Genomic DNA, 57,671 nt, shown 5'->3' with positions numbered 1-57,671 from the left:
TTTCACCAAAGCCACTACCGCACCTTCAAACACTACTACGTTCATCATGTATGCCAGTACTGGAAGCAAGCGTTTCCAACGCTAGTCAGCTATAACCGCTTTGTCGAATGGACGCCCTCTTGTTTGTTTCCCTTGTGTTGTTATCTGAAGCGCTGCTTCGGCCGTTGTACAGGCATTAGTTTTATCGATGCGACCAGTCTATCGGTCTGCCACAACCGTCGGATCTGGCAGCATAAGGTCTGCAAAGATACGGCAGCTAGGGGCAAAACCTCTGTCGGCTGGTTCTATGGCTTCAAGCTACACCTCGTGGTGAACGAGTGCGGTGAACTACTCAACCTCACCCTGACCCCGGGCAATACGGACGACCGTGAGCCCGCCTTTGACTTACTTACTGGACTATGGGGAAAAGTCTGCGCAGACAAAGGCTATGTATCGAAGCAGCTGGCCAAGCAACTACTCGACGCGTTCAACATCGAGTTCTTTGCTAAGCCTCGGTGCAACATGAAGAACCAGCTAGTGCGGCTAACTGACAAGCTACTCTCGCGCAAACGTTCCATCATCGAAACGATTATCGACCAACTGAAGAACATTTCGCAGATAGAGCATTCTCGTCACCGTAGTCCGGTCAACTGCTGGGTCAACATCCTCTGTGGACTGATTGCTTATTGCCACCAACCGAAGAAGCCTTCTCTCCATATGGAATGGGAACTTCCCCCTGCTGCTTAACCCGAACTGACGTTAATAGGGGCCTACCGACTAAAAGAATTCGCTCGTTTTCAAAGGTCCGTATGACGCGGCTAGACATGCTAGCTAGTTACCTTCTTGAGTCTAAGAGAATGACTGCAGTTGTCTCTCTCTATCTAATGGCTGACTCATGGCTGATTTATGCAACAAAGCCATACAAAAAAAGTATATTTTGTTACTAGAAAAGATAGGAAACTGTCGAGTATGATACAGACAGCAAATTCTAGTCTTTAGCCTATTGCGTTTCCCAGTATCTGATTTTACAAAAAAGGACGTTTGAGTACTCTTCGAAAAGTGTGTCTATAACTAGATGGAGCAGCCCCAATCCCTTGCTGTATCGACAATCTAGCTGAGTGCAGCAATGCTCGACCCAGGGTAAATAAATACCAGCCTATCCGTGCATAAATACTAGTACCTTGATCTACCAAAAAAAAGATCCCCTTCATTCTCAAAGGCTGTAGGGATTGAGTGCAGCGTTAATCATTCAATAAATCCTATCGAGTGAATCTAGAGAGAAGCGCTTTTAACCCTTGCTATAACTCTTTCATCGACGAACACCTAGGTCTTCAAACATTGGTCTTTAACCCATTTGTTGTACTCGGTGAAGTCCATAAAGAGACAATTGTCAGCCTTCGCTCGGTTAGAGCTTCTTTCTCTTTTGACGATTGGCTTAATGGTTTCAACGACTCAACGATAGTAGAGCACTCAATGTCAGGCCACTGTAATTTCACGCGAACTCAACCTTGCTGGGCCGCCCTCATAATTCTTACTCTCCTTATCCAGGAGCTAGTCAAGTAGCGCACCCCCATCTCATTCGCGATTGGAACTACTCCGTGGCCTAGAAGACCTAACCCACCCTTCTCAACCTCCCACCCTTACCACCCACAAAGCAATGACGCCGCAGCACCAAACCGCTCTTACAGCCACGCCGCCTAAAAAGTCTGGCGGTTGCGGCTGTACATCCACCAGTGAACCTGCTGTTAGTGAATCGCTCAAAGCCCGGATTGAAAATCACCCCTGCTATAGCGAATCAGCTCATCATCACTATGCCAGGATGCATGTTGCTGTTGCGCCAGCGTGCAACATTCAGTGTAACTTTTGCAATCGCAAATACGACTGTGCTAATGAGAGTCGCCCAGGTGTGGTTAGCGAACTGCTAACACCTGAAGAAGCCGCTCATAAAGCGCTGGTTGTGGCAGGCAAGATTCCTCAAATGTCTGTTCTAGGCATTGCTGGCCCTGGCGATCCGCTAGCAAACCCTGAAAAGACTTTTCGTACTTTTGAACTAGTTGCTGAGCAGGCACCTGATATCAAGCTCTGCCTTTCTACCAACGGTCTGATGTTGCCCGACTACGTGGATCGTATCAAAGCGCTCAATGTGGATCATGTGACTATCACCATCAATATGGTCGATCCGGCTATTGGTGAAAAGATTTATCCTTGGGTGCACTATCGCCGTAAGCGCTATCGCGGCATCGAAGGAGTCAAGATTTTGCACCAGCGGCAGATGGAGGGCTTAGAAGCCCTTAGAGATGCTGACATTTTGTGCAAAGTCAATTCGGTCTTGATTCCCGGCATCAATGATGAACATATGCCAGAAGTGAATCAGGCTGTGCGTGATCGCGGCGCATTTTTACACAATATTATGCCGCTGATCTCTAAGCCTGAGCATGGCACCTACTTTGGTCTTAATGGACAGCGTGGCCCTACCCCGAAAGAACTTAAAACAGTTCAAGATGCCTGTGCTGGCAACATGAAAATCATGCGGCACTGCCGTCAATGTCGCGCTGACGCTGTGGGTTTGTTGGGCGAAGACCGCAGCCAGGAATTCACCAAAGAGAAGTTTATGACGATGCCAGTCGGCTACAACGCTGAGAAGCGTGAAGCCGTTCGTCAAGATATCAAACAAACAGAGGCTGCGATCGCTCAGAAGAAAGCCGCTGCTCAAAAAGTTGTTGCTAACACAGATCAAACATCAGCCGAGTCTCCTAAAGTGTTGGTTGCCGTGGCTACTAAAGGCGGTGGTTTAGTTAACCAACACTTTGGGCATGCCAAAGAGTTCATGATCTATGAAGTAGACGCCGCTGAAGCGAAATTTGTCGGTCACCGCAAAGTCGCCGATTACTGCCAGGGCGGCTATGGAGAAGAGGCTACTTTAACCAACATTATTGAAACGATTGCTGATTGCAGAGCTGTATTGGCCTCTAAAGTAGGCCCCTGCCCCGCCAAGGAGCTGCAAAAAGCAGGATTGTTTGTAGTTGAAGCCTACGACGTGATTGAAGCCGTTGCTAGGGAGTATTACAACGAGCACATTCTGCAAACAGTTTATGTGTAGAAAACCCTTCATCGCTCTATTTCATAGAGCAGTTGAGCCATGACCTACGCTATCACCGACAAATGCATTAGCTGTCAACGCTGTATCCCCACCTGTCCGACTAACGCAATTGAGCGTAACGGCGCGACCTTTAAAATCAATGCTGACTTGTGCAACAACTGCAAAGGCTTCTACAGCGTTCCTCAATGCTGGGCCGTTTGCCCTACCGAGGGAGGATGTGTATCTCTCTCTGGCAGGAGCAGCGCCTTCACACTGGGCAGCGCGATAGAAACTACAGCAGACTACTGGAAAGCTTGGCAGGCTGCCTATAAACAAAGGGTCTCTCGTTTAAAACAGTCACCTCAATCAGAGTACTGGAACGACTGGTTTGACAGTTACTCTCAAAGCCTCGAAAAGCTTCAAGCCCAAGCTAAAACAGGCACAAACGCTCCCCTAACCCCCTAACTTCTTAATTCTCTTAGTCCGGCGACTGAGCATAGCCCAAGCCAATCTTACAATTCTCACTGGAGTCACTCCTATGGTCACTTACCTAGACAACAACGCCACTACTCAAATTGACCCTGCTGTTTTACAGACGATGTTGCCCTATTTAAGTGACTTCTACGGCAATCCTTCATCCATGCACAGCTTTGGTGGTCAAGTGGGCGCAGCTATTCAGGATGCTAGAGCCCAAGTGGCTGAGCTTCTAGGCGCAGAGAGTACAGAAATTGTTTTTAATAGCTGCGGTAGCGAAGGCAACAACACCGCTATTCATGCGGCCCTCGCTGCCCAGCCTGAGAAGCGCCACATTGTTACCACAGCGGTAGAGCATCCAGCAGTTCTCAACGTGTGTAAGCACTTAGAGAAGAAGGGCTATACCGTCACTTATCTATCAGTAGATGGGCGCGGTCAGCTCGATCTAATGGAGGTAGAAGCGGCGGTAACTGGGGGAACAGCCCTGGTGACAACCATGTATGCCAACAATGAGACTGGAGTGGTGTTTCCGGTAGAACAGATTGGGGCGATCGCCAAAGAATGTGGTGCAACCTTTCACGTTGATGCTGTTCAGGCCGTTGGCAAGATTCCAATTGATCTCAAGAATAGCACTATCGATTTGCTCACGCTCTCAGGCCACAAACTCCACGCACCCAAAGGTATTGGAGCTTTGTACACACGTCGCGGATTCCGTTTTCGTCCTTTTTTACTAGGCGGACATCAAGAGCGTGGACGCCGGGCTGGAACGCCGAATGTGGCTAGTATTGTTGCTTTGGGCAAAGCTGCAGAAATAGCCCAACAGCATTTGCAAACCGTCGATAGAGAGGCCCAGCTGCGGGATTTGCTAGAGCAGCAGCTCCTGGCAACTATCCCTAACTGCGAAGTAAACGGCGGCGGCACGACTCGTTTACCAAATACCACCAACATTGGCTTTAAATACATTGAAGGCGAGGCCATTTTGTTCATGCTCGACAAGCATGGTATTTGCGCGTCTTCTGGCTCTGCCTGCACGTCTGGCTCGCTGGATCCCTCTCATGTACTGACGGCGATGGGGTTGCCCTATACCATTCTTCATGGCTCTATTCGCTTTAGCCTTTCTCGCTTCACTACCGAAGCTGAGATTCAACAGGTGATTAGCGTCATGCCCACCATTGTTGAAAAACTGCGAGCGATGTCTCCTTTTAACAGCGACGAATCTGGTTGGCTACAGAGCCGAGACCTAGTTCAAACCCCCTCTTAATCTTGTCGTTCATCATTACCTAGAAACTGCCATGTGGGACTATTCTGAAAAAGTACTTGACTTGTTTTACAACCCAATCAACCAGGGGGCGATCACCGATCCTCAAGAGCCCGACGTGGCAGTGGTCTACGGTGAAGTAGGCAGCATTGCCTGTGGTGACGCGCTGCGGCTGCATCTGAAGATTCAAGAATCTACCGAGACTATTCAAGACGCAAGCTTTCAAACCTTTGGCTGCACCAGTGCGATCGCCTCTTCCTCTGCGTTAACAGAGATCATCAAGCAAAAGACACTTGACGAAGCTTTAGAAATTACCAACAAAGATATTGCCGACTACCTAGGTGGTTTGCCTGAAGCTAAGATGCACTGTTCGGTCATGGGACAAGAAGCTCTAGAAGCTGCAATCTACAAATACCGTGGCATCGAGGTTGAGCAGCATGAAGATGATGATGGCAAACTGATTTGTTCTTGCTATGGTATCTCCGAGCCGCGCATTCGCCGAGTAATCATCGAGAATGATCTAACTACTGTTGAACAGGTTACAAACTATGTGAAAGCAGGCGGTGGCTGCGGCACCTGTCAAGCCGGCATTGAAGATTTGCTGATTGAGGTACAGCAAGAGAGAACAGCTCTATCAGCGCGAGTCGCTTCAGAAGTAGCCTCCCAGGCGACGAACAAGCCGCTCACGCCCATGCAAAAGATCAATCTCATTCAACAAGTCATTGCCGAAGATGTTCGACCTATTCTATTAGCAGATGGGGGTGATATTGAACTTTACGACGTTGATGGCGATGTTGTAAGAGTTCTACTCACAGGTGCCTGCGGTGGCTGTGCGAGCAGTAGCGAAACCTTGAAAAATTCTATTGAGACCAGTTTGCAAGCAAAAGTCTCTTCTACAATTGTTGTTGTTCCCGCTTAGAAAGAGTGACATTTAGGTCAAGCGGCCAGACTTCCTCCAGAATTTCTTCAAACTCAAGATTCCTCCCAGCTTTCTATTCTATGTCATGAATATTATCCATCCCACGCCGACCGTTGAGCGTTCCCCTCCGAATTCTGTTGAATAGTTGCCGACGCTCAACTTGCACGAAACGCTCGATTCACGCAATAAGCTTAATCATTCCCTTCGACGAAAACTAGGAGACTTTTGACCTATGAGACAAATTGCATTTTACGGAAAAGGTGGTATCGGTAAATCCACCACTTCCCAAAACACCTTGGCCGCTATGGCTGAGCAAGGCCAACGTATCATGATTGTGGGCTGTGACCCGAAGGCTGACTCCACTCGCCTGATGCTCCACAGCAAAGCCCAAACCTCCGTGCTACAGCTAGCTGCCGAACTCGGCGCGGTTGAAGATGTCGAACTTGACCAGGTGCTGCAAGAAGGCTATCGCGGCGTTAAGTGCGTCGAGTCTGGTGGGCCTGAGCCCGGCGTTGGCTGTGCAGGTCGCGGCATCATCACCGCTATTAACTTCCTAGAAGAAGAAGGCGCTTACGAAGATCTTGATTTCGTTTCCTACGACGTACTCGGTGACGTTGTCTGTGGTGGTTTCGCCATGCCTATTCGAGAAGGCAAAGCGCAAGAGATCTACATTGTTGTCTCGGGTGAGATGATGGCCATGTATGCGGCTAACAACATCGCTCGAGGCGTTCTAAAGTACGCTCAATCTGGCGGTGTTCGTCTAGGCGGTCTAATTTGCAACAGCCGGAATACAGACCGGGAAATCGAGCTAATCGAAGCTCTAGCCGCTAAGCTCAACACTCAGATGATTCACTTTGTTCCTCGCGACAATGTTGTTCAGCATGCTGAGCTGCGTCGTATGACAGTGAATGAGTACGCGCCTGACTGCAATCAGGCTAAAGAGTACACAGCGCTAGCTGAGAAGATCATCAACAACAAAAAGCTGACCGTTCCAACACCCATTAGCATGGATGAGCTTGAAGATCTGTTGATTGAGTTCGGCATCTTGGATAGTGATGAGCAGTATCAAGAAGCGCTAGCAGCTGATAAGGAAGTCGCTACTGTATAGAGCTGTTGCAAAAAACTAGCTTTCTTAGCTGCTTAACTGACTTGGATTGAGATGTGGCGATCTCTTTGGCGCTTTCCTTCATTGAAGCCGCCACATCTCAAGACCAATCCATTCACTATTCCCTACACTTACTGAGAGGGCATTATGACTACTGTAGAAGATAGAAAAGATCTCATTGACGAGGTACTAGAAGCGTACCCCGAGAAAGGTAAAAAGAGACGCTCCAAGCACCTCGGCGTTAAAGAAGCCGAAGCCTCTGACTGCGGCGTTAAGTCTAATAAAAAATCTGTTCCCGGTGTGATGACGACCCGTGGCTGCGCCTACGCAGGTGCGAAAGGGGTAGTTTGGGGCCCTGTCAAAGACATGATTCACATCAGCCACGGCCCGGTAGGCTGCGGCTACTATTCCTGGTCAGGTCGGCGGAACTACTACGTGGGGACAACCGGGGTAGATACCTTCGGTACCATGCAGTTCACCTCTGACTTTCAAGAGCGAGACATCGTTTTTGGCGGGGATAAAAAGCTCGCTAAAATCATTGACGAACTCGAAGAACTCTTTCCACTCAGCCAAGGCACCACGATTGAATCGGAATGTCCGGTAGGCTTAATTGGAGATGACATCGAAGCAGTCGCTAGAGCGAAGGCGAAAGAAACTGGAAAGCCAGTCGTGCCTGTTCGCTGTGAAGGCTTCCGAGGCGTTTCGCAGTCGCTAGGTCACCACATTGCCAACGACACCGTGCGTGACTGGGTGCTGCCCAAGGCCGACGAATACCGCAAGCTACCCGAAGGCTTTGAGCCGGGTCCTTACGACGTCAACATTGTGGGTGACTACAACATTGGTGGAGACGCTTGGCCTAGTCGCAAGCTGATGGAATCTATGGGCTTAAGGGTAATCTCTCAGTTCTCTGGAGATGGCTCTTTCAATGAAGTGGTGATGGCACCTTTAGCCAAGCTAAACCTGATCCACTGCTATCGCTCCATGAACTATATTTGCCGCTTCATGGAAGAGAAGTATGGCATTGGCTGGCTAGAGTACAACTTCTTTGGCCCCACGCAGATTGCTAATTCCATGCGCAAGATTGCGGCTCAGTTTGATGAGACGATTCAAGCAAAAGCAGAAGAAGCGATCGCGGCTAACCAAGCCCGGATGGATAGCATCATCGCCAAGTACCGCCCTCGCCTAGAAGGGAAGACCGTGATGATGATGGTCGGTGGCTTGCGCCCTCGTCACATCATTCCAGCCTTCAAAGACTTAGGGATGAAAGTAATTGGCACAGGCTATGAATTTGGCCATGCGGATGACTACAAGCGGACGGCTGACTATGTTGAAGAAGGCACCTTGATCTATGACGATGTCAGTGGCTTCGAGTTTGAAGAGTTTGCTAAAAAGCTCAACCCTGACCTAATCGCGGCTGGTATTAAAGAGAAGTACGTCTTCCAGAAGATGGCATTGCCTTTCCGCCAGATGCACTCCTGGGATTATTCCGGCCCTTACCACGGCTATGAAGGCTTTGAAGTCTTCGCCCGCGATATGGACTTGGCAATCAACAATCCTACTTGGTCACTGATTAAGACCCCTTGGGAGGCGGCGTAGGGACTTAGGGGAGTGGGGACTTAGGGAGATAAAGCTATCCATCGTTTTCCACTTTCTCGGTTTCCCATCTCCCTTGTTAGCATCTTTCTCTGTTCAGATTTTTCTCTCACAAAGGAGAGCACCATGACTGACAACCTTGACAATACTCAAAACTCGACCCCCACCCCAGAATCTAATGGCAATGGGGCTGGCAATCCACCGGTTGAACCTGGAAAAATCCAAGACCATTTTGATCTCTTCGTCAATAACGAATACCAAGATCTATTTGCTGACAAGCGCCAGTATGAAGGGGCGCACTCTCATGAGAAAGTGGCTGAAGTCGCCGAATGGACAAAATCTTGGGAGTACCGCGAAAAGAACTTTGAGCGAACTTCACTCACTGTGAATCCGGCGAAAGCCTGCCAGCCTTTGGGCGCTTTGTTTGTTGCTTCTGGCTTTGAAGGCACATTGCCTTACAGCCATGGCTCTCAGGGCTGTGTGGCTTATTTTCGCACCCACCTCACTCGCAACTACAAAGAGCCTTTCCAGGCGGTATCGTCTTCGATGACAGAAGATGCAGCCGTGTTTGGTGGCCTAGCGAACATGAAGCTAGGCTTGGAGAACGCCTATGAGCTGTACAAGCCTAAGATGATTGCGCTGTGTACAACCTGCATGGCGGAAGTCATCGGAGATGACCTAGGCGCATTTGTGACAACTTCTAAGCAAGAAGGTCACATTCCAGAAGAGCTGCCAGTGCCCTTCGCTCATACGCCTAGCTTTGTCGGTTCCCACATTACTGGGTACGACAATATGCTGAAAAGCATCTTGGTTAACTTGACCAAAGACAAAAAAGCTGAAACGACTAACGGCAAGTTTAATTTCAATCTGGGCTTTGATCCATACATCGGCAACATCCGCGAGCTGAAGCGAATTCTAGGTTTGTTCGGTATCGACTACACCATCCTCTCTGATAACTCAGATACCTTTGATTCTCCAAATACTGGCGAATTCAAAATGTACAACGGGCTAACAACGTTGGAAGATGCTGCTGATTCGATCAATGCTGAAGGGTCATTCTTCTTCCAGAAGTACACCACGCCGAAAACGCAAGAGACTATCACTACAGCTTGGGGACAAAAAACCTACAACTTCCGTCCCTTTGGCATCAAGGGAACAGACGAGTTCTTGATGAATCTCTCTGCGATTACCGGTAAGCCAATTCCCCAAGAGCTACAGCAGGAGCGAGGCCGCGCTGTTGATGCTTTGACTGACTCACAAGCCTGGATTCACGGCAAGCGAATTGCGCTCTACGGCGATCCTGACCACGTGTTCAACGTCACTCAGTTCCTATTAGAGATGGGCGCTGAGCCAGTACATATTGTGGTTACTAACTCGAACACAGACTTTGAGGCCGAATTGCGTGAGGTGCTCACCAACAGTCCTTACGGCCAAGATGCCACTATCTGGGGCAAAAAAGATCTGTGGCACCTGCGATCGCTTATGTTTACTGAGCCGGTAGATCTGCTGATTGGCAACTCCTACGGCAAGTACCTATGGCGCGATACAGGCACACCGCTCGTCCGCATTGGCTACCCGATCTTCGATCGGCACCACATGCACCGCTATGCCACCTTAGGCTACCAAGGCGCGATCAACCAGTTCAACTGGATCATCAACACCATTCTCGATGAGCTAGATCGTCAGACCATCGTCCCGGCGAAGACTGACATCTCCTTTGACCTGATTCGCTAGGAAGATAAAGGATGGGGAGAATAGGAAACTAGCCTTCAGGCGAAACCCCTACTTCTCCCCGTCCCTAAGTCTCTAACCCAAAGTCCCTAATTTCTTACCTCTGCTCTACTCTCTCTTCCCCATTCCCATGCGTCTTAGTGAAGAAATCGAAATTGATTCCGCACCTATCTTTGACTTGGGCAGCCGCGTGAAGATTCTCAAAAAGATCCGTAACGACGGTACCTTCCCTGGCAAAGACAAAGGAGCACTACTCGCTAAACCAGGCGATATCGGTTTTATTGTCAGCATCGGCACCTACCTGCAAAGGGCCTACATCTACTCTGTTCATTTTCTCGAATCTAACCAAGTGGTCGGCTGTCTAGGCCGAGAATTGGAGCTAGCCGAAGATCGGCCACCGCTGATCGAACAAGAAGACTGGTAAACGCTGTCATCTTGTTTATCTTTTCTCACATGTTTTCTCGCACTCGGAGTTAGTCTCATGAACTTTCTACCCTCCCCTTTCAAACCGCCCACTCTATCAGTTCATCCACTAGCGCCAGTGCGAGCGTGGCTAAATGCCTTCGAAGTTCATAACGTTCGCATTGCCAAGTGGGTTTGTCGGCTTGTGCCCAACACTTGCTCTAACGGACATGACTTGATCTTGTTTGGTCGTACTCTGCACTTACCGTCTTTGTGCGAGATCAATCCGCTAGCGGATGAACTCGTCGACCTTCGCTTTCGTGCGGCTGATTTCTTGTATGAACAGGGTGTATAACCATGAAAATGAGCGCTGGCAAAATTAACGAACTCCTTACCCAGCCGGGCTGTGAGCATAACCATAAGAAAGGAGAGAAAGGAAAGAACAAAGCTTGTCAACAAACGGCCCAGCCCGGCGCAGCGCAAGGCGGATGTGCTTTCGATGGCGCCAGTATTGCACTTGTGCCAATCACCGACGTAGCTCACCTTGTACATGGCCCGATCGCCTGTTCAGGCAACTCTTGGGGAAGCCGAGGCAGCCTATCTTCTGGCCCGATGATCTACAAGATGGGTTTTACGACCGACTTGAGTGAGAACGATATTATCTTCGGGGGCGAAAAGAAGCTCTATAAGGCGATTCAGGAAGTCAAATCTCGCTACAGTCCGGCGGCGGTGTTTGTCTATCTTACTTGTGTCACAGCACTGATTGGAGATGACCTAGAGGCAGTTTGCCAGGCCGCAAGTGAGAAGTTTGACATTCCAGTTGTGCCGGTTACCTCGCCAGGATTTGTCGGCAGTAAGAACTTGGGTAACCGCATTGGTGGAGAGGCCTTGCTAGAGTATGTCTTAGGTACCCGGGAGCCTGAGTACACGACACCTTACGACATTAATCTCATCGGTGAATACAACATCGCTGGTGAAATGTGGGGCGTACTGCCGCTGCTGGAAAAGCTAGGCGTTCGTGTGCTCTCTAAGATTACTGGAGATGCTCGCTATCACGAAGTTGCCTGTGCGCATCGAGCCAAGCTCAACGTGATGATCTGTTCTAAGGCGCTGATTAACATGGCGCATAAGATGGAAACGCGCTATGGCATTCCCTATATTGAAGAGTCGATTTACGGAGTAGAGGATGTCAACCATCTGCTACGCAATGTCGCAGCTAGGCTAGGTGATGCCGACTTGCAAGCTAGAGCAGATGATTTGATTAAAGCTGAAACTGCCAAGCTTGATCAAGCATTAGCACCTTATCGTCAGCGGCTCAAAAGTAAGCGGATTGTGCTGTATACCGGCGGTGTCAAAAGCTGGTCGATTATCTCTGCGGCTAATGATTTGGGCATCGACGTTGTAGCGACTAGCTCTAAAAAGAGTACCGAAGAAGATAAGGCCCGGATCAAAAAGCTCTTGGGTAAAGACGGCATCATGATGGATAAGGGCAATGCTAAGAAACTGTTGGAGGTGATTGCAAAAACCAATGCCGATATGCTGATTGCTGGCGGACGCAATCAATACACAGCGCTAAAAGCAAGAATTCCTTTTCTAGATATCAACCAAGAACGACACCATCCCTATGCTGGATATGTCGGCATGATCGAGATGGCCAAAGAGCTAGATGGGGCGCTGCATAGCCCAATTTGGAAGCAGGTGCGATCGCCTGCCCCCTGGCAGCCTAGCGTTGCTTCTTTGAGCCCAAGTGAGGAACCAACAGAAGAATCAACAGAAAAACCACGCGCAGAGCCCACCAAAGTGGTTGCCCGGCGCAAAGCTGTCACCGTCAATCCGCTAAAGCAAAGCCAACCGCTTGGTGCTACCCTTGCCTATCTAGGTATCAAAGACATGATGCCATTGATGCATGGATCCCAAGGCTGTACGGCTTTTGCGAAGGTGATGCTGGTACGGCACTTCCGCGAAGCAATTCCCATGTCAACCACAGCCATGTCAGAAGTGACCACTATCTTGGGCGGTGAAGACAATATCGAGACGGCGCTACTCACCCTGCTAGAAAAGTCGAACCCAGTGATTGTTGGACTTTGTAGCACTGGTCTAACCGAAACTCGGGGCGATGATATGCGGGGAATTTTGAAAGAATTGCGTGATCGCAATCCTAAAATCGCCGCACTTCCTCTTGCTTACGCTTCCACCCCTGACTTTAAGGGTGCTTTGCAAGATGGCTATGCTGCTGCTGTCGAAGCGATTGTTCGAGATATTCCAAACAGCGATAGCGACAATCAGTTCGATGGCTCAGAAGCGCTGAGTTACGCAGTACCGGGGTTACCGTCTCAGGTCACTGTGCTAGCAGGCCCTTCTCTTGCACCTGGCGACGTGCAGGCGCTCAAAGATATGGTAAAAGCCTTTGGTCTAAATCCTGTGGTGCTTCCCGATCTATCAACTTCTCTAGATGGCCATCTCATTGATAGAAACTATTCAGGTAATACCAGCGGCGGTACACCGTTAAATCAAATCAAGGCACTAAGCACATCTGCCTTTACTCTGGCAGTAGGCCATAGCATGAAGCTCTCTGCAGAGATCCTACAGCAGCGGTTCGGCACCGAATTCAAACTGTTCGATGGTCTCACTGGCCTAGATACGGTCGATAGCTTTTTGCGAACTCTGAGCGACATTAGCAGCCGCCCGGTTCCCGAAACGTTTCGTCAGCAACGCTGTCAGCTTCAAGATGCTATCCTCGATGCTCATTTCTTCTTCAATCGTAAGCGAGTAGCGCTAGCCTTGGAGCCTGATTTGTTGCACAGCATCGCCTGGTGGCTGACTTCTGTGGGGGCTGAGGTTCACGCCGCTGTTACCACTACCAAGTCTGTTTTGTTGAAAGATTTGCCTGTGGATACAGTGACAATTGGTGATTTAGAAGACTTTGAAGAATTAGCTCAGGGTGCAGATTTGTTGATTGCTAATTCGAGTGCTAAATCACTTGCCCAGCGGCTAGAGATTCCGCTTTATCGGATGGGATTTCCGGTGTTTGATCGCCTAGGGAATGGACGCCGCTGTAGCGTTGGCTATGACGGTACGACGCAGCTTTTGTTCGATATCGGCAACATTTTTATGGAAGCTGATGAAGCCCACACTCATGCCCAAGTTCATGCTTGGCGAGAAGGTCTATAGCCGCCTATGGACGAAGAGCTTCAATAGAGAACATGCAAAAGGTTTTTTGAAAGGAGACAATCCTATGAAAATTGCATTTACGACCAACGACTCTGTTCATATCAATGCCCATTTTGGCTCAGCCAAACAGATTGACGTTTATGAGGTTGATCCTACTGGTTCAGTCTTCGTAGAGTCGCTGACCTTCGGCGGTAATCTCAACCAAGATGGTAACGAAGATAAGCTAGAGCCCAAAATAAAAGCCCTGGCAGATTGCACCATTATCTATGTGGTTGCTATCGGCGGTGGCGCGGCAGCACGGCTAATTGGGCGCAATATCACGCCGATCAAGGCGCAGTCTGATGATGCAGAGATTCAAGATGTGCTTACCCGTTTGGTACAAACACTCAACGGCAGTCCGCCGCCTTGGCTCAGAAAAGCGCTGCTTAAGAATCGGCTATCTCAAGCCGCGCCCCCAGATAAGTTTGAAGATGATTTGGACAACACCGCTGACAACACTGTGGAGGAAGTTTTGGTATGAGTTCTGTTGTAGCAACTGATTTGAATCCGGCCTTTGTGGCCAGTGAATCAACTTTCATCAAGGCCATCGTGCAGCAGATTCGAGCTAACGATGCCTATGGCACTTATCGGCACTGGGCAGATGAGCTATTACTCAAGCCCTATATTCTCTCTAAAAAAGAGAAGCGAGCTATCCCGGTTGAAGGAGAGGTCGATCCGCTTACACTTTCACGAATCAATGCCTTCTACCGAGCGGTCGCCATCTTGATCGAAACTGAAACTGGACAGCTCTCTCAAGTTGTGCTTGACATGAGTCATGAAGGGTTTGGCTGGGCACTAGTTTTCTCAGGCCGATTGATTCTAGTTTCCAAAACGCTAAGAGATGCGCATCGCTTTGGCTTCGATTCTCTCGAAAAACTTAGCGCTGAAGGCGAAAAGCTTGTCAAGAAAGGGGTTGAACTAGCCCAGCGCTTTCCCGAAGTTTGCGATGTCTAAATCGATCAACCTATTCACATCTTGTTCATCATTCATCGTTCCTTCCCATGCCTGAGACAATTGCTCCTACCGAACTCGAAGCGCTCAAAAAAAAGATTCGCAAGCTCAATAGCAAAGCAGGCCAAATGAAGATGGATCTGCACGATATTGCTGAAGGGCTACCCGCCGATCTTGACCAGCTTCCTGAAGCGGCCGCTCGTACTTACGATATCTACTGCCAGCTTCTTGATTTAAGACAACAGCTCACTACTTTGGAGGCGACCTCGTGAGAACTTTGACAAAAACACTCTCCCAATTCAACCGTCTAAAAGATGCAGAAGAGTACTTTGACTTTTTTGGTCTATCCTATGATCCTCAAATGTTGAACATCAATCGTTTGCATATTCTGCGAAAGTTTTCAGAACTTGTGCAAGCAGTTGACAAAGGTCAAAGCGACGAGCAGATCTTGACTGACTACAGGCGATCGCTGCAAACCGCTTACGACCTATTTCTCACCTCTTCCTCAGTAGAGCAAAAGCTGTTCAAAGTGTTTAAAGACACGCCCAAAAACGTTGTTATGCTCTCAGATATCGAAGTGGAGTCATAATCATGTTGCCGACACCTACCTTGCTAGAATCCACTACGTTCACATCGACCGAGCTTGAACGCTATCGCCGCCAGATGATGCTGCCAGGACTCGGTGAAGCCGGGCAGCGCCAACTGAAGAACACAACGGCGCTAGTCACAGGCGTTGGCGGACTAGGCGGAACAGCAGCGCTGTATTTAGCAGTAGCAGGTGTCGGCAAGCTCATCTTAGTTAGAGGCGGCGATCTTCAACGAGACGATCTCAACCGTCAAGTACTCATGACCGATGACTGGGTAGGCTCCCCTCGGGTATTCAAAGCAAAAGAAACTCTTTCAAAGCTCAATCCTGACATTGAGATTGAGGCAGTCTGTGAATATGTGACAGACAACAACATTGAGAGCCTCTTGCAGCATGCGGATATTGCCCTTGACTGTGCTTTTGACTTTACAGAAAGAGACTTATTAAATGGCGCTTGCGTACGCCAACGCAAACCGATGATAGAGGCTGCTATGAACAGTATGGAAGCCTACCTAACCACTATCGTACCGGGCAAAACGCCCTGTCTCACCTGTCTTTTTCCTGAAAAACCCACTTGGGATCGTTGGGGATTTGGCGTCCTCGGTGCTGTTTCTGGTACGCTTGCCTGCCTTGCTGCGCTAGAGGCTATCAAACTTATCACGGGACTGGGTGAACCCTTATTGGGCCAGCTTCTAACGATGGATTTAGCCCGCGCTGACTTTAACAAGCGCCATGCCTACCACGACCCAGACTGTGCTGTTTGCGGCGCTCTTTGACATTCTGTTGTCGATTTTCCCTTATGACCTATGTCTTTACTAACCTTTGCCTTTCTCTGCTTTGCAGGTGTTTCTTTACGATGGGCCCAAGTGCATCCCAATGAGGTTAGTCGCGTTCTAGCAGGTCTGGCGAGTGTGACTTGTCTAATTGTAGGACTCATAACGGCTTCTGCTTTAGTCAAAAGTCTTATCTTATTAACCGTCATGCTCTATCCAGTGATTGTTGAAAAGCATAGGCTCCTTAGAGAGCGCGACGCCTGTTCTCGGCAGTCTTGTGCCCAATATTCTGCCTGTCCTCAATATTCTGCTTGCCCTCGATACTTACCAAAGTACTCACGATCTTATCTACAAACATACCCTCGAGGAAAATCTTATGACCGTTACACTCACTGAACTAGCCGAGCTGAGGCTACGTACCTTTGTTCGTAGTACTGCTGGCTCTGCCTCAACTAGAGGCGTTCGATTTGCTGTTAAGGATGGTGGCTGCAACGGCTACGAATACGATATCAAGATTGCTAATGCTCCTAATCCCGAAGATGAGATAACGGAAGTAGGCAGTCTGAAAGTCTTTGTTGATCCAAAAAGTTCGCCTTTGCTAGATGGCGTGGTTGTTGACTACATCGACAGTTTGCTAGAAAGCGGCTTTAAGTTTACTAATCCTAATGCTACGGATACTTGCGGCTGCGGGAAGTCTTTCCAAGCTGGTGACTGTGGCCCAGAAGGCGTGCCCTGTACTTAAAGCCTTTACATTTGAGCGCAATCTATCAATTGAATACTGTAACTCGAATCTATTAGGAGACTTAATGATGACTACGTATCAAGTTCGTTTGATCAATAAGAAGCGGAAGATCGACGTCACCATCCCCGTAGAAGATGACGCCTATATTCTTGATGCCGCAGAAGAGAATGATATCGATTTGCCCTACACTTGCCGGGCCGGAGCCTGTTCTAGCTGCGTTGGCAAAATTGTTGAAGGTGAAGTCGATCAAGAAGATCAGTCTTTTCTAGAAGACGAGCAAATTGAGAAGGGATTTGCGCTGCTATGTACCAGCTATCCCCGCTCAGATTTAACAATCAAAACTCATATGGAAGCCTACTTGATTTAGGTCTTACCAGCTAGTTTTTCTGAGTCCATCTCATCAGGTTAGAGACTATCTATGTTTACTGGTTTTACTGTTTCAGGCGCTGCTTTGAGCTTGCTACATGTGGGCGAACGGGGGGTGATAGCTAGAGTCCGTGACAATACTGACCCAACAGTTGCTGACCAGATCAGACGACTAGGATTGTCGCCAGGTACGCCTATTACCTTAGAGCAGCGATTCCCTCGATTTGTTGTTCGGACTCATTCAGATTCGGTAGCGCTTACTCAAGCTATGATTCAGGCTATTTATGTTCGTACTCGCGCTTACTGAGCGGGGCCTTTGGAATAGCTATATCGCGAGTTGTGTCAAAAGTTTGTAATGAAAAGTTTGTAATAATAGGAGTCACTAAAAATGGCAAACATTGGAATTTTTTATGGCAGCACCTCTGGTGTGACAGAAGAAATCGCAGAGAAGATTCAGGCTGAAATTGGTGAAGATCTCTGTGATTTGTACAGTATGGAAGAGGACTTTGACGATGTAGATGATCTGCTGAAATACGATTATCTACTGCTAGGCTGCTCTACCTGGGGCGCTGGCGAAGTCCAAAACGATTGGCGTGAACCGCTATTTGATATGGAGATTGACAAGCCTGATTTCTCTGGCAAAACAATTGCTATATTTGGTGCAGGTGACTGTACTGGGCATGGCAAGCATTTTGTGGGTGCTTTGGGCACGCTCTATGACCAGTTCAAAGCTCTTGGCGCCAAGCTAGTCGGTGCTGTTTCTGCTGAAGACTATTCCTTCGAACACTCCTCGTCCATTCGAGATGGGAAGTTTGTTGGTCTGCCGCTTGATGAAGTGAATGAAAGCGACAAAACAGATCAGCGGATCACAGATTGGCTGGCGCTGTTGAGCAACGATATTCCAGCTCTGGCAACCTAGTTATAGGATCTCATTGTTCTAGGATCTTGATGCTGAGTGGCTTGGAGGAGAACGGCATGGAACCCAAAACCGACCTGAGTGAGGCTGTGCGATCACCGCAGCTATCACCTCATCACTCGTGGAATGATTACTACCAGGCGGTAGCAGCTCGTCCACCCAGAGAAACGCTGGTGATGGCGTTAGATGCCTTCGCAGCTGAATTATCACCGCCGATAGCAGATAAACCGCGATCGGACGAACCCATTGGGTTTGCAGTCGATTTGGGCTGTGGCAATGGGCGCGACACGGTAGAGCTACTGCAAAGAAACTGGTCGGTTTTGGGAATTGACGGTGAGCCGGAGGCAATCGGTCAGCTACGACAGCGTCAGGATGCCGATCTTACGCTTCTAACTACACAGATACAGAGATTTGAAACGCTAGATCTCCCTAATAACGTCGATTTGATCAACGCTAGTTTTTGTCTACCGTTCTGTCCACCAGACTATTTTCCTACGCTATGGGAGAAGATCGTAACGGCGCTGCGACCGGGCGGACGATTCTGCGGTCATTTGTTTGGTGATCGCGATGATTGGAGAACCTATCCCAACCGCAGCCACCATACGCGATCGCAAGTAGAACAGCTGCTGCTCCCCTTCGACATAGAGCTATTAGATGAAGAGGAACATCCAGGTAAAACCGCACTTGCAGAAGAAAAGTACTGGCATCTTTTCAACATTGTTGCCAGGCGACAGCTACCCACTTAGCTAGATTAGCCGCGCTTATATCACCTTTCACCGCTTAATTTTGAATTAACAGCATCAATCGCTGATTGTGTTCTATCAAGTACGTAGAACTTATAAATAGGAGATATCCAATGAGAGTTGCCAAAGATGTGACTGGGCTGATTGGCCGTACCCCGCTAGTACAGCTCAACCGCATTCCTCAGTCGGAAGGCTGCTTAGCTCAAATCTTAGTCAAGCTAGAAGGAATGAATCCTGCGGCCTCTGTCAAGGATAGGGTCGGAGCCAATATGATCGAGGCGGCCGAACGCGCAGGTACGATCACGCCTGGGGAAACAGTTCTAGTAGAGCCGACTTCTGGCAATACGGGTATTGGTCTAGCGATGGTGGCGGCGGCAAGGGGCTATCGACTGATCCTAACGATGCCTGAGACTATGAGCACAGAGCGGCGCGCGATGCTAAAAGCTTACGGCGCAGAGCTGGTGTTGACGCCGGGAAATCAAGGGATGGGTGGAGCGATCGCCGCAGCTGAAGAGATTGCTACTCAGCTTTCCAATGCCTTTGTTCCTCAACAGTTTAAGAACCCTGCTAATCCTCAAATTCACCAGGAGACAACCGCTGAAGAGATTTGGTCTGATACCGACGGTCAAGTCGATATTGTTGTAGCCGGTGTGGGCACAGGTGGAACAATCACCGGCGTAGCTGAGCGGCTAAAGACTCTAAAGGAGAGTTTTCAGGCGATCGCGGTAGAACCAGAGAACAGCCCTGTGCTCTCAGGGGGCAGCTCAGGCCCGCACAAAATTCAGGGGATCGGCGCTGGCTTTGTTCCAGATATTCTGCGCGTTGATCTCATTGATGAAGTTGTGAGCGTTACTGACGAAGCGGCCATTTCTTTTAGCCGTCGACTGGCCCGAGAAGAAGGTCTTCTTTCTGGAATTTCTACCGGAGCCGCTCTGGCTGCTGCGATTCAAGTCGGTAAGCGAGCTGAAAACGCTGACAAGCTAATTGTGATGGTACAGCCTAGCTTTGGAGAGCGCTACCTCAGTACTGTCTTATTCAAGGACTTAGAACCTGCTTCTCCTTCTTTAATCCCCGATAGCTTACCGCTCGAATATTTAGCGACTAATTCTGCTGTTTAGTTTAGTCATTTAGCGTTTAGCCATTTAGCTCGGTTATTTAACGTTGTTTAGCTTGGACCCTATCCCTCCTAGAATTCCTATGACAGACTCATCGAATACGTCCGAAAAAGACTCGCTTCAATTTCGCCATTTGAGATTGATTGATCGGCTGCTGCAGTGCCCTAATGGAAAAGAACCTGAGATCCTTAATAGCGAACCTGACCTGCTCAATGGAGAGTTTGTTCAAGCACTTATGAGAGCCGCCAGCTATTTTGCCCATCACGACAATCCTGACTCGGCTAAATTTCTCGTGTTTATCGCCCGCGAGCTAAGTCACCAACTTGGGCTCTACCCAGCAGATCAAGCCTCGGCTCCAAGCGCAGCAGTAGATTCACCAGAAACAGAAGAGGTGATCGCTAATGCATCGCCAGATTTAGCCCAGATTTAGCCCAGATTTGACAATGGCGTTGGAGCCATCTGTTTAAACAGAATGCGATCACGTTTTTTGTCTAATGTTTTTTGGTCTAATACAGTTCCCGTACACCCACAAAACTATGAAGCGTCGCCAATTTGTTCCACCCTTTTTAGTCGGACTGATCGCCTCCTTCATATTGAGTGCCTGTACGGGGCTGCCCTTGGCCACTACCTCAAATGTCTCGTCTACTGCTCACCCAAGCGTTACAACAATTACAGTTTCAGCAGCAGCTAGCCTACAAGATGCGCTAGACGCGATCATCCCGCAGTTTAGCCAGGCATATCCCAACATCGCTATTGAGTACAACTTTGGCTCTTCTGGCGCACTTCAACAGCAAATTGCACAAGGTGCGCCTGCTGATGTTTTCTTTTCAGCGGCCACGGAGAAAATGGATAAGTTAGCAGCAAAAAGTCTGATTGACTCATCCTCTCGCCAGGATGTACTGGCCAACAGTCTGGTGCTGATTGCACCTGTTGACTCTCAGCTAGCTATCACTGAGATATCTCAACTAGATAGTGACAAAATCGACCCTCTGGTCAATCGCTTGGCGGTAGGAGAATTTCGCAGTGTACCGGCTGGACAGTATGCACAACAGGCCCTAAAGAATTTCCAGTTGTTAGAACCGTTACAGTCTAAGTTTGTCTTTGGAAATACCGTACGAAATGTGCTTGGCGCTGTCGAAAGCGGTAACGCCGAGCTAGGGATCGTCTACGCTACCGATGCGGCGCTTTCTGAGAAAGTGAAAGTGCTCAGTACTGTGCCAAAAGACAGCCACTCACCGATTGTCTATCCGGTCGCAGCGGTAGAAGACACTGCCGAGCCTGAAGCCGCTCAAACTTTTATTGACTTTCTGCTGAGTGAACAGATCCAGTCGACGTTTGTAGAATTTGGCTTCGATAGGCTTTAACCTTCAAAGATGATTGATTTCTCTCCGCTGTGGATATCTTTGCGAATTGCAGCGATCGCCACACTGATCACTGGAATATTAGGCATCGTGGCGGCTCACTTCATGCAGCGGTATCGGGGAAGATGGCGATCGCTCTTAGAAGGTCTTTTCCTCGCGCCGATGGTGCTGCCACCGACGGTATTGGGCTTTCTGCTGCTGCTGCTATTGGGTAGAAATGGGCCACTTGGCACTCTATTGTCTTACACCGGTATCAATATTGTTTTTACCTGGTACGCGGCGGTGCTGACCGCAACAGTGGTTGCCTTCCCCTTGATGTACAAAACCACGCTGAGCGCCTTTGAGCAGATCGATAGCCGCCTACAGCAAGCCGCCAGCACCCTTGGCGCTTCAGAACAGACCGTTTTCTTTCGGATTACGCTGCCGCTCTCTCTTCCCGGACTGCTCGCAGGTCTCACCCTAGCATTTGCCCGGGCGTTAGGAGAATTCGGCGCTACGCTTATGCTAGCTGGCAACATTCCGGGCCGCACCCAAACGCTGCCGATGGCGATTTATTTTGCCGTGGAGAGCGGGAACTTTCGTGAAGCCGCCTTTTGGTCAGCGCTGGTTCTAGGAATATCATTAGGTGGAATTTTGGTGGTCAATAGCTCGGCCAACCGTCGGCTATACCAGCATAGTTTCTTTAAGAAACTATTTGAGCAGTTATTCGATCGGCGATTTAACCAAAGACTCAACCAATCTTCGCGTCGACTTGAACAAGCACCGATTGAACAAGCACCGAGCAGCGAAGGACAAATCACCGCTATATCTCCGACGCCGCACTCCCAGCCCCATTTAGAAGTCAATATCTGCAAGCACTTATCCAGCTACAAGCTCACTGTTAACTTCGTGGCTAACGAGCAAGAGCCATTGGGTTTTTTGGGCGCATCTGGGGCGGGGAAAAGCCTGATCTTGCGATGCATTGCTGGAATTGAGACACCGGATTCGGGTCGAATTGTGCTGAATGGTCGGGTGCTATTTGATTCTAAGCAAGGGATAAATCTACCAAGCTGCGATCGCAAAGTTGGCATTCTCTTCCAAAACTACGCGCTCTTTCCCCATCTCACCATCGCTCAAAACGTCGCCTTTGGTCTACCACAAAAGCTATCCCCCACTCAGATCAGAGCTGCCGTTGGCCAACAGCTCGCCGCCGTTCAGCTAGAATCTCTAGCTCAACGCTACCCTCACGAGCTTTCTGGCGGGCAACAACAGCGCGTCGCCCTTGCTAGAGCTTTAGCCAATGAGCCCGAAGCGCTGCTACTAGACGAACCCTTCTCTGCGCTAGATACCCATCTACGTAGCCAAATCGAACAGCAGCTCAGCCTTCGTCTACGGCGCTATCACGGCATCACCTTGTTAGTGACTCATAATCTAGAAGAAGCCTATCGAATTTGCCACCAGCTATTAATCCTCAACCAGGGCAACCTGATCGCTCATAGTCCTAAGCATGACATTTTTGAACAGCCTCGAACGGTTCGAGTTGCCCAGCTCACTGGCTGCAAAAACTTCTCTCCCGCTGTTGCCATCAACGAGAAAACCATCGAAGCTCGGCGCTGGCAGTGCCGGCTTGAAACCGTTGAGCCTGTTGCCGCTAATCTGACTCAAGTGGGCATCCGCGCCCATCAAATTACGTTCTTAAGAGAATCGGAGTCCTCGTCTTTGCCAAACAGCTTCCCAAACACCTTTGACTGTTGGCTAGCTGCCACCAGTGAAACCCCCCACCGGATGACGCTCTACCTGAAGCTGCATCATCCTTCTAAGGGAGAACAAGACTACCATTTGCAAGCAGAAGTGTTCAAAGAAAAGTGGCGCTGGCTAAAAGATCAGCCCTTTCCCTGGCAAGTCCGCTTAGATCCGCTACGGCTACTTTTACTAACTGAAGATGACAGCTAGCTGAAAGTGAATGAGGACTCGACTCTTCAGTTTGGGGTTCCTAGATTTGGGAGGTCGCTAGATTTGAGGTGTGGACTCGATCGCAGTTACTTCCTTACTCCCAGACGCCGCTAGCGCAGCAATTTCACGATCGATCCAAAAGAGACCTCGATCTTCTGTGCCAATCAGGGTGATCTTATCTAGAATACTTTTGAAAAAGAACTCTTCCTGATGCTGTTCTGCAACATACCACTGCAGAAATTGTAGCGTGGCATAGTCGGGTTCTATGTTAGCAAGATGCACGAGATCATTGATCTTGCTTGTAATGAATTGTTCGTGGGCGTAGACCTTTTCAAACATCTCTTGTAGGGAGTTGAACTCTTTGGGTGGCGCCTGCATACCGCCGACTAGCGCTAGTCCGCCCGTTTCTTGTAGATAATCGATCAGGCGACGCATGTGCCCCATTTCTTCATCCGCATGCTGTCTGAGTAAAGCTGCGCACCCGTCCAATGCCTTATAAGCGCACCAAGAACTCATCTGTAAATAAAGATGAGACGATAACATTTCTAGATTGATCTGCTCGTTTAGCCGATTGATCATCGGTTCAGACAACATAGCGCTTACTCCTAGACATTAGAGAACATAGGTCAAATATAGCTGCGGTACCTAGCTCTGTACACCTCTAGTCGGTAAAACCATTGATACATACAAAGCTAAGTAGATAGGTAGCGTGGGTTTAGCCTACGCTTTGAGCACGCAGCCGACGCTAGCTATACGTGTATTCAACCACGGCAGTCTCGCTAGCATCTACTTTGATGCTTCGAGCCACCGGTAACATTCTAGTTGAAGCGAATCACAGACAGTGCAGCCTTTACATTTTGTCGCTATGGGTACGGCCTGAATGCGACCCTTACGGCTAAGCTTGCTAAGCATCGGTTTAAGAGTACTCGCATCTGTATGAAAGCGATAAGAGAGATCTATAACAGAAACCGTTCCGTGGGTAGCTATGTAGTTTTGGACATCGATGAGCATCGTTTGAATTGCCTTTTGTTGCTATTGTATGGGGCTGCTAGCGGACCGATGGGTTTTGGAGACCCTGCGAGAAGGTGCGAGAAGGCCAAACGCGCATAACGACAAAAGCGGTGACTAGAATTCCTGTCAGACCGGCTATCCACATCAGTGAACCCATCGGATGCCGACCAATAGTGGCAATTTGGTAGTAGCAGACCGCGCTCCAATATGCGAGCCCCGTTGTCCACAAACCTACAAAAACCGTCCAGCCGGCATTCGTTTCTCGATACACCGCGCCCATTGCGGCCACACAGGGAAAGTACATTAGCACAAACAACAGATAGGCAAACGCACCCGCCTGTCCGTCAAACCGCCGTGCCATCTGGCCAAAGGTAGTGAAGGCTACTTCTTGCTCAGAGGCTGCCACTTCTGGACTGCTGACATCACCAACCGAAAGGCCCAACGGATCTAAAACAGTGCCAGAGAGTTCTGCCAAATTGGCTGGGATCGTGGCAAAGGCTTCACCTAGATTGCCAAAAAAGCTAAAAGCAGTCTCTTCAATCTCTACGCCCGCTGCGATCGCCTCACTCTCCCCTAGCTGCGTATAGAGAGAATCCAACGTTCCCACTACCGCTTCTTTCGCAAAAACGCCCGTAAAGAGTCCTACCGTCGCGGGCCAGTTCTCCTGTCGCAATCCCATTGGCGCAAAAGCTGGAGTAAGGTTTCTACTGGCCGCACTCAAAACAGAACTGTCTCTGTTCTCGTGTCCAAAAGATCCATCGGTGCCGATGGCATTCAACAAACTCAAGACCATCACCATCAGCACAATCACACGGCCTGCTCTGAGAATGAAGCTTTTTAGTCGCTCCCACGTCCGAATCAAAACGCCTTTGAGTGTTGGCAGGTGATAGGTGGGTAGCTCCATCACAAAAGGGACCGCCTTGCCCTGAAGTAAGGTGTGCTTCATGATCAGCCCAGTTAAAACCGCCATACCCATACCGATGAGATAGAGCGCAAACACAATATTTTGGCCCGTTGCGGGGAAAAAGGCAGCGGCAAATAGGGCATACACTGGAAGGCGCGCGCCGCAAGACATGAAAGGATTCATCAAAATTGTGAGAATACGCTCTCGCCGACTCTCTAAGGTGCGAGTCGCCATAATCGCTGGCACATTACAGCCAAAGCCCACCATCATAGGCACAAAAGATTTTCCGGGCAAACCCACAAACCGCATAAAGCGATCCATCACAAAGGCGGCGCGGGCCATATAGCCACTGTCTTCTAGAAAGGCCATGAACAAGAACAAACAGCCAATCACCGGAATAAAGGTGGCCACCGTCTGGATGCCGCTACCGAATCCATCGGCGAGGAGAACTTGTATCCACTCAGGGGCGTTTATAGCCGCGAGCAGAGTGCCCAAGCCATCTACAAAGATAGTGCCAAAAAAGATATCAAAGAAATCGATAAAAGCGCTGCCCACGTTGATAGAAAACATGAACAGCAGATACATCACACCTAAGAAGATAGGAATGCCTAACCAGCGATTTAAGACAATCCGATCGATTTTATCGGAGGTGCTAAAGCTAATTTCCTGGGGACGACTGGCAACCGACTGCGCGAGCTGATGAGCATAGCGATAGCGGCTATCGGCTAGGGTAATGTCAACATCTTCCCCTAGGGTTTGGTGGATGCGATCGCGCTGCTGAATCAAGGGTTGTTGCAGCGTTTGACACTCTGCCATAGAAGGTGTAATAGAAGGACAGACGAATGAGCCAGTCAGTGCACGCTCACCATATTCCAACAGATGGAGCGATGCCCAGCGGCTAGGGGCTAGAGCGCTTAGCGCTTCTTCAATGACCGCTGGATACGTAACTTGCGCGCAGGCGAGCTGAGGTGCAACCAAAAACTCGTCTAGGTTACGCTGTAATAGATCCACGCCCCAGCCACGAGAGGCCACCAGCGGGATCACAGGGCAGCCTAACCGAGCCGCTAGCTGCTCAGTGTCGATGCAGACATTGTGTTCTTTGGCCACATCCATCATGTTGAGTGCCACAATCAGCGGGCGCTCCATGTCTAGTATTTGGCTGGTGAGATAGAGATTGCGCTCCAGATTGGCCGCATCCACAATGTTGACAATGACCTGAGCCTGGTTCGACATGAGATACTTACAGGCGATCGCCTCATCCAATCCACCTTCGTGCTCATCTGCATCTAAGGAATAAACCCCTGGCAAATCCACAACGGTCACGGTTGTGTTGCCATATTGATAGCGGCCTTCTTTGCGCTCTACCGTCACCCCTGGCCAGTTACCAACCCGCTGATTTGCTCCGGTTAGCGCATTAAAAAGAGTAGTTTTCCCGCAGTTAGGATTACCTACTAGGGCAATTGTTCCATTTCTAATATCGTTACTTCTAATATCATTACTCATCGCGGTTCTCCTTATGGTTGAGAGGGACGCTAGTAGGTTCAAGATTCGTCACTTCATCAGCAAGTGCTGTTGCTGAAGCCGAATGGGTAGATGAGTTAGACACGACCTGCAACGTGGCCGCCTCTCCCTTTCGCAGACTCAGCTTAAAGCCACGCACTTGTAGTTCAATCGGATCGCCCATCGGTGCTTGATGAGTGATGGTGAAAGCAGTGCCAGGTGTAAGGCCCATAGCCAACAGTTTTTTGCGATAGGCCCGGCTGCCTTTTTCGTAGCCCACCACGCTGCCCGAGTCACCTACGCTCAGCTCACTAAGGGGTTTACTAGAAGGTTTAGCCTCAAGCGGTTGAGTATCTCGCTCCGCAGATGTTGTTTGATTCATAGAGGGTTCTAGACTCCTAGGAATTTGGCCAAAAGTAGATTTGCCAAAAGCAGATTCATTAGCAGAAGATTTATTGAGACTAGGGCTGTTAAGAACCTTGACAAAAATCTTCTGTGCCATCGTGGCACCAAGGCCCAGCCGACAGCCATCTCGAGCGAATACCACCAATCCACCCTCTGCTCGGCTAATAATGGTGCCTTGAACGTTCACCGAAATGCCCATATCAATCAGGCGACGGTTGGTTTGTGAGTCGCCCCGTAGTGAGACGACTTGAACAATGTCACCCACTGAAGTCATTGCTAAAGAACAAACAATCGAAGAACGAGCGGCTAAATAGCCATCATCCTGATCGGGAAAGCGCTCTAAAGCGTCAATGCGCCTATCATATTCTGCTTCGTCCATCTACTATTTACCCGTTATTCTCAGTGACTAATGACAATAGATACCATTGTTAATCATCAGGCATAGCGATTACTGTGCTGGCTGGCTGTGTTGGCTGGTTGTCATTGGACCCACAGCGATCTCCTTTCAACCTGTAGCTAAATTTGTTATGGCTTATTAAGAATGACTCTACATTACTTCTACCTTTCTACAGCGACTCTTCTGCCTTGTTCCCTATTGCTTAACAAAAAGTGAGACAAATCTGTCAGTGCTGACTATCAATAGTGAATAGGATATTGTTAAATCTTTTCAAACAAAGAAGGTTCTTCACTAGGTATTTTGAATAGTATCAATAGCCATTATCAATGGTTGATATTGGTAGATTCATCTGATTATTACGTTGTAGAAAGCAAGGGAAAATACAAACAACGGAAAAATAGAGAAAGGGCCAAAAAGTTGCGCGCACCCTTTTGTCTCTTGTATCTCTTTTGCTAGCCTTACCAAGGCTAATGGTTGGCAGTATTTCCCAATGTAAGTATGGAGTGTAAGTATGACCTGACTGACTATTTTGAAGGCAAGCCCTGGGCTCGACCAGCGCAAATTCAGCTAGTCAACACTGCTAAACTCATTCATCACGAAGAATCATCGGCCCGCGTCTAAGTTATTTCCCTGCGATTGCTTTATCCATTCTGTTAGTGTCATTCGAGGGCGATAAGAATGACCGCTTTTCACTAGTTGCTTGGCAACAGGACGAGAAGCTCTCGCCAGCGTAGGCAGCAACTTCGGTCCTAGTAATACCGCGCTAAGCCCGAGCAACGCTAGCTGATTGCCAGCGTGACCATCTTCCATAAGCTCAAGAATATGGAAACGCAAAACAGACTTATCTAGATGAATGAGGGACATGGATTTGCCTCGCTCGTGCTGCAAGATAATATCGGGCTAAGCTGAAAATTAACTAATGGCTTTGATTCCCAACTACCATATTAGTACCACGGCTCTGATTAGACTAGCGCAATTATAGATATGCTTTTTCTCTATTTTTCTTATATAGAGCTGGCTTAACTTGCCATCCGCTTTGGATTTAGCCGATGTTGCAACAAAGGACGAAGGCTATTTAGCCCAGCTGCGATCGCTGATCCATTATGAATGCCAGTTGCAATAAGTGGCCGCAGTCCTTGCGTTGTTGCGATACCCAACGCTATTAGGTTAGGGAGCACCACCAGACCAATATTCTGCTCAATTAGGTGTTGAGTTTGCCTAGAGATCGCAATGATTTCTAAAAAGTCCAGCAAATTGTTTTCCATCAGCACTACATCAGCCGTTTCTCGGGCAACCTCAGCCCCTCTGGCGAAAGAAACCGAGACATCGGCGTAGGCCAAAGCAATAGAATCATTTAGTCCATCGCCGACAAAGGCCACGGTACGCCCCGCCCGATGCAATTCTTGAATGATCTGGGCCTTTTGTTCTGGAAAAGCCTCGGCATAGACTTGTGGCTGTGAAATCCCCAGCGTATTAGCCACTTGCATTGCCCGTTGAGGATTGTCTCCTGTCAGCAGATAGACCTTGATGCCGTACTCTTTGTGCAGTCGTTTGATCAGCTCCGTACTTTCTGATCGAAGCGGGTCACTATAGCGAATGGTGCCCCAAAACTGTCCCTCACAGGCAACGTAAATCAAAGAATCAACTGCTGTCTCTGGCGTGATTACATTCGCCGTCCAATCAGCGGCCCAGTCAACTCCATACTGGCGTAGGAATCGCTCGCTGCCCACCAAAACGCTACGACCTTCGATTTGTGCTTTAATGCCCAATCCTACTTCATAAGACCAGTGCTCCCGCGAGAGCATTGGCAGATTTTGAGCCTGCGCGTACTGAGCGATCGCAGCCGCTACAGGATGATTGATTCGCTGTTCAGCAGAAGCCGCTACCTGCAAAATTTCGGCTGCATTGAGCGACTGACGATGGTGCTCACTGGCCGCTTCATCATTGAAAGGCTGAATATCAACAACCGTAATTTGGCCCTGGGTCAGTGTTCCAGTTTTGTCAAAGACAATCGTATCGACCTCTGCTATCTTCTCCAACGTGCGACCACTTCGAATCAGCACACCATGCCGAGTGGTATGATTCAACGCCCCCAAGAAAGCCATTGGAATAGAAACGCGAATGCCAGTGACAAAGTCTAGGGTCAAAATCGCCGCTGTTCGAGCCGTATCACCCGTTGTCAGCAGCACCACACCGGCTAGCAACAATGACGGCACAATCAGACGATCAGCCACTTGCTCAGCGTAGTTCGCCATCCGGGTATCGTAAACAGGCGCTTGCCGCAATAGTTCCAAGCCCACTGCTGCTCGAGTATTGCGACCCACCCGTTCGGCCCGAATCTGAATTTGACCTGATCGCACTAAGGTAGAAGCATACACCTGCGTGCCACTACGACCTGCAATTGGCATCGCCTCTCCGGTGAGACTTTGCTGGTCAATAATGGCCTTACCCACCAGTACCGAACCATCGACTGGAATTTGTTCTCCTGGATAAACCACGACGGTTTGCCCAATTTGTACTTGATCGCTCGGAATTTGCTGCGGTGGCGCGTCGGCCTCTAGCTTTACCCAAGCAAAATGACCAATCGTATCTTCTAAGCTAGAAGATTGCACCGCTGTTGTGCGCGCGGTTTGCTCTCGAATGGTATCTCCTAGCTCATGTAGGGTCAGCACCAAAGCAGGTGTGAGCAACTTGCCCTGCCAGGCGCTAAGACTAAGGGCAAGCAAATCCAAACAGTCAATGTTGAATTTTCGATGGACCGATAGACTCCGAAAAGCGCGCTGGCCTACCGGCAAAACAGCCCCCAGCAGTGCTAATGCCGAGAGTGATCGTAATCCCGATCTGAGTTCCAATGGCCAGCTGTAGCGACTTAGAACCGCCAGTCCAGCAGCCAGCACAGGTAACTTCAGCCCGGCCCAAGTTTGATCAGCGTGAGCTTCAGAAGTCTGACTTTTAGGAGTCTGGCTTTTAGGAGTCTGCCCCTTAAGAGATATCGGTGGTAGCGTCTTCTTTGAGGAACGTGCTGAAGAAGAATGAAGAGAGGCAAACTGCACTAAGCTCTCATCACACTGGCAGCCACAACGCTCTTCTAGCTTGAGTAGTAGCAATTTGAGGGCAGATTCAATCTCAGGATCATATTGAATGGTCATTGAACAGGCGGCCTGGTTAATTCGTACCGAACGGACGCCCACCGTCTTATTCAATGTCGTTTTTACTTTATGCTGCCAAGCTGTAGCGATTAGGAGTGCAGGTACGCGCAATCTCACTCGACCAGGCAATGAATGGACTACTCGCCAGGCAAAAAGTTCACGGGGTTGGCCTACTAAGACACCCGTTTGAACAAGCTGCGCGGGTTGATCGCTCATAACGTATTCTAAACAGTAGATTTCGAGCCGTCGCTTTTAAGCAGTTGCTGCTGCCGTCGTCGTTACCGCTGGTGCAGCAGCCTCGTCTAAAATTTGCAATAAACGCAGACCTAGTTCAGCTTCTGACAATTCACCTGCCGTATATTGAATCACAATAGAAGCTGCCGCCCGATTAATCCGCACGCCAGACACAATCGGATCTTCTAACAGCAGTCTTTCCAAGCGCTTGGCAAAATTGCGATCCGCCTGCAACTGTCTCACCTGCAGCCGAATGCGCCCGGCTACAGAATGCATAATTTTGTAATCTTCATCTACCTGATAGACAGGTTCAGTTGCAAGTGGGCTAGGTTTCTCCACTGCGCTCACACCGTTCGCCCCAGCCGATATCACGGCAGCCTCTTGCGTTAGCTGATGAATAATTTGGCGAGAGATTGCCGCGATCACTAAGTTAGCTATTAGTGCATTGGCTCCTCGCAATTGCAGCCGATTGGTTACCAACAAACCTGCCAGTACCGGTAAAATGACGGCCACCTCATTATATTCATCCAGTAACTTACCCAACTGAGCTGTCGTCTTAGTGGATATTAGCTGACCGGATACTAGGCCTTGGGAATCACTATTTATAAACGTCATGATCCAACCCTCCGAATGATCAACTCGCTATTCGCTGGCTCCTAACCTTTCCCTAGCTAGCCTCTTCACTGTCTACGACTGCTGCAGATACGGAGTTTGTTCCTAACTGTTCTGGGGCTAGCAAGGATTCTAGTTGAGCCTCTGCCTTTGCCTCTGCCGCAATATCTGCCAGAATCTCACCGGTTTCGGCGATCGCATGCTTAGTTCTCTCAAAAGCCATTACGCCAGTTTTAATGGTGGCCTTTAGGACAGGGCGCATCAAAGGCAAGACAACTGGCGTCAACACAACCGTCGCCGCACCCATCATCACAACATGCTCTGCTCGCAAACCTGTCATCTCTTCGACTCGCGCTCTTAAGCCAGCACCCTCTCGTAGATGTCTCATGATGATTGCTCTCCCTACCGCTCGATTAAACTACCGCTCAATTGAACCACCGTTCGATTAAATATTTGCTTAATCACTATTTTAGGCCATTAAATCGAACCATAAAGACTTGTTTAAGAGCGATTAAATCAATACTAGAAGATTTTCCTAATAGCCAGTCGAAGAGGATTTGATAAGATGACGTATGATCCAATCGCCGCCACTGTGGCACGCACTCAAGCCATAATAGTCTGAGAACTTATTTCAATTGCCTGCATCACGGATTTAATTTTAGTTTTGTTTTTTCTTAATAATCCATTCAAACCTAGTCCCTAACTAGAAGAAAAGTAAGAAGCGATAAATTCACTGAGATAGTGAATTCGCTATGAAGTTCTATTTATTTCTCAGCAATCTCATGCCGTTTAAGGTGACCAAAAGGGTAGAGCCCTCATGGCCTAATACACCCGCTGGTAGGGTCAGCCTGCCCAAGAAATTCGCCACCATTAAAAACACAATCGAAACCATTGCTAGCGTCAGATTTTGTTTAATAATTTGCTGTGACTTTACTCCCAGTTGAATTGCTTGGGTTAGTTTCTCTATTCGATCTGCCATCAGCACTACATCAGCCGTCTCTAAGGCTATATCTGAGCCAGTGCCGCCCATGGCAATGCCCACTGATGCTTGGGCTAACGCTGGGGCATCATTAATACCATCCCCAATCATTGCCACCGTATGATGTTGCTGTTGTAATGTACGAATAATCTCTACTTTGTCTTCAGGTAACAAATTTGAATAGACCTGATCTATCCCTGCTACTTGGGCAATGCTTTGAGCGGTTGCAGCATTATCACCTGTTAGCATGATCGTCGTTTTAATGCCAAGGCGCTTCAGCGCCCTGATTAACGCAGGCGCTTCTGGGCGAATTTGATCGGCGACAATCAACAGTCCCATCACCCGATCTTGTCGGCTAATCCAAATGACGGTTTTGCCCTCAGATTCGGTTTGTTGACCAACCTGAACCAGGGTGTTTTCTGTTGAAGTCGTCAAGTTTGAAGTTGTTGAGTTTGAAGTTATTAAATTTTCCTGGACGAAGGGCTGCTTACCAATTCTGAGTATGGCTCCCTCTAGCGTACCGGTAATCCCTAAGCCAGCTCTGGCTTGCACATTTGCCACAGGCAATAGTGGGAGAGATTGATGCTGCGCCTCACTTACAATAGCTTGAGCAATCGGGTGCTCGGAGTACGCTTCTAGGGAAGCCGCTGTTTGGAGAAGCTCTGCGACTGTGCTGCCACTCGCCGGAATAATGTCGCACACTTGAAGTTTTCCGATTGTGAGCGTGCCTGTTTTATCAGCAGCGATCGCATTGACCTTTCCCATCATTTCTAGCTGAGCGCCATCTTTAAACAAGATCCCCTGCCTTGCACCCTGTGCAATTCCAGAAAGCAAAGTGGGCATAATTGCAGCCATAACAGCGCAGGGCGAGGCCACTACTAAAAACACCAGCGCCCGATAAATTGTATTTTCCCATCCCCAGTTCAATAACAAAGGGGGCAGCAGTAGCAGTAGCAGCGTTATGAAAACAATGACTCTGGCATAGCCACGCTCAAAACGCTCTAAAAACTGCTGAGAAGGGGGCCGGGTTGTCTTAGCGGTTTCTACCAATCGAATAACCCGCTGAATGAGATTGTTTTCAGGCAACTTGTGCAGTTTTAAAACAATGGCACCGCTGCCGTTAAGTGTCCCTGCAAACACCTCATCACCTATTGTTTTATCTATTGGCACAGACTCTCCTGTAATCGAAGCCTGATTGAGGCTGCTTTTGCCTGATTGCAGCAGGCCATCTGCAGGAACTAGATCTCCCGGTTTGACCAAAATCCGATCACCTATCCGCAGCTTTTGCACCCCGACGATTTGTATTTGCTCGCCCTGTGTTTGGTTGGTCTGTATGCGTCTAGCCGTTTCTGGTGTCAACTGCATCAACCCATGAATATTCCGCTCTGTGCGCTGCATGGCAATATCTTCGAGGGCACCGCTGATCGCAAAGATCAAAATCAAGACCGCCCCGTCGACCAGCAGATAATACTGTTGTTGCCACAGGCCCAGCACCGCTGCACCCAGCGCCGCCACTATCATTAATAGATCGACATCTAGCTCATGCTCAGTCCACAGCGTGTTTAGGCCCTCACGGGTGCTGTCATAGCCCCCAATCACATAGGCGGCAAACAAGATACCGACGCCGCTCCCCAACCAGTTGTGAGTTAAAGCCAGCCAGCCGGAAAGCGTGAGTAGAGCACAAAACAGTGCTGCGATCGCCACTGGGTAATGGATAATCCAGCCTCGAATCTGTTTTTGCAACGGCATTGAAGCCCAGATATTCATACTCACTGACCCTGGCTAACTACGCGTAGTTAACTACGCAATTTGTGCGCTCATGCTAAACGTTTTGGTCTTGACCATGCCCCGACGGCCAAGAGACGACTGAAACAACTGGAAGTGCCTTATCTCACAACATTTATCTCACAACAGAAGGTGCCTTGGGCGGTGGATTGTTAGCCGCCATCGCACTTAATCGACTAGCAGCGTCCCTGATTGAAAAGCCAAACTGTCACTGCTACCTCAGTTAATCTGCTAAACAAGCGGCTAAATCCTGTTCAGGGACGGTGATGGCTTTGAGCTGATAGGTATCGGATAGTAGCTGAAGAACATTGGGCGAGAGAAAGGCTGGAACAGTTGGGCCCAAGCGGATATCTTTAATGCCCAAGTGCAGCAAGGTGAGCAGAACTGCCACTGCTTTTTGCTCATACCAAGAGAGAATCATCGACAGCGGCAATTCGTTCACATCCATTTCAAAAGCATCGGCAAGGGCGATCGCAATTTGAATGGCAGAGTAAGCATCGTTGCATTGCCCCACATCCATTAACCGAGGCAATCCGCCAATCTCACCCAAATCTTGATCAAAGAAACGGAACTTACCACAGGCCAGCGTTAGGACAATACAATCATCAGGCACTTGTTCTACAAACTCTGTGTAGTAAGTGCGTCCTGGCTTAGCCCCATCACAGCCACCCACCAGAAAGAAGTGGCGAATGTGTCCTTGCTTTACCGCGTCAATCACCGTATCGGCGACGCTGAGCACCGCGTTGTGGGCAAAGCCGACAGTTACTGACTTTGGCGGCGTGGCGGCAGCAACATCCTCACTAAAACCAGGCAGCGAGAGTGCCTTGTTAATCACGGGTGTGAAATCTGGAATGCCCTGCTCGGCAGGGGGTAGATGGGTGAGATACGGATAGCTCACCGGCCCTATGCTAAACAGTTTGTCGTTGTAGTTTTCGTGTGGTGGCATCAGGCAGTTTGTCGTAATCACTACCGCACCTGGAAACTTCGCAAATTCCTTAGTTTGGTTTTGCCATGCAGTGCCATAGTGCCCATACAGATGAGGGTAGGTTTGCTTAAGCTTCGGATAGCCGTGGGCAGGCAGCAGTTCACCGTGGGTGTAAACGGTAATTCCTTTGTCTGCGGACTGTTTCAAAATAGCTTCTAGCTGCCGAATGTCATGACCAGAAACCAAAATGGCTTTACCCGGAACAGGCGCTAGCGACACTTTGGTCGGTACCGGATGACCAAAGCTAGTGGTATGTCCAGTATCTAGGAGTTCCATTGCGCGGAAGTTTATCGCCCCGACTTCAAGAGTTAAAGCGACCCAATCTTCTACGCTCATGCTTTGATCACGGAGGGCATCAAGCGCTCGATGAACAAAATGATAGATGGCTTCATCTTCTTGGCCGACTTCGTAAGCGTGGAAAGCATAGGAAGCTGCGCCTTTAAGTCCGTATAAGGTAGTGAGCTTCAGCGAGAAAATATCGACCGCGTCTTTGCCTACCTGACTGATAAACTTCAGCGCAATCTTTTCACCTTGCTCACTGAGATTGCCGTCTAAATCGGGCACGAAGTCTACAATGATGGGCAAAAGGATGGATTCTGGAGACTGCGTCTGTATCGTTTCTTTGAGGAGTTCTCTGTGCGCGATCGCGCTTTCTACATAAGTCTTTAGACTGCTCGGACTGAAGTTTACGTTTGTCATAGTGGCAAACATCGCTTCACAGGTAAACACATCTGCCTCGTGCGTATCTATGCCCATCGCTTTGGCTTGTAGGGCTACAGGGGCGAGACTTCGCAGACAGTGAATCAGTAAATCATGAATGGAATTTACTTCCGGGCTTTTACCACAGGCTCCGAACTGATGACAGCCATCGCCACTGGCGGTTTGTTCGCATTGTTCACAAAACATGGGACTTTTCCTCTTTCTATGTTAGTGAGGGACTGTTTAAGAGAACACGCTTTATCTCATAACACGTCATAGTAAACAGGAAAAAGTACTCTTTTGACTTATGTCATGCTTTTCTCACGCTTTTCCTACCGGATTGCATTTGAAGGTTCGGCCTTAGTGCATGCTCGCGCTACGCCCTTGTTTTTGGGCATTCACATTTCTCAATGGATTATTGACGCCACCTTGAGTCGAGACGAAGGCGCTGCCAACGTGTCACATGGGAGGGAAATTAGCGTGCTTTCATTATTTTTAAGCGCTATTAGACACCGATGTTGCCTTTTGACGATAGCCAGCTGCCGAGTATATTTTCCAGGCTGAATTGGAATCTAGTTCTAGTACCTTATGGTGGTAGTCCAGAAGTGAGGGCCGGTGACCGACGCTTACATAGACAGACTGCATTTCTGCTAGCAAGTCGTAGAGATATCGCTCATTATCGATATCCAGGGCGCTAGTCGCCTCGTCCATCATGGCGTAGGCAGGCTGCGATAGCAGTATCCGCGCGAACGCTAGTCGCTGTTGTTGCCCCAAAGACAAGACGCTAGACCAGTCATAGATGGTATCCCAGCCGCCAAAGCGCTTAGGTAAATCGCTCAGGTTCACCTGGTTCAAGGTATTGGCCAACGTTTTATCGGAATGTTTGTAATTGTAGGGATATATGAGCTGCTCTCGCAGGGTTCCTAGCAGCATGTAAGGGCGCTGGGGCAAAAACAACATCTCTTTAGCCTCAGGCCGTGTAATCTGGCCTTTGCCATTGGTCCATAGGCCCGCGATCGCTCTTAGCAAGGAACTTTTACCGCAACCACTTGCCCCTACAATTAGCAGGCGATCACGAGGCTCAATCTGTAAAGATAAATCCTTCACCAGCGTTTGTTCTGAATTAGGCGTGAGAATAGTCAGCTCATTTAATGAAAACTGAGGTGACACTTCTGTCTTGATCTCATGTTGATGCTTACGCTTTTGGGGCAAGGCTGGATCATCCATGCGCTCATAAAAATCCCCGAGTCGGTTAATGCTGGCGGCGAATTCAGCAATTTGTTCAATGCGGTTCGTAATGAGTGATAGCGCGCTTAGAACCTGTGAGAACGCGATTGAAGCCTGCGTAAAGGTGCCAAAATCGGTATCGCCTGCAAAGTATAGCGGCGCAACAATCACGTAAGGAACAATGCGGGTGAAGTAGTTATAGCCATACTGGAACAGATCAATCAGCGATCGCCAAATAATCAACAAATCAAAATTACGAATGGCGGTGAGTAAACGCTGACTAACCTGTTGACGCTCTGGCCCTTCACCGCGATAAAAGGCAATCGATTCGGCATTGTCTCTCACATGCACCATACCGTAGCGAAAATCGGCCTCCAACCGGAGCTGATCATAGTTGATTTTGATCAGCTTTCGTCCGGCGATCGCAGCCACCAGCGTACCAACCGTTGCATAAATAAGGAGTCCAACGGTCAGCGTTTTAGAAATGGTGTAAAGGATGGCGGTAAATGAAATGAGCGTCAATACAGAATCTAAAATATCGAGCAAAAACGACAGCGTCACTTCTGTAAAAGATTTGATGTCTTGAGTAATCCGCTGGTCGGGATTGTCAATTTCTGTATTTGCAGAGTTGGAGTCCAGCTCATAATAAGAACGATTTGCAAAGTAACGCTCTAAAAAGTGCTCGGTCAACCATTTGCGCCACCGCAGCGCCAGTTTAAGTCTGACGTAGCGGTAGAGCACCAATAGCGGAATGGCACCGATGATAATCCCGGCGTAGACAAACAAAAATTGCCAAAAGGTATCGGTCTCTCGCTGATTCAGCGCGGTATCAACAAACCGAAAGACATAGCTAATCGAGACGTTGATGCCATTTACAGTGAAGGAAAGTAACAGCAGTAACCCCAGCATGGCCCATTGAATCGCTCGTTCTCTAAGCAGCCTTCGCAGCCTGTAAACAACGAGACCCACGATAGCTAGAGCGGCGATCGCTCCATAGGGCGCCCAAGATGCTAGCAGCCCATTCACACGCTCAACCAGCTGCCCAGCTACATTAGAGAAAAAAGCGGGAAATATGGCTCTCCCGGCAAAAGTAAGCCCCACTGTCAGCCAAAAGGCGACGGCAACGACGGCGACTAGCAGCAGCAGCAATAAGCCCAAATACACCCTTGTAAGGCGGTGACTAATTGGGAAAAAATAGGGCTGGGCAATGGTAATAAAGCGTTGCCACAGCTGGCGATCAAATCGAAAACGAGATTCACGCTTGGCGCTAGAGACAGAAGGTGTTGACATAGATTTCAGATAACGGCAACAAACTTGAATGAAATTTTCAAATTGGATGCATCATCTTAAGCACAATCCTTGCCAAATTAGATTAAAAGTAGCTCATACAATCACAATCTATCGCTGTTCGCTCAAGAATTGATTGTCCTGACTAACCGGGCGGAAGCAATAGCAGTTTCCTCTTTCAAAAACGAGCAGCCAAAAACGAGCAGCATCTTCAGCTTACGAGATTGCTTCGTTACCTCTGCCAAAGAATGCCGGAAAAGGCTTGGGAGTAGTGAGCGCTTTTTGGCTCGCAGGGCGGGCATCAATGCGCTCAAACCAGGCGTTTGAGTTATTCAAATTCTCTACCGAAACCTTGGCTCCAAAAGACTTAGACGCGTTGCCCGCTGCCATCTTCTAGCATCGAACTCACGTCCTTGCTCGTATCGTTTAGGTGATGGAGGATGGTTCTACTCTGCGTGGATTCCATCGTGATCGCGATTCTTCAATGTGCATCGTCTTCTCATTTTTCTTCAGGTGGCGAGGACTGCTTTCAAAAGATAATGAAGAAGGCAGCGCATCAGCACCATAAGCCACCCGAATAAAATCATCGACTTCGCGATACGAGGGAAACAGATCATCGTCGATGGGTCTGGCTTGCTCTATCAGATAATCTCGCAGAGCAGTGAAAAAGAGTCCCGTCCCATCATCAAAAAAGCGTTCCGTGGTAGCGCCGTACAGCTCATAAGGATGAAAGGACAGATCCTCAGAAGCCTGATTAGCGACCCAAGAGGAATAGCACCAGTATTCGCCAAAAGTGCCAAACTGATTAGCCGATCGCATCATCAGGCAGAGCCAATGATCTTTAGCATCAAAATACTGATTGATGCGCTGGCCAAAAGACTTTAGATGCTCCTGCTTAAACCACATATGGTGAGCGGTAAAGGTGGCCACCGGATCCGTCACAGCCGGGACGCCTAGTACTTCATTAATCCAAGTTTTCCATTTAGAGACAATGCTGGCATTGCCCCAGCCGTTGTGCTGAAGCAGGGCAAAGGTATGCTTTAATCTGCCTGCGGCTGTGGTCAAGATAGGCCAGGTAGCTACTGGCAGCAGATCGCTATCCCAAACAAGATACCACTCACTTAAGCCAGCAATTCCCTCAAACGCTCCTAACTTGAGCAGCTGCTGGTAAAACCAACCGGGAGTATAGAGCGATTTTCCTAGATCAAGCTCCCCGCAGATGGATTCCTTAGTTAACCCCAACGGTTGAAAAAAGTCTTCCTCCGCATGGATTTCTAGAGGAGCAATGGCTCTATCTTTAGCTGTTTCTGCTAGGATTTCTACCTCCTTTGCGGGGGTAATGACGTGGATGGTTCGAGGAGAATAGTGATGCGTTAGTCCCTCTAGCACTACACAGGTATTCCACCTGACTTTGAAAAGAGGCATAACAACGTCAAATATCTCTTGTGCCATGATGAAGTCTCTACTTATAGCTTTGGTCACTTAGCTTACGGCATAGTCATTGGCTATAACCCTTGTGTTTCAACCGGCTAAGTGACTCGCAATGCACGTAGGCTTTGCCTTCTCGCAGAGTATGCATCCGCACATTGCTATAGAAGCCAGTAAGCAGTTCTGCTGGGATCTCCTCGATGGAGGATATAGGTTTGGGAACACTTTGTTTCGCTGTCTATAGGGTTTCTTAGTTGAGCAAGATAGCATGCGATAGCTCAAGAAAGCTCCACAACCTACTTTTGATAGCAACAGTATAGTCGTAAGCGTTTGATGCATTATCTGGCTGCATTGATAGAAGCAACTACGCTGTCCGGTTGTAAAGTGACATCAGCTAAGTCTTGGGGGATCTATAGAATGCAGAGTAGGAAGATCATAGAGTCAACTAAAACTATCTTCGACAGCCGTCTGACAACGCTTAAACATCTCTTACAGGTGGCTCAGACTCATTTTGGGGATGAATCGTTTCTTCAAAAGCGAATTACGGCAGATATGCTCCCTTTTGGTACGCAGATTGCCTTTACCTGCAATCAGCCGCGTAACTTTGCGCTGTGGTGTGAAGGTAAGCCAATGGATAATCTAAATCCAGATGTTCCCTCCTGCGTGCAGGCATATGAACATATCACAAACACCCAAGCGTTGCTTTCAGGTATCAGAGTTGAAGATGCACAGCTAGATGAGCTTGCCCGCATTGAGTTAGGACAAGGAGCCTATATTGAGCTACCAGGTAACGCTTACATCAATGAGTTTCTCGTACCAAACTTCTATTTCCACTTGGTTACGGCCTATGACATTCTTCGTATGGCAGGTGTAGATATCGGGAAACGAGATTATATGATGCATCTAGTGCCCTTTATCAAGAAAGCCTAATGCCTAAACTAGATCAAACTCTATCGCTTTCTCTTACCCTTATTCCTCACCTAGCCACTGGGGAATATAGAGGAATATAGAACTCTTTAAGAGAATCGTACTTGTGCCTGATATTCCTAATCACGTAGACGAGGCGATCGCCGTTATTGCGCGCTCAAGCCATGCTGAGCAAATATATCGATGGCCTGCTGAATCTGCTCGGCGGTGGGCGTAGGCGTGTCCTTCAGCAGATACTTGTAACCCATCATTTCCCACTTGTAGGCGGCCATCTGATGAAAGGGTAAAATATCTACTCTTTCAACGGAACTGAGGCTACTAGCAAACTGTGCGACGCCTGCCACATTCGCCGGTGCGTCGGTTAACCCAGGCACTAGCACAAAGCGAATCCACATAGGTTTATGAATCTCACTCAGATGCTTCGCAAAGCGTAATGTCGGCTCAAGGGCTACTTGCGTCACTTGGTGATATGTTTTCGGATCAGAAGACTTAATATCTAGCAGAACAAGATCGGTATAGTCTAGAACAGGCTTTGATCGCTCAAAATCAGGATACCCGGAAGTATCTAACGCGGTATGAATTCCCTCGGCTTGACATTGCTGAAAGATTTCTCTAACAAACTCAGGCTGTAGCAGCGGCTCTCCGCCTGAAACCGTCACTCCGCCCCCAGAAGAGTGCATATAGGTACGATACTGTTTGATCTCTTGAATTAACGCCTCCACTGTCACTGCTTTTCCGCCGTGAGGGTCACGGGTATCTGGGTTGTGACAATACTGGCATCGCAGACGACAGCCTTGAGTGAAAATCACAAACCGAATACCCGGCCCATCTACGGTGCCACAGGTTTCGACGGAATGAATTCGACCGCTTTGACCATCCAAACGGGAGTCTGAGTGAGAATCCGAATGAGAGTCTTGATTAGAACCGTTCATGGAACGTCCGGCTGATCACATCGAGCTGCTGTTCGCGGGTGAGCTTAATAAAGTTTACTGCGTAGCCAGAAACTCGAATAGTGAGCTGCGGATATTCCTCTGGGTGATCCATTGCATCTAGCAAAGTGTCTCGATTGAGCACGTTGATGTTGATGTGGTGGCCAGTGTTGTGGAAGTAGCCGTCTAGTAGGCCAACTAGGTTGTTCACCTGGTCTTCGCTTTGTTTGCCTAACGCCTGGGGCACGATTGAGAAAGTAAAAGAGATACCATCTTGGGCGTCTTCATAAGGGAGTTTGGCAACAGATTCGCAGGCGGCGATCGCACCCTTCGTATCCCGCCCATGCATAGGATTCGCGCCTGGTCCAAAGGGCTCACCCGCTTTGCGACCGTCGGGCGTATTGCCCGTTTTCTTGCCATAAACGACGTTAGACGTAATGGTCAAAATCGACTGAGTGGGCGTAGCGTTTCGATAGGTTTGGCACTTACGAATCTTGTTCATAAAGCGAGTAACCACATCGGCAGTAATGCTATCAACGCGATTATCGTTGTTGCCAAACTTCGGATAGTCGCCTTCAATCTCGTAATCGACGGCTAATCCGTCTTCATTACGCAACACTTTCACGCTGCTGTGCTTGATGGCCGAGAGCGCATCGCCCACTACAGAAAGTCCAGCAATACCGCAAGCCATTGTGCGGAACACTTCTGGATCGTGCAGCGCCATTTCTAGCCGCTCATAGCAGTATTTGTCGTGCATGAAGTGAATTACGTTGAGCGTGTTCACATACAGGTTGGCCAGCCAGTCAAGGGTAGGATCAAACTTCGCCATTACCTCGTCATAGTCGAGAGTGTCTGTGGTAATCGGCTCAGTGACTGGCGCGACCTGTTGGCCAGCTTTTTCGTCCTTGCCGCCATTAATCGCATACAGCAGTGCCTTGGCAAGATTCACCCTAGCGCCAAAGAACTGCATTTGCTTACCAATACGCATGGCCGACACGCAGCAGGCAATGCCATAGTCGTCGCCATATAGCGGGCGCATCAGATCGTCGTTTTCGTACTGAATGGAGCTAGTGTCAATCGAGACTTGAGCGCAGAACTGTTTGAAAGCTTTGGGCATTTGCTCCGACCATAGTACTGTCAGGTTCGGCTCAGGTGCTGGCCCTAGGTTGTAGAGGGTTTGCAAGAATCGGAAGCTGGACTTGCTTACCAGTGGTCTGCCATCTTCACCAACCCCACCAATGGATTCGGTTACCCATACCGGATCTCCCGAGAAGAGTTCGTTATAAGCTGGGGCACGTAGGAATCTCACCATGCGTAGCTTAATCACCAGATCATCGATCAGCTCTTGCGCGGCTGATTCTGTGAGGATGCCATTGGCCAAGTCGCGCTCGATATAGATATCGAGGAAGGTGGAAGTGCGACCAAACGACATTGCCGCGCCGTTTTGTTCTTTAATCGCGCCGAGATAGCCAAAATATGTCCACTGGATCGCTTCTTTGGCGTTTGTGGCCGGCCGGCTAATGTCTTGGCCGTACTTGGCAGCCATCGCCTGCAGCTCTTTAAGAGCACGAATTTGTTCGTTGATTTCTTCGCGATCGCGGATCACCGCTTCAGACATGGTGGCCGCGTTGGTTGCAGCTAGCGCTGCCTGCTTGTCGGCCACTAGTCGGTCAATACCATAGAGGGCAACGCGCCGATAATCACCAATGATTCGACCTCGACCATAGGCATCGGGCAAGCCAGTGATAATCCCAACGTGCCGCGCAGCACGCATCTCAGGCGTGTAGGCATCAAACACGCCGTCGTTGTGCGTTTTGCGGTATTTGGTGAAAATCTCGTGGAGAGCAGGATCAATCTCATAGCCATAGGCTTCCAGCGACTTTTCCACCACGCGAATGCCACCTAAGGGCATGATGGCTCGCTTCAAGGGCTTGTCTGTTTGCAGTCCGACAATCTCTTCTAAACCTGCATCGACGAAGCCTGCTTCATGTGCCGTGATACCTGTAGGCACTGCGGTATCGGTATCTAAAATACCTTGCTCGCGTTCTTGCTTCATCAGCACCGACACCTGTGCCCAGAGCTGCTGAGTCCGGGGGGTAGCTTCTGCAAGAAATGTGCGATCGCCCTCATACGGACGATAATTTAGCTGGATGAAATCGCGCACAGCAATTTGCTCGCACCAGGCGCCTGCGGCAAACCCATCCCATGCTTGCTGTGAAGTTGTTGCCTGAGTTTGAACTAAGGGTCTTAGAGGAGTTGCAACCATAAAACACCTGCCTAATTAACAATCGTTAAAAACTTTTGTATATTCAATAATCCTGGCCACACAGTACTTTTCTTCAGAAGCTGCTCAATTCGTCATTCGAGAACTGTATATCAAGCAATTGTATTCCAAGAACTGTGTATTCAGGGCGCTGTTATCTTGAAAAAATGTGATTTAAACAACAGCTTCTGCTTCTGACTTTAGTCTTAACATTATCTTCTGTTTTTATGTCAGCCATTTCTCAGAAATATCCTAAGAAGTTATTCACGATTTCTAGAAACAGAATAGATTTTCATCTATTGTAAACTCAATGGAAAATACCAACTCATTGCTTATCCCAATTTGGTGATCTCGAATATCAAACACTCAACTCAGAATCTGAGAAACAAATTTTATAAAACTGGCCCTTTAAAGCTGGCCTTACAAAACTGGCTCTGTGAAACTTGGATGCATTTCAATCAGCAGTCTAGCAGAGCAGAATGGTTTAGCCCTCCGAGATAAGTTAAGTAACGCTGACTTATCAAAGAAATTCTTCTGCTAAGAGCTGTAGAGTTGATAGTTTTCTACCCTCAACTCTACAGCTCCTAGCCCTATAGTCCTAAGCGCTACAGAAACAACCTCATCAATGTTTGCGTATTTGTTTGATGTTTGTTGTGTGTTTGTATCATGGCACTAAGCCACTAAGCGGCTTGTACTTTTCTAGGAATTTTCTTTGATAAATAGAATGTTTAGAAACAGGATATTTGAGCGCGAAAGTATTTGAGTCGCGTCAGCCGCTTCTAAAAGCCTCTTTAAGTAAAGAGCAACAGATGTTTAAAACCGTTACTAAAACGACAGATAAACGCGCTAGCTACTTATAGCATATGGAGATTATCAGAAAGTATGCTGAGCGTTGTTATGGTGACGGTGGTGCGCTGAGTGGAAAGGGCTCACCTTGCCAGCACCATTCGATAGGTCAAGTCTTGCCAAAGTGATTTTTCGAACCTGTGTGTTTGGAACCTATGTGCTCGTGATTGTTGTCATGGGTTGTTACCCTCAGCATTTTGAATGAAGCAGAATCTCAGCAAACAAGACAAGAACTCACTCAATTGGAGGCGCTGTCATCATGAAAACTCGCCAATTTGCAACATTAGATGGTAACGAAGCGGTAGCTCGGGTAGCCTACCGTCTAAATGAGGTGGTAGCGATTTATCCAATCACGCCGTCTTCTCCCATGGCAGAGTGGGCTGATGCTTGGTCTACCATGGAACAACCTAATTTGTGGGGAAGTGTGCCGACCATTGTGCAACTGCAAAGTGAGGCAGGGGTAGCGGGTGCTCTCCATGGTTCATTGCAGGCGGGGGCGGTAACTACAACATTTACAGCGTCTCAGGGATTGTTGTTAATGCTTCCCAATCTCTACAAGATTGCCGGAGAACTCTCTCCTACAGCCATCCACATTGCGGCCCGCTCAGTGGCAGCCCAGGCCCTGTCTATTTTCGGCGATCATAGCGATGTGATGGCCACGCGGATGACGGGTTGTGCGCTGCTGTGTTCAGCGTCGGTACAAGAAGCTCACGATTTGGCCGCGATCGCCACCCGCGCCACTTTTGATACCCGCATTCCTTTCCTCCATTTCTTTGACGGTTTCCGCACTTCTCACGAGGTGCAAAAGATCGAGCTGCTTAAGGACGAAGATCTACGCGCCCTACTAGATCCCTCTGGTATGTTGGCTCACCGGGAGCGAGCACTCACACCCGACCGGCCCGTACTGCGAGGGACCGCTCAAAACCCAGACGTGTTTTTTCAGGCACGCGAAACGGTCAATCCCTTCTATGCGCACTGTCCAGCCAAGGTTCAGGCTGCCATGGATGACTTTAACCGAATCACGAGCCGGTGCTATAAATTGTTTGACTACCATGGCCATCCCCAGGCCGAACAGGTGGTCATACTGATGGGTTCTGGCTGCGAGACTGTCCATGAAACAGTGGACTATCTGGTAGCGAAAGGAGAAAAAGTTGGTGTCATAAAGGTACGACTGTATCGCCCCTGGAGTGCCGAATCTTTCATCGCTTCGCTACCGGCGTCAGTTCAGACACTAGCAGTGCTAGATCGCACTAAGGAACCCGGTAGTTTAGGAGAACCTCTCTACCAGGATGTGGTTAATACTCTGGTAGAACAGGGTCGGCTGGACATTCGGGTGGTTGGAGGTCGCTACGGTCTTTCCTCAAAGGAATTTACCCCGGCTATGGTCAAAGCAGTTTTTGATAACCTAGCCCAGGCCAAACCCAAAAATCACTTTACGGTCGGCATTATCGATGATGTCTCTCATACCTCTTTGACGGTTGATCCTGAGTTCACCATTGAGCCTGATTCTGTCGTGAGAGCTATCTTTTATGGTTTAGGCTCCGATGGCACGGTCGGGGCCAACAAAAACTCTATCAAAATCATTGGCGGCAACACTGACAATTACGCTCAGGGCTATTTTGTTTACGATTCTAAAAAGTCCGGCTCTGTCACCGTTTCCCATCTACGCTTTGGTCCCGATCCGATTCGCTCTACCTATCTGGTGGAACAGGCTAATTTTGTTGCCTGTCACCAGTGGGAATTTGTCGATAAGTATGAGGTGCTCAGTGCGGCCAAACAGGGGGCAACGGTATTGTTTAACAGTCCGTTTAGCCCGGTGGAAACCTGGCGGCGCTTACCGACTCAGCTCCAGGAGATTATTCAAGCAAAACAGCTGCGAGTATACGGCATTGATGGTGCCAAAGTAGCCCGTGAAGCTGGTATGAAGGGCCGCATCAATACGGTGATGCAGGTTTGTTTCTTTGCCTTGGCGAACGTGCTGCCCCAAGAGGAGTCCATTGAGCAGATTAAAAAGTCTATTCACAAGACCTACGGCAAAAAAGGAAAAGCTGTGGTGGAGATGAACCTGCAGGCAGTGGATCGCACCTTGGAAAATCTCTTTGAAGTGCCTACTGGAACTCAGCTAGAACCAGCGACCGTAGGAGTTGTGGCAGCAAAGAGTATCTCTAAAGAGAGTGGCTCTACTGGTGTCTCTGATGCTTTATCTGCTAGATTCTCTACGGCGATGGCTTCTGCTCCTGCTTTTGTGCGGGATGTGTTGGGTCCGATGATGGCCCGCCACGGTGACGATCTGCCCGTCAGTGCCTTGCCCTGCGATGGCACCTATCCTACGGGCACCACCCAGTGGGAAAAACGCAATGTGGCGGCGGAGATTCCGGTCTGGGATCCGGATGTGTGTGTCCAATGTGGCAAATGCGTGATGGTATGTCCCCACAGCGTGATTCGAGCCAAGGTATATGAACCCGAACAGCTCGCATCCGCTCCGGACAGCTTCAAAAGCACCTCTGCTCGAGATCGGGCCTGGTCCGACCTGCAGTTTACGATTCAGGTGGCAGCTGAAGACTGCACCGGCTGTGCAATCTGCATTGATGTGTGTCCTGCCAAAAACAAATTGGAACCCAAACGCAAAGCGATTAACATGGAGCCCCAGCTACCTTTGCGGGAGCAAGAGCGAAAAAATTGGGACTTTTTCCTCGAATTGCCCAATCCCGATCGCCAGCAGCTAAACCTGAAGAAGATTGGCCAGCAGCAGCTGCAGGAGCCCTTATTCGAGTTCTCTGGAGCCTGTGCTGGCTGTGGCGAAACCCCCTATATTAAGCTGGCCACTCAGTTGTTTGGCGATCGCATGTTAGTGGCTAATGCCACCGGTTGTTCCTCCATCTACGGCGGCAACTTACCCACCACCCCCTGGAGCAAAAATACCAATGGACGAGGGCCTGCTTGGGCTAACTCTCTGTTTGAAGACAACGCCGAGTTTGGTCTGGGGTTTCGCATTGCCATCGATCAACATATTGATCAGGCCATCGGTCTGCTAACTAACCTAGCAGCGTCTGAAGCCTCCCTGCTACCAACAGATTTGGTTCAGGGGCTAATTGGCGCGGCCCAGATGGATGAAGCCGACATCGTAGAACAGCGGCAGCGTGTGGAACAGCTCAAAACCCATCTCTCCCAATGGCGTAACCAAGCAGAGATATCTCCCGTCGTTAGCCGACAGCTGCAAAGTCTTGAGTCCCTAGCAGACTATTTAGTGAAGAAAAGCGTGTGGCTAATTGGAGGTGACGGCTGGGCCTATGATATTGGCTATGGCGGTCTAGATCACGTTATGGCCAGCGGTCGTAACGTGAATATCTTAGTGCTAGATACCGAGGTCTACTCCAATACAGGGGGGCAAATGTCTAAGGCTACTCCTCGAGCCGCCGTCGCCAAATTTGCCGCTGGCGGTAAGCCCGCTCCTAAAAAAGACTTGGGACTGATGGCCATGACCTACGGCAATGTCTATGTGGCCAGCGTCGCTATGGGTGCGCGGGATGAACATACCCTACGAGCGTTTTTGGAGGCGGAATCCTATGAAGGCCCCTCCTTAATCATTGCCTATTCTCACTGTATTGCTCATGGCATTGACATGCAAAAGGGCCTGCAGCAACAGAAAATGGCGGTAGATTCCGGGCGATGGTTGTTGTATCGTTACGATCCCCGCCGCAGCGATTTAGGTGATAGTCCTCTAATGCTAGACTCCCGTACGCCAACGCTGCCAGTGGAAGCCACCATGTATAGCGAAAACCGCTTTAAGATGTTGGCCCGCAGTAATCCTGATGCAGCTAAACAACTACTCAAAGATGCCCAGGTAGATGTCGATAACCGCTGGCAGATGTACCAATACTTAGCAGCTCGGCCTACCCAAACGCAGTAATTCTATACTCAGTCATCCCGTTCGGCACTCCCCGAGCTCAGTCATCTAGAGGTTTTTCATGGACTTAGCAACAACCTATTTAGGCTTAACCTTGAAATCCCCCTTAGTAGTGGGCGCTGCTGCCCCCTTGAGTGAAGAGTTAGAGACTCTCAAACGGCTGGAAGATGCTGGGGCGGCCGCCATTGTTCTCCATTCTGTGTTCGAGGAGCAAATCCATCAAGATTCCTTAGAACTCAACTACCACCTAGAACATGGCACCCATAGCTTTGCCGAGTCGCTTACCTATTTTCCGGAAGCTAATTTCTCTCATGTGGAAGCAGACCACTACCTAGAACACATTCGCAAGGCCAAGGAAAGTTTGGCCATTCCCGTCATCGCCAGTCTTAATGGCTCCTCTATAGGAGGCTGGGTGGACTATGCTCGCGACATGGAGCAGGCAGGGGCTGATGCCATTGAACTCAACATTTACGACATCCCCACCGACCTTGATTGTACCGGGGCTATGGTGGAAGAACAGTATTTGGAGATTGTGCGGTGGGTGAAGGCACAGGTTGACCTGCCAGTGGCAGTCAAACTCAGTCCCTTCTTTAGTAGCACTGCCAATATGGCCAAGCGACTAACGGAGGCGGGAGCTAATGGTCTGGTATTGTTTAATCGGTTTTACCAGCCCGACATTGACATCGAAAACCTAGATGTCAAACCCAATCTACTACTAAGTTCTCCTCATGAACTGCGGCTACCGATGCACTGGATCGCTCTACTCCATGGCCGAATAGAGGTGGATCTAGCGGCCACTAGCGGCATCCAAACCGCCCAGGACGTCGTTCGCCTATTGATGGCGGGGGCTAAGGTCACTCAATTGGTAAGCATTCTATTGCGGCGTGATGTGACTTATTTAGGCCGCATCGAACAGGAGCTAAGCTGTTGGATGGAGGAGTACGAGTACGCTTCTGTGGCCCAGCTACAGGGTACTATGAGCCAGCTAAACTGCCCTAATCCCAGCGCCTTTGAGCGGGTCCAATATATGAAAACCCTACAGACTTATCATCCCGATTGGAAGCTGCGAGAAGAAGCTGTGGAAAGCTCCGAGGCTTCCCGCTCATTCGAGTAGCGAGCCCCTTTCGGGTTCTGTTTTACCCAATCTGCACAGATCATAATTCAACAGACGATTATCTGTGATAGATCAGGAAGAGCGTATGAGGGTGGCTGTCATCTTTATGATGTCGGACCTACTCTCATACGCTCTAGCCGTTGTTCGCTCTCGTTCGCTCTGTCAGATCGTAACCATAAAACGCTTATCTCTTCGGTTGGTAAAACGATTGTTCAAACAACGGTTTTTGCCTCAGATTCTGTTTCTTCTTCAATTGCTTGAAAGCGTTCTGTGAAACCACCTACGACTAAAGGAGAATCTCCTCGGTACGCTTGCACGATGAGCTGTTGCAAGTCGCTGATCAGCGGATAGCGTGGGTTTGCTAGCGTACACTGATCGTCGAAAGCATGATCGGCAATGGCATCTACTTGAGCATAGAACTCATCAGCCGGAATGGTGAGTGCGGCTGAAATTGAAGTTGGAATATCTACCTGCGCCTTGAGCTGCTCGATCGCACCGATTAGTCGATTCACTTTTTCATCATCGGTGGTGCCGCCTAGGTGCAGATGATCGGCAACTTGGGCGTAGCGCCACTTCGCATTCGGATACTTGTACTGCGAGAAGGTAGCCTGTTTGAAGGGCGCATCAGTGGCATTGTATCGAATGACATGAGAGATCATTAGCGCATTTGCCAGTCCATGGGGAATGTGGAAAGTCGCTCCTAGTTGATGTGCCATCGAGTGACAAATGCCTAGGAAGCCGTTGGCGAACGCCAAACCCGCAATGGTAGAGGCGTAGTGCATTTTCTCTCTGGCTTCGGGGTCATTAGCACCATTGCTATAGGCCCGAGGCAGATATTTGAAGATTAGCTGAATCGCTTCTAGTGCCAGCCCGTTAGTGAATTCAGAAGCCATCACAGAGGTATAGACTTCTAGGGCATGGGTAAGCGCATCTACGCCGCCAAAGGCCGTCAGCGACTTTGGCAAGTTCGACACTAGGTCTGGATCAACAATGGCCATGGTCGGCGTTAGAGCGTAGTCGGCCAGCGGATATTTGATGCCAGTTTTGCGGTCAGTGACTACGGCAAACGGCGTAACCTCTGAGCCTGTTCCAGATGTGGTCGGCACCGCTACTAGAATTGCTTTTTCACCCAGCGGTGGCAGCTCGTACACCCGCTTGCGAATATCCATGAATCGCATTGCTAAGCCGTCAAAAGCGATGTCGGGATGCTCGTACATTAGCCACATAATCTTGGCCGCGTCCATCGGCGAACCGCCGCCGATAGCGATGATCACATCTGGCTGAAACTGCTGCATCATCGCCACCCCGCGCTGGACTGTATCCAATGATGGGTCGGGTTCTACGTCATAGAAAATTTGGCTTTTTATGCCGATGCTGCCTAGTGTTTCTTCGACCATGTTGGTCATACCTAGGTCATATAGCGGTTTGTCGGTGACGATGAAGGCTCGTTCGCGATCGCTCAATTCACTCAAAGCGACCGGTAGCGATCCCGACTTGAAGTAGATCTTCGGCGGCACCCGGAACCACAGCATATTCTCTCTTCGCTCGGCCACCGTCTTCACATTCAGCAGGTGGCGCGGTTCCACATTTGCACTCAGCGAGTTACCGCCCCAGCTCCCACAACCCAGTGTCAAAGATGGATCGAGCCTAAAGTTATAAAGGTCGCCAATCGCCCCCTGAGAGGCGGGCGTATTGATCAGCACGCGGCTGGTTTCTACCAGTGATTCAAACTGTTGAATATGGTCAGTATTATCTGGTTTGGTATATAGTACCGCTGTATGGCCACGCCCGGCAAAGGTCACTAGCTTCTGAACTTTGTCTAAACCATCGTCGAAGTCTGTTGCCCGATACATTGCCAAGATCGGTGTTAGTTTCTCGTAGGACAGCGGCTCATCGGGGCCAATCTCTTCAACTTCAGCAATTAGAACGCGAGTATCCTTAGGAACCTGAATGCCCACCATCTTCGCTAAATTAGCCACCGGCTGCCCGACAATCTCTGGATTCAGTCGACCGTTTGATAAGATTTTGTCTGCTAGTCGCTGTTGCTCTTCTGGTGTCGTAAAGTAAGCACCACGGCTCAAGAACTCTTCTTTAATACTTTCATAAACTGTGCTTTCAGCCACCACAGACTGTTCACTGGCACAGATCATGCCGTTATCAAATGTTTTGCTCAGTAGAATTGACGATACTGCTGTTCTTAAATCCGCACTCTCATCGATCAGTGCAGGTGTGTTACCTGCCCCAACGCCTAGAGAAGGATGCCCCGAAGAGTAAGCCGCTTTTACCATGCTAGGACCGCCTGTGGCTAGCACCAAGCTCACTGCGTTATGACTCATCAGTGCTTGAGAAAGTTCTATCGAAGGCTGATCAATCCAGCCAATGATAGAAGCCGGTGCGCCAGCTTTAACGGCTGCTTCCAATACGGTGCGCGCAGCGGCAATAGTACATTCTCTTGCTCTAGGGTGAGGAGAGAGAATAATTGCGTTGCGAGTTTTGAGAGCAATTAAGGTTTTAAAGATGGCTGTAGAGGTTGGATTAGTAACCGGTACAATCCCTGCCAAAATCCCCATTGGCTCAGCGATCTTTTGAATGCCAAACGTAGGATCGGATTCAATAATACCGCAGGTCTTCTCGTGCTTGTATTTGTTGTAGATAATCTCAGAGGCAAAGTGATTCTTAATTACCTTATCTTCTACAACGCCCATACCTGTTTCTGCAACGGCTTGCTTAGCTAAAGGTAGACGGGCTGTGTTGGCAGCAAGCGCAGCCATCTTAAAAATATGATCGACCTGCTCTTGTGAATAGCTAGCATATTCAATCTGGGCAGCCTTCACAGATGAGATGAGCATCTCTAAGGCATCAAGACTATTGACTTTAGCTTGGCTTACCTTAGCCTGACTTGCTGGGGAAGATGCTATTTGAGAAGGTTGGGTTGTAGAAGGATTGATCATAATTCATCGCCTTTGGTTCAGGTATGGCGTCATTAGGGGTTGCAAAAGGCTAGACCTTAAACAGCTAGATCGAAGACTCACAAGCAACAGGAATATATCACTTTGTCTATGTAGCACTTTTTTCTTCGAAATAACCATCTATAGGCACTATAGAGAAAACCGATAGAGAATAAAGTCCTAATCAAAGAGCACTAACTGTGATTAACTAACTGTGATTAATCGGTTCGTGTATACAAGACTACAAAAAGAGCTAGAACGAATTCTTCAAAGACTTCTGTAGGCAGATAAACTACGTACTGACCGTATTCTATAGACCGTATCTTAAAACTTTTGTTCTGTCGTTGAGCAGATCTTAAACCCTGCACTTTGGCTTTACTTTGGCTTTAATGTGTTCAACGATAATCTACACGAGAGAATTTGGATCGCACCGTCTTCTTAAGAATGTCATCAAACAACAATGTCATCAAAACCAAGTCCTGCTTTTGAAATCTTCCGCTAGTATTGGGAGTGGCTTTGCAAATATTATTGATTATTAGGTATGAGGCAGCAACTTTACTCATTGCTTTCTTAGCCTGAGTTCTAGCCTACAAATAAAGCCTAAAGATATCTGGAAAAAACATCTAGATTATTGTTGGTTCTGATTATTGTTGGTGCCTTGTTGAGATATTGGCCCTTCGATAGAGCGCTAATCGAAAGTTGAGCGCTCGTTGGGGCATACGTCTTTTTGGTTAGCGCTATTTCCCGTTCCGTTATACCTTTACGAACTGAAGGTAGAGTTGTTGATTGAAGCAAAGTGATTTATTGACTTTTCTCTATTGATTGACCATCCGATCTTGAATAAGCACATTAGCGTGTTTATAGAGAGTTTTACTGCAAAATCTCCCGATTAGGACGAGACTCAATGACTTCTGTACTATCCCTGCGTTCTGATCCGGCTCACGACGTTCTGCGCACGCGCCGTCAACCGTTAGATGTTTTCTTTAATCCTCAGTCGATTGCGCTAATTGGTGCTACTGATAAACCTACTAGTGTTGGTCGTCGGCTACTGTGGAACCTGATTCGTAATCCTTTTGGCGGAACGGTTTATCCAGTGAATCCTAAACGAGCTAGCGTATTGGGGATCAAAGCTTACCATCGCCTAGGTGATGTGCCAGAATCTGTTGATCTAGCGATTATTGCTGTTCCAGCGCCCGCTGTACCCAGTGTAATTCGAGACTGTGTAGCGGCTGGGGTGAGAGGTGCGATTGTTGTTTCGGCCGGGTTCAAGGAAGTCGGCGCGGTGGGGATCGCTTTAGAAGAAGAGATTTTAAGCTTAGTTAGAGCCTCGGGGATGCGACTGATTGGACCAAACTGTTTGGGCGTGATGAATCCTCATGTCGGGTTTAATGGTACGTTTGCAAGTGCGATCGCAAATCCAGGCAACGTTGGTTTTATCAGTCAAAGCGGCGCCCTCTGCACCTCCATACTAGACTGGAGCTTTAGAGAGAATGTTGGCTTCAGCGCGTTTGTATCTGTGGGCTCGATGCTCGATGTGGGCTGGGGAGATCTGATCAACTATCTAGGTGACGATCCTAAGACCGACAGCATCGTAATCTACATGGAATCGATTGGTAACGCCCGGGCGTTTTTATCGGCTGCACGAGAAGTCGCTTTTACGAAGCCAATTATCGTCATTAAAGCAGGCCGTACTCAGGCTGCCGCCGCCGCTGCTGCTTCACACACCGGCGCGCTGACGGGCAGTGATGAAGTATTAGACGCTGCTTTTCGGCGCTGCGGCGTGCTTCGAGTAGATACGATTGATGATTTGTTTAATCTCTCAGAGATTCTAGCCAAGCAGCCTCGGCCGAAGGGCAACCGCCTCACGATTGTCACGAATGCTGGCGGTCCGGGCGTACTTGCTACCGATGCTCTGATTCGCAACGGCGGTGAGCTCGCAGCGCTCTCTCTTGAAACTCAACAGGCCTTAGACGAGTGTTTGCCCGCTCAGTGGAGTCATCACAATCCGATTGATATCTTAGGGGATGCTACGCCCGAGCGCTATCAGCAGGCACTAGAAGTTGTTGCCAAAGATCCGAATAGCGACGGCTTGCTGGTGATTTTGACTCCTCAGGCCATGACCGATCCACAGCGCACTGCCGAAAAGATTCAGTCGCTGCGACCAGCGGATGGCGGTCCGATGCTAGCTACCTGGATGGGACAAGAAACGGTACAGCCAGGAGAAGATTTACTCAACCAAGCGGGTATTTTTACCCTCTCCTATCCGGACACGGCGGCTCGCATTTTTACGCAAATGTGGCGCTACTCTCGCAATCTGCACAGCCTGTATGAAACGCCGGCATTTGCTCAAGAGATCGCTCAAGCAGAGGTCGCCCAAACCTTGATTGAGCGCGTCCGCCTGGACAACAGAACAATAATGACCGAGATGGAATCTCAGATGGTGCTCAATGCCTATGGGATTCCTACTGTAACTAGCCAAACAGCTACGACGGCGCAAGCCGCAGTCGACTGCGCCCGGTTTATCGGCTATCCGGTGGTAGCGAAGCTGTGGTCACAAACCATCACTCACAAAACAGACGTGGGCGGTGTCTACTTAAATTTGAAAGATGATCAGGCAGTACTGGCGGCCTTTAAATCCATTCAGCAAGCTGTAGCCTCAGTTAGTACAGAACCCGGTGCTTTCCTAGGTGTGACAGTGCAGCCGATGGTGCCCACAGAAGGCTATGAGCTAATTCTAGGCAGCAGTATCGATCCCCAGTTTGGTCCTGTCTTGTTGTTTGGCTTGGGCGGTGAGCTGGTAGAAGTCTTTCAAGATCGGGCCCTGGGTCTACCGCCTCTAAACACGACGCTAGCTCGCCGAATGATGGAGCGCACTCAGATATACAAGGCGCTGCGTGGCGTTCGCGGACGGGCTGCGGTGGACTTAGGCGAATTAGAGCAACTGCTGGTGAGATTTAGCCGTTTGGTGATTGAACAGCCTTGGATCAAAGAAATTGACATCAATCCTTTACGGATAACACCCGTTGATGAGGAATTGGCCGGTCAGGGACATCGCCGCTGTGCGATCGCCCTTGATGCTCGCATCATCTTGCACCCTCCCGATACCCTGCTAGAAGCCTTACCCAAGCCGGCTATTCGCCCCTACCCTCACCAGTACGAGGCTCAGTGGACGCTTAAAACAGGAGAATCTGTCATGATTCGCCCGATTCAGCCAGAGGATGAACCGTTGATTGTGGCGTTTCACCAAACACTTTCTGATGAGAGCGTGTATATGCGCTATGCCCATATGTTTAAGCTGAGCGGACGCACAGCTCATGAGCGGCTAACGCGTATTTGCTTTATAGACTACGACCACGAGATAGCGTTGGTGGTAGAAGCCGGTACAGGAGACAGGCGAGAGATTTTAGCAGTCGGTCGGCTCAGCCAGCTACCCGGAACGCAAATAGTCGAGCTATCGATGCTAGTGAGCGATCGCCACCAGAGTCAGGGCATTGGCAGCCAGCTAATGAAAATGTTAATCACAGTAGCTGAACAAGAAAGTATTGATCAGATTGTGGCCGAAATTTTGCCTGAAAACATTCAAATGCAACAGCTCTGCCGTCGCCATGGCTTCGCTATTGAGCGCCATCGTCTGGGCGATATGGTCACGGCTACTTTGAAGCTACCCTCTAAATCTGCTGTCTAACTCTACCCCTTGGACCTGTGCTAATTCTCTCTTCAAGTCGCGCCGAATGCTCTATTCCGACTTAGTCTCAAAACAGCGCCTCAAAATAAATTTGATCGTTCAGCCTGGGAACAGTTTTCCTTTGGGTGCCACGGTTCGAGAGAATGGTGTGAACTTTTGTCTCTATGCCAAAGATGCTACCGCTGTAGAGCTATTGCTGTTTGATTCGCCAGCGTCGCTTTGGCCCTACAAAACGATTTGGCTAGACCCTGAGAAGAACAAAACGTTTCAGTACTGGCACATCTTTGTAGAAGGGCTGGCGGCTAATCAGGTGTATGCCTATCGGGTCGATGGCCCTTACGCGCCTGAGCGCGGACTAAGGTTCAATCGTAACAAGGTCTTGATAGACCCCTACGCTCGCTTAGTTGTTGGCTGGCCGACCTACTCTCGTCAGGCGGCTAGCACCCCTTTTGACAACTGCCCCCAGGCGCTAAGAAGCGTCGTCGTTGACACTGGGCAATACGATTGGGAGAACGACGTACACCCACAAACGCCCTATGCCGAAACAGTTATCTATGAGCTGCACGTTGGCGGATTTACTCAACATCCTAATTCAGGACTATCGGTTGAAAAGAGAGGCACCTACGCTGGTCTGATCGAAAAGATTCCCTATCTAAAGTCGCTAGGCATCACAGCAGTAGAACTGATGCCTGTACAACAGTTTGACGATAGTGATGCCCCAGCTGGAAAAGAGAACTATTGGGGCTATAGTTCGGTTGCCTTTTTCGCTCCGCACTGGGGCTATAGCGCTAATAAAACCGGCCTTGGCCCCGTGGATGAGTTTCGAGATATGGTCAAAGCCTTGCACAAAGCAGGCATAGAGGTGATTCTAGACGTTGTGTTCAATCACACAGCTGAAGGCAACCACGAGGGACCAACGCTATCATTTCGGGGGCTGAGCAATGAGTCTTACTACATTCTTGAAGACGATAAGGCCCATTACAAGAACTACAGTGGTTGTGGCAACACGCTCAAGACCAGTACGATCAGCAGCTATCTGATTCTCGACTGTCTGCGCTACTGGGTCTTGGAGATGCATGTGGATGGTTTTCGCTTTGATCTTGCATCGGTGCTCTCGCGGGGGATAACGGGCGAACCTCTAGAAATACCGCCGATTCTGTGGCTGATTAATACCGATCCGGCCCTAGCCGGTATCAAGATTATTGCGGAGGCGTG

Annotated in this window: 46 protein-coding genes (1 of these 46 cut by a window edge); 30 read left to right on the top strand and 16 right to left on the bottom strand. The window is 49.1% G+C overall.

The window, feature by feature from the left end:
* The 25 genes from S7335_RS01065 to modB form a co-directional block, all read left to right on the top strand.
* Window positions 1-726: the 3' portion of an IS982 family transposase gene (locus S7335_RS01065; protein ID WP_006455578.1), read on the top strand. The gene continues 153 nt to the left of window position 1, outside the view; the window shows 726 of its 879 coding nt (coding positions 154-879); its start codon lies off the left edge, out of view; its stop codon occupies window positions 724-726.
* Between the two features lie 838 nt (window positions 727-1,564).
* The gene (gene nifB / locus S7335_RS01060; RefSeq protein WP_227499924.1) at window positions 1,565-3,079 is read left to right on the top strand and encodes a nitrogenase cofactor biosynthesis protein NifB; all 1,515 of its coding nucleotides are present in this window, start codon (window positions 1,565-1,567) and stop codon (window positions 3,077-3,079) included.
* 39 nt (window positions 3,080-3,118) lie between these two features.
* Window positions 3,119-3,523: a 4Fe-4S binding protein gene (locus tag S7335_RS01055; RefSeq protein WP_006454945.1), complete on the top strand. Its 405-nt coding sequence runs from the start codon at window positions 3,119-3,121 to the stop codon at window positions 3,521-3,523.
* Window positions 3,524-3,596: 73 nt separating this feature from the next.
* A complete protein-coding gene (nifS, locus tag S7335_RS01050) occupies window positions 3,597-4,793 on the top strand; it encodes a cysteine desulfurase NifS (protein WP_006454118.1) in 1,197 nt (398 codons plus the stop codon).
* Window positions 4,794-4,824: 31 nt separating this feature from the next.
* Window positions 4,825-5,709, top strand: a complete 885-nt coding sequence (nifU, locus tag S7335_RS01045; protein ID WP_006453463.1) for a Fe-S cluster assembly protein NifU — start codon at window positions 4,825-4,827, stop codon at window positions 5,707-5,709.
* Between the two features lie 232 nt (window positions 5,710-5,941).
* Complete coding sequence (gene nifH / locus S7335_RS01040; RefSeq protein WP_006457679.1) at window positions 5,942-6,817, top strand: nitrogenase iron protein; 876 nt, start codon at window positions 5,942-5,944, stop codon at window positions 6,815-6,817.
* A 144-nt stretch (window positions 6,818-6,961) separates the two neighbouring features.
* Window positions 6,962-8,410 (top strand): nitrogenase molybdenum-iron protein alpha chain, encoded by a 1,449-nt coding sequence (gene nifD, locus S7335_RS01035; protein ID WP_006453870.1) that lies wholly within the window; start codon window positions 6,962-6,964, stop codon window positions 8,408-8,410.
* A 123-nt stretch (window positions 8,411-8,533) separates the two neighbouring features.
* Window positions 8,534-10,141 carry a nitrogenase molybdenum-iron protein subunit beta gene (gene nifK, locus S7335_RS01030; RefSeq protein WP_006453464.1) on the top strand — a complete coding sequence of 536 codons (1,608 nt, stop codon included), beginning with the start codon at window positions 8,534-8,536 and terminating at the stop codon, window positions 10,139-10,141.
* A gap of 127 nt (window positions 10,142-10,268) precedes the next feature.
* Window positions 10,269-10,562, top strand: coding sequence for a nitrogen fixation protein NifZ (locus S7335_RS01025; protein WP_006455367.1), 294 nt, complete (start codon window positions 10,269-10,271; stop codon window positions 10,560-10,562).
* Window positions 10,563-10,619: 57 nt separating this feature from the next.
* Window positions 10,620-10,895 carry a Mo-dependent nitrogenase C-terminal domain-containing protein gene (locus S7335_RS01020; protein ID WP_006457138.1) on the top strand — a complete coding sequence of 92 codons (276 nt, stop codon included), beginning with the start codon at window positions 10,620-10,622 and terminating at the stop codon, window positions 10,893-10,895.
* A gap of 2 nt (window positions 10,896-10,897) precedes the next feature.
* Window positions 10,898-13,711: a bifunctional nitrogenase iron-molybdenum cofactor biosynthesis protein NifEN gene (locus tag S7335_RS26540; RefSeq protein WP_006453728.1), complete on the top strand. Its 2,814-nt coding sequence runs from the start codon at window positions 10,898-10,900 to the stop codon at window positions 13,709-13,711.
* A 64-nt stretch (window positions 13,712-13,775) separates the two neighbouring features.
* Complete coding sequence (nifX, locus tag S7335_RS01010; RefSeq protein WP_006456261.1) at window positions 13,776-14,231, top strand: nitrogen fixation protein NifX; 456 nt, start codon at window positions 13,776-13,778, stop codon at window positions 14,229-14,231.
* On the top strand, window positions 14,228-14,704 hold the full coding sequence (locus S7335_RS01005; protein WP_006454692.1) for a NifX-associated nitrogen fixation protein: 477 nt from the start codon (window positions 14,228-14,230) through the stop codon (window positions 14,702-14,704). The genes nifX and S7335_RS01005 overlap by 4 nt, the downstream gene beginning before the upstream one ends.
* A 47-nt stretch (window positions 14,705-14,751) precedes the next feature.
* Window positions 14,752-14,973 carry a CCE_0567 family metalloprotein gene (locus tag S7335_RS01000; protein WP_006455319.1) on the top strand — a complete coding sequence of 74 codons (222 nt, stop codon included), beginning with the start codon at window positions 14,752-14,754 and terminating at the stop codon, window positions 14,971-14,973.
* Window positions 14,970-15,290, top strand: coding sequence for a nitrogenase-stabilizing/protective protein NifW (gene nifW, locus S7335_RS00995; protein ID WP_006455740.1), 321 nt, complete (start codon window positions 14,970-14,972; stop codon window positions 15,288-15,290). Before S7335_RS01000 ends, nifW begins: the two co-directional genes overlap by 4 nt.
* A gap of 2 nt (window positions 15,291-15,292) precedes the next feature.
* Window positions 15,293-16,063, top strand: a complete 771-nt coding sequence (locus S7335_RS00990; protein WP_006454552.1) for a HesA/MoeB/ThiF family protein — start codon at window positions 15,293-15,295, stop codon at window positions 16,061-16,063.
* A gap of 373 nt (window positions 16,064-16,436) precedes the next feature.
* Complete coding sequence (locus tag S7335_RS00980) at window positions 16,437-16,802, top strand: iron-sulfur cluster assembly accessory protein (RefSeq protein WP_006457093.1); 366 nt, start codon at window positions 16,437-16,439, stop codon at window positions 16,800-16,802.
* A gap of 67 nt (window positions 16,803-16,869) precedes the next feature.
* Window positions 16,870-17,169, top strand: coding sequence for a 2Fe-2S iron-sulfur cluster-binding protein (locus S7335_RS00975; RefSeq protein WP_038015354.1), 300 nt, complete (start codon window positions 16,870-16,872; stop codon window positions 17,167-17,169).
* A 51-nt stretch (window positions 17,170-17,220) separates the two neighbouring features.
* Window positions 17,221-17,475, top strand: a complete 255-nt coding sequence (locus tag S7335_RS00970) for a ferrous iron transport protein A (protein ID WP_006456624.1) — start codon at window positions 17,221-17,223, stop codon at window positions 17,473-17,475.
* An 81-nt stretch (window positions 17,476-17,556) separates the two neighbouring features.
* On the top strand, window positions 17,557-18,087 hold the full coding sequence (locus tag S7335_RS00965) for a flavodoxin (protein ID WP_006457118.1): 531 nt from the start codon (window positions 17,557-17,559) through the stop codon (window positions 18,085-18,087).
* Window positions 18,088-18,143: 56 nt separating this feature from the next.
* The gene (locus S7335_RS00960) at window positions 18,144-18,830 is read left to right on the top strand and encodes a trans-aconitate 2-methyltransferase (RefSeq protein ID WP_006454177.1); all 687 of its coding nucleotides are present in this window, start codon (window positions 18,144-18,146) and stop codon (window positions 18,828-18,830) included.
* A 110-nt stretch (window positions 18,831-18,940) separates the two neighbouring features.
* On the top strand, window positions 18,941-19,945 hold the full coding sequence (cysK, locus tag S7335_RS00955) for a cysteine synthase A (RefSeq protein WP_006456084.1): 1,005 nt from the start codon (window positions 18,941-18,943) through the stop codon (window positions 19,943-19,945).
* A 79-nt stretch (window positions 19,946-20,024) separates the two neighbouring features.
* Window positions 20,025-20,372 carry a hypothetical protein gene (locus S7335_RS00950; protein ID WP_006456279.1) on the top strand — a complete coding sequence of 116 codons (348 nt, stop codon included), beginning with the start codon at window positions 20,025-20,027 and terminating at the stop codon, window positions 20,370-20,372.
* A gap of 106 nt (window positions 20,373-20,478) precedes the next feature.
* Window positions 20,479-21,306: a molybdate ABC transporter substrate-binding protein gene (modA, locus tag S7335_RS00945; protein WP_006455624.1), complete on the top strand. Its 828-nt coding sequence runs from the start codon at window positions 20,479-20,481 to the stop codon at window positions 21,304-21,306.
* Window positions 21,307-21,315: 9 nt separating this feature from the next.
* The gene (modB, locus tag S7335_RS00940) at window positions 21,316-23,235 is read left to right on the top strand and encodes a molybdate ABC transporter permease subunit (RefSeq protein ID WP_006457380.1); all 1,920 of its coding nucleotides are present in this window, start codon (window positions 21,316-21,318) and stop codon (window positions 23,233-23,235) included.
* A 57-nt stretch (window positions 23,236-23,292) separates the two neighbouring features.
* Here modB and ftnA read toward each other — a convergent pair whose 3' ends face one another.
* The 13 genes from ftnA to S7335_RS00885 all read right to left on the bottom strand — a co-directional run bounded on the left by ftnA (window position 23,293) and on the right by S7335_RS00885 (window position 39,861).
* Window positions 23,293-23,829 (bottom strand): non-heme ferritin, encoded by a 537-nt coding sequence (ftnA, locus tag S7335_RS00935; protein WP_006456613.1) that lies wholly within the window; start codon window positions 23,827-23,829, stop codon window positions 23,293-23,295.
* Between the two features lie 192 nt (window positions 23,830-24,021).
* Entirely contained in the window at window positions 24,022-24,246 is a 225-nt protein-coding gene (locus S7335_RS29405) for a FeoC-like transcriptional regulator (RefSeq protein WP_071776895.1), read from the bottom strand.
* A gap of 37 nt (window positions 24,247-24,283) precedes the next feature.
* Window positions 24,284-26,653 (bottom strand): Fe(2+) transporter permease subunit FeoB, encoded by a 2,370-nt coding sequence (feoB, locus tag S7335_RS00930; protein WP_006454021.1) that lies wholly within the window; start codon window positions 26,651-26,653, stop codon window positions 24,284-24,286.
* Window positions 26,646-27,434, bottom strand: coding sequence for a FeoA family protein (locus tag S7335_RS26530; RefSeq protein ID WP_006454662.1), 789 nt, complete (start codon window positions 27,432-27,434; stop codon window positions 26,646-26,648). Before S7335_RS26530 ends, feoB begins: the two co-directional genes overlap by 8 nt.
* Window positions 27,435-28,055: 621 nt before the next feature.
* Entirely contained in the window at window positions 28,056-28,316 is a 261-nt protein-coding gene (locus S7335_RS00920) for a hypothetical protein (protein WP_050765752.1), read from the bottom strand.
* Window positions 28,317-28,471: 155 nt separating this feature from the next.
* On the bottom strand, window positions 28,472-30,817 hold the full coding sequence (locus S7335_RS00915; protein WP_006456803.1) for a heavy metal translocating P-type ATPase: 2,346 nt from the start codon (window positions 30,815-30,817) through the stop codon (window positions 28,472-28,474).
* Between the two features lie 36 nt (window positions 30,818-30,853).
* Window positions 30,854-31,450 carry an HMA2 domain-containing protein gene (locus S7335_RS00910; protein WP_038015351.1) on the bottom strand — a complete coding sequence of 199 codons (597 nt, stop codon included), beginning with the start codon at window positions 31,448-31,450 and terminating at the stop codon, window positions 30,854-30,856.
* A 52-nt stretch (window positions 31,451-31,502) separates the two neighbouring features.
* A complete protein-coding gene (locus S7335_RS00905; RefSeq protein WP_006454875.1) occupies window positions 31,503-31,835 on the bottom strand; it encodes a DUF5132 domain-containing protein in 333 nt (110 codons plus the stop codon).
* Window positions 31,836-32,207: 372 nt separating this feature from the next.
* Window positions 32,208-34,193 (bottom strand): heavy metal translocating P-type ATPase, encoded by a 1,986-nt coding sequence (locus tag S7335_RS00900; protein ID WP_227499923.1) that lies wholly within the window; start codon window positions 34,191-34,193, stop codon window positions 32,208-32,210.
* A 241-nt stretch (window positions 34,194-34,434) separates the two neighbouring features.
* Window positions 34,435-36,102, bottom strand: coding sequence for a hydroxylamine reductase (gene hcp, locus S7335_RS00895; RefSeq protein WP_006457636.1), 1,668 nt, complete (start codon window positions 36,100-36,102; stop codon window positions 34,435-34,437).
* A gap of 288 nt (window positions 36,103-36,390) precedes the next feature.
* Window positions 36,391-38,412, bottom strand: coding sequence for an ABC transporter ATP-binding protein/permease (locus tag S7335_RS00890; protein WP_006455856.1), 2,022 nt, complete (start codon window positions 38,410-38,412; stop codon window positions 36,391-36,393).
* A gap of 213 nt (window positions 38,413-38,625) precedes the next feature.
* Window positions 38,626-38,799 carry a hypothetical protein gene (locus S7335_RS27590; RefSeq protein WP_006456128.1) on the bottom strand — a complete coding sequence of 58 codons (174 nt, stop codon included), beginning with the start codon at window positions 38,797-38,799 and terminating at the stop codon, window positions 38,626-38,628.
* 36 nt (window positions 38,800-38,835) lie between these two features.
* Window positions 38,836-39,861 (bottom strand): DUF6492 family protein, encoded by a 1,026-nt coding sequence (locus S7335_RS00885; protein WP_006457600.1) that lies wholly within the window; start codon window positions 39,859-39,861, stop codon window positions 38,836-38,838.
* Between the two features lie 393 nt (window positions 39,862-40,254).
* Between S7335_RS00885 and S7335_RS00880 the strand changes: the two genes are divergently transcribed.
* Entirely contained in the window at window positions 40,255-40,767 is a 513-nt protein-coding gene (locus tag S7335_RS00880; protein WP_006457046.1) for a DUF1993 domain-containing protein, read from the top strand.
* A 143-nt stretch (window positions 40,768-40,910) separates the two neighbouring features.
* Here S7335_RS00880 and pflA read toward each other — a convergent pair whose 3' ends face one another.
* Together pflA and pflB are read right to left on the bottom strand one after the other, a co-directional pair.
* Window positions 40,911-41,696: a pyruvate formate-lyase-activating protein gene (gene pflA, locus S7335_RS00875; protein ID WP_006457354.1), complete on the bottom strand. Its 786-nt coding sequence runs from the start codon at window positions 41,694-41,696 to the stop codon at window positions 40,911-40,913.
* Window positions 41,683-43,959: a formate C-acetyltransferase gene (gene pflB / locus S7335_RS00870; RefSeq protein WP_006454728.1), complete on the bottom strand. Its 2,277-nt coding sequence runs from the start codon at window positions 43,957-43,959 to the stop codon at window positions 41,683-41,685. The genes pflA and pflB overlap by 14 nt, the downstream gene beginning before the upstream one ends.
* Window positions 43,960-45,061: 1,102 nt before the next feature.
* On the opposite strand from pflB, the gene nifJ reads away from it, so the two are divergent.
* Both nifJ and S7335_RS00860 read left to right on the top strand, forming a co-directional pair.
* Window positions 45,062-48,712, top strand: coding sequence for a pyruvate:ferredoxin (flavodoxin) oxidoreductase (nifJ, locus tag S7335_RS00865; RefSeq protein WP_006453655.1), 3,651 nt, complete (start codon window positions 45,062-45,064; stop codon window positions 48,710-48,712).
* Between the two features lie 58 nt (window positions 48,713-48,770).
* Window positions 48,771-49,823 (top strand): dihydroorotate dehydrogenase-like protein, encoded by a 1,053-nt coding sequence (locus S7335_RS00860; RefSeq protein WP_006453727.1) that lies wholly within the window; start codon window positions 48,771-48,773, stop codon window positions 49,821-49,823.
* A gap of 212 nt (window positions 49,824-50,035) precedes the next feature.
* On the opposite strand, the gene adhE is transcribed toward S7335_RS00860, so the two are convergent.
* Window positions 50,036-52,774, bottom strand: a complete 2,739-nt coding sequence (gene adhE / locus S7335_RS00855) for a bifunctional acetaldehyde-CoA/alcohol dehydrogenase (RefSeq protein ID WP_006456695.1) — start codon at window positions 52,772-52,774, stop codon at window positions 50,036-50,038.
* Window positions 52,775-53,675: 901 nt separating this feature from the next.
* On the opposite strand from adhE, the gene S7335_RS00850 reads away from it, so the two are divergent.
* Together S7335_RS00850 and S7335_RS00845 are read left to right on the top strand one after the other, a co-directional pair.
* Window positions 53,676-56,456, top strand: coding sequence for a bifunctional acetate--CoA ligase family protein/GNAT family N-acetyltransferase (locus S7335_RS00850; protein WP_006455386.1), 2,781 nt, complete (start codon window positions 53,676-53,678; stop codon window positions 56,454-56,456).
* 121 nt (window positions 56,457-56,577) lie between these two features.
* The coding region (locus tag S7335_RS00845) for an alpha-amylase family glycosyl hydrolase (RefSeq protein ID WP_255346445.1) at window positions 56,578-57,671 on the top strand (1,094 nt) is incomplete at its 3' end.

The organism is Synechococcus sp. PCC 7335 (genome assembly GCF_000155595.1).
In the GTDB taxonomy this organism is placed as follows: domain Bacteria; phylum Cyanobacteriota; class Cyanobacteriia; order Phormidesmidales; family Phormidesmidaceae; genus Phormidesmis.
Note: the sequence above shows the minus strand (reverse complement) of the source record. Positions and strands in the feature narration are given on the sequence as shown.

Bases quoted from the DNA above. Each gene is read 5' to 3' on its own strand.
- S7335_RS01055 (WP_006454945.1), top strand. From the start codon at position 3,119: ATGACCTACGCTATCACCGACAAATGCATTAGCTGTCAACGCTGTATC.
- nifS (WP_006454118.1), top strand. From the start codon at position 3,597: ATGGTCACTTACCTAGACAACAACGCCACTACTCAAATTGACCCTGCT.
- nifU (WP_006453463.1), top strand. From the start codon at position 4,825: ATGTGGGACTATTCTGAAAAAGTACTTGACTTGTTTTACAACCCAATC.
- nifH (WP_006457679.1), top strand. From the start codon at position 5,942: ATGAGACAAATTGCATTTTACGGAAAAGGTGGTATCGGTAAATCCACC.
- nifD (WP_006453870.1), top strand. From the start codon at position 6,962: ATGACTACTGTAGAAGATAGAAAAGATCTCATTGACGAGGTACTAGAA.
- nifK (WP_006453464.1), top strand. From the start codon at position 8,534: ATGACTGACAACCTTGACAATACTCAAAACTCGACCCCCACCCCAGAA.
- S7335_RS01025 (WP_006455367.1), top strand. From the start codon at position 10,269: ATGCGTCTTAGTGAAGAAATCGAAATTGATTCCGCACCTATCTTTGAC.
- S7335_RS01020 (WP_006457138.1), top strand. From the start codon at position 10,620: ATGAACTTTCTACCCTCCCCTTTCAAACCGCCCACTCTATCAGTTCAT.
- S7335_RS26540 (WP_006453728.1), top strand. From the start codon at position 10,898: ATGAAAATGAGCGCTGGCAAAATTAACGAACTCCTTACCCAGCCGGGC.
- nifX (WP_006456261.1), top strand. From the start codon at position 13,776: ATGAAAATTGCATTTACGACCAACGACTCTGTTCATATCAATGCCCAT.
- S7335_RS01005 (WP_006454692.1), top strand. From the start codon at position 14,228: ATGAGTTCTGTTGTAGCAACTGATTTGAATCCGGCCTTTGTGGCCAGT.
- S7335_RS01000 (WP_006455319.1), top strand. From the start codon at position 14,752: ATGCCTGAGACAATTGCTCCTACCGAACTCGAAGCGCTCAAAAAAAAG.
- S7335_RS00990 (WP_006454552.1), top strand. From the start codon at position 15,293: ATGTTGCCGACACCTACCTTGCTAGAATCCACTACGTTCACATCGACC.
- S7335_RS00980 (WP_006457093.1), top strand. From the start codon at position 16,437: ATGACCGTTACACTCACTGAACTAGCCGAGCTGAGGCTACGTACCTTT.
- S7335_RS00975 (WP_038015354.1), top strand. From the start codon at position 16,870: ATGACTACGTATCAAGTTCGTTTGATCAATAAGAAGCGGAAGATCGAC.
- S7335_RS00970 (WP_006456624.1), top strand. From the start codon at position 17,221: ATGTTTACTGGTTTTACTGTTTCAGGCGCTGCTTTGAGCTTGCTACAT.
- S7335_RS00965 (WP_006457118.1), top strand. From the start codon at position 17,557: ATGGCAAACATTGGAATTTTTTATGGCAGCACCTCTGGTGTGACAGAA.
- S7335_RS00960 (WP_006454177.1), top strand. From the start codon at position 18,144: ATGGAACCCAAAACCGACCTGAGTGAGGCTGTGCGATCACCGCAGCTA.
- cysK (WP_006456084.1), top strand. From the start codon at position 18,941: ATGAGAGTTGCCAAAGATGTGACTGGGCTGATTGGCCGTACCCCGCTA.
- S7335_RS00950 (WP_006456279.1), top strand. From the start codon at position 20,025: ATGACAGACTCATCGAATACGTCCGAAAAAGACTCGCTTCAATTTCGC.
- modA (WP_006455624.1), top strand. From the start codon at position 20,479: ATGAAGCGTCGCCAATTTGTTCCACCCTTTTTAGTCGGACTGATCGCC.
- modB (WP_006457380.1), top strand. From the start codon at position 21,316: ATGATTGATTTCTCTCCGCTGTGGATATCTTTGCGAATTGCAGCGATC.
- ftnA (WP_006456613.1), bottom strand. From the start codon at position 23,829: ATGTTGTCTGAACCGATGATCAATCGGCTAAACGAGCAGATCAATCTA.
- S7335_RS29405 (WP_071776895.1), bottom strand. From the start codon at position 24,246: ATGCTCATCGATGTCCAAAACTACATAGCTACCCACGGAACGGTTTCT.
- feoB (WP_006454021.1), bottom strand. From the start codon at position 26,653: ATGAGTAATGATATTAGAAGTAACGATATTAGAAATGGAACAATTGCC.
- S7335_RS26530 (WP_006454662.1), bottom strand. From the start codon at position 27,434: ATGGACGAAGCAGAATATGATAGGCGCATTGACGCTTTAGAGCGCTTT.
- S7335_RS00920 (WP_050765752.1), bottom strand. From the start codon at position 28,316: ATGTCCCTCATTCATCTAGATAAGTCTGTTTTGCGTTTCCATATTCTT.
- S7335_RS00915 (WP_006456803.1), bottom strand. From the start codon at position 30,817: ATGAGCGATCAACCCGCGCAGCTTGTTCAAACGGGTGTCTTAGTAGGC.
- S7335_RS00910 (WP_038015351.1), bottom strand. From the start codon at position 31,450: ATGACGTTTATAAATAGTGATTCCCAAGGCCTAGTATCCGGTCAGCTA.
- S7335_RS00905 (WP_006454875.1), bottom strand. From the start codon at position 31,835: ATGAGACATCTACGAGAGGGTGCTGGCTTAAGAGCGCGAGTCGAAGAG.
- S7335_RS00900 (WP_227499923.1), bottom strand. From the start codon at position 34,193: ATGAATATCTGGGCTTCAATGCCGTTGCAAAAACAGATTCGAGGCTGG.
- hcp (WP_006457636.1), bottom strand. From the start codon at position 36,102: ATGTTTTGTGAACAATGCGAACAAACCGCCAGTGGCGATGGCTGTCAT.
- S7335_RS00890 (WP_006455856.1), bottom strand. From the start codon at position 38,412: ATGTCAACACCTTCTGTCTCTAGCGCCAAGCGTGAATCTCGTTTTCGA.
- S7335_RS27590 (WP_006456128.1), bottom strand. From the start codon at position 38,799: ATGGCAGCGGGCAACGCGTCTAAGTCTTTTGGAGCCAAGGTTTCGGTA.
- S7335_RS00885 (WP_006457600.1), bottom strand. From the start codon at position 39,861: ATGGCACAAGAGATATTTGACGTTGTTATGCCTCTTTTCAAAGTCAGG.
- S7335_RS00880 (WP_006457046.1), top strand. From the start codon at position 40,255: ATGCAGAGTAGGAAGATCATAGAGTCAACTAAAACTATCTTCGACAGC.
- pflA (WP_006457354.1), bottom strand. From the start codon at position 41,696: ATGAACGGTTCTAATCAAGACTCTCATTCGGATTCTCACTCAGACTCC.
- pflB (WP_006454728.1), bottom strand. From the start codon at position 43,959: ATGGTTGCAACTCCTCTAAGACCCTTAGTTCAAACTCAGGCAACAACT.
- nifJ (WP_006453655.1), top strand. From the start codon at position 45,062: ATGAAAACTCGCCAATTTGCAACATTAGATGGTAACGAAGCGGTAGCT.
- S7335_RS00860 (WP_006453727.1), top strand. From the start codon at position 48,771: ATGGACTTAGCAACAACCTATTTAGGCTTAACCTTGAAATCCCCCTTA.
- adhE (WP_006456695.1), bottom strand. From the start codon at position 52,774: ATGATCAATCCTTCTACAACCCAACCTTCTCAAATAGCATCTTCCCCA.
- S7335_RS00850 (WP_006455386.1), top strand. From the start codon at position 53,676: ATGACTTCTGTACTATCCCTGCGTTCTGATCCGGCTCACGACGTTCTG.